50 protein-coding genes and 1 tRNA gene (2 of these 51 only partly in view) are annotated in these 57,671 nt (G+C 64.7%); 12 read left to right on the top strand and 39 right to left on the bottom strand.

Annotated elements, in window-relative coordinates; translation table 11 throughout:
- Positions 1 to 485, top strand: the 3' portion of a protein-coding gene (locus ACTQZK_RS01530) for a C39 family peptidase (protein ID WP_441898126.1). The gene continues 259 nt to the left of window position 1, outside the view; the window shows 485 of its 744 coding nt (coding positions 260-744); its start codon lies beyond the left edge, outside the window; its stop codon occupies positions 483 to 485.
- Between the two features lie 36 nt (positions 486 to 521).
- Here ACTQZK_RS01530 and ACTQZK_RS01525 read toward each other — a convergent pair whose 3' ends face one another.
- The 16 genes from ACTQZK_RS01525 to lepA all read right to left on the bottom strand — a co-directional run bounded on the left by ACTQZK_RS01525 (position 522) and on the right by lepA (position 16,439).
- Positions 522 to 770 (bottom strand): TIGR03905 family TSCPD domain-containing protein, encoded by a 249-nt coding sequence (locus tag ACTQZK_RS01525; RefSeq protein ID WP_114565695.1) that lies wholly within the window; start codon positions 768 to 770, stop codon positions 522 to 524.
- 18 nt (positions 771 to 788) lie between these two features.
- A complete protein-coding gene (gene recO, locus ACTQZK_RS01520) occupies positions 789 to 1,556 on the bottom strand; it encodes a DNA repair protein RecO (RefSeq protein ID WP_441898124.1) in 768 nt (255 codons plus the stop codon).
- Positions 1,557 to 1,563: 7 nt separating this feature from the next.
- Positions 1,564 to 3,078, bottom strand: coding sequence for a PASTA domain-containing protein (locus tag ACTQZK_RS01515; protein ID WP_216528529.1), 1,515 nt, complete (start codon positions 3,076 to 3,078; stop codon positions 1,564 to 1,566).
- Positions 3,079 to 3,236: 158 nt separating this feature from the next.
- Positions 3,237 to 4,139, bottom strand: a complete 903-nt coding sequence (era, locus tag ACTQZK_RS01510; protein ID WP_114565698.1) for a GTPase Era — start codon at positions 4,137 to 4,139, stop codon at positions 3,237 to 3,239.
- A gap of 55 nt (positions 4,140 to 4,194) precedes the next feature.
- The gene (locus tag ACTQZK_RS01505) at positions 4,195 to 4,677 is read right to left on the bottom strand and encodes a diacylglycerol kinase family protein (protein ID WP_225749219.1); all 483 of its coding nucleotides are present in this window, start codon (positions 4,675 to 4,677) and stop codon (positions 4,195 to 4,197) included.
- A 9-nt stretch (positions 4,678 to 4,686) separates the two neighbouring features.
- Positions 4,687 to 5,148: an rRNA maturation RNase YbeY gene (gene ybeY / locus ACTQZK_RS01500; RefSeq protein ID WP_225749220.1), complete on the bottom strand. Its 462-nt coding sequence runs from the start codon at positions 5,146 to 5,148 to the stop codon at positions 4,687 to 4,689.
- A 3-nt stretch (positions 5,149 to 5,151) separates the two neighbouring features.
- Complete coding sequence (locus tag ACTQZK_RS01495; protein ID WP_114565700.1) at positions 5,152 to 6,108, bottom strand: PhoH family protein; 957 nt, start codon at positions 6,106 to 6,108, stop codon at positions 5,152 to 5,154.
- Between the two features lie 188 nt (positions 6,109 to 6,296).
- Positions 6,297 to 7,415 (bottom strand): C39 family peptidase, encoded by a 1,119-nt coding sequence (locus tag ACTQZK_RS01490; protein ID WP_441898121.1) that lies wholly within the window; start codon positions 7,413 to 7,415, stop codon positions 6,297 to 6,299.
- Between the two features lie 101 nt (positions 7,416 to 7,516).
- Positions 7,517 to 8,791, bottom strand: a complete 1,275-nt coding sequence (gene mtaB / locus ACTQZK_RS01485; protein WP_418831238.1) for a tRNA (N(6)-L-threonylcarbamoyladenosine(37)-C(2))-methylthiotransferase MtaB — start codon at positions 8,789 to 8,791, stop codon at positions 7,517 to 7,519.
- Positions 8,788 to 9,732: an RsmE family RNA methyltransferase gene (locus ACTQZK_RS01480; RefSeq protein ID WP_441898119.1), complete on the bottom strand. Its 945-nt coding sequence runs from the start codon at positions 9,730 to 9,732 to the stop codon at positions 8,788 to 8,790. Before ACTQZK_RS01480 ends, mtaB begins: the two co-directional genes overlap by 4 nt.
- A 71-nt stretch (positions 9,733 to 9,803) precedes the next feature.
- A complete protein-coding gene (gene dnaJ, locus ACTQZK_RS01475) occupies positions 9,804 to 10,940 on the bottom strand; it encodes a molecular chaperone DnaJ (protein ID WP_114565704.1) in 1,137 nt (378 codons plus the stop codon).
- A gap of 75 nt (positions 10,941 to 11,015) precedes the next feature.
- A complete protein-coding gene (gene hrcA / locus ACTQZK_RS01470) occupies positions 11,016 to 12,029 on the bottom strand; it encodes a heat-inducible transcriptional repressor HrcA (protein WP_123191294.1) in 1,014 nt (337 codons plus the stop codon).
- Positions 12,030 to 12,307: 278 nt separating this feature from the next.
- Entirely contained in the window at positions 12,308 to 13,420 is a 1,113-nt protein-coding gene (hemW, locus tag ACTQZK_RS01465) for a radical SAM family heme chaperone HemW (RefSeq protein ID WP_225749223.1), read from the bottom strand.
- Positions 13,410 to 14,381 (bottom strand): tRNA dihydrouridine synthase DusB, encoded by a 972-nt coding sequence (gene dusB / locus ACTQZK_RS01460; protein WP_225749224.1) that lies wholly within the window; start codon positions 14,379 to 14,381, stop codon positions 13,410 to 13,412. Before dusB ends, hemW begins: the two co-directional genes overlap by 11 nt.
- 33 nt (positions 14,382 to 14,414) lie before the next feature.
- Positions 14,415 to 14,612 (bottom strand): hypothetical protein, encoded by a 198-nt coding sequence (locus ACTQZK_RS01455; protein WP_114565707.1) that lies wholly within the window; start codon positions 14,610 to 14,612, stop codon positions 14,415 to 14,417.
- A 21-nt stretch (positions 14,613 to 14,633) separates the two neighbouring features.
- Positions 14,634 to 16,439 carry a translation elongation factor 4 gene (gene lepA, locus ACTQZK_RS01450; protein WP_216528535.1) on the bottom strand — a complete coding sequence of 602 codons (1,806 nt, stop codon included), beginning with the start codon at positions 16,437 to 16,439 and terminating at the stop codon, positions 14,634 to 14,636.
- A 664-nt stretch (positions 16,440 to 17,103) separates the two neighbouring features.
- On the opposite strand from lepA, the gene rpsT reads away from it, so the two are divergent.
- Entirely contained in the window at positions 17,104 to 17,607 is a 504-nt protein-coding gene (gene rpsT / locus ACTQZK_RS01445; protein WP_114565709.1) for a 30S ribosomal protein S20, read from the top strand.
- Between the two features lie 227 nt (positions 17,608 to 17,834).
- On the opposite strand, the gene holA is transcribed toward rpsT, so the two are convergent.
- The 15 genes from holA to pyrR form a co-directional block, all read right to left on the bottom strand.
- Positions 17,835 to 18,809: a DNA polymerase III subunit delta gene (holA, locus tag ACTQZK_RS01440; protein ID WP_225749226.1), complete on the bottom strand. Its 975-nt coding sequence runs from the start codon at positions 18,807 to 18,809 to the stop codon at positions 17,835 to 17,837.
- A 9-nt stretch (positions 18,810 to 18,818) separates the two neighbouring features.
- Complete coding sequence (locus ACTQZK_RS01435; RefSeq protein ID WP_441898114.1) at positions 18,819 to 21,170, bottom strand: DNA internalization-related competence protein ComEC/Rec2; 2,352 nt, start codon at positions 21,168 to 21,170, stop codon at positions 18,819 to 18,821.
- Positions 21,171 to 21,259: 89 nt separating this feature from the next.
- Positions 21,260 to 21,916: a ComEA family DNA-binding protein gene (locus ACTQZK_RS01430; RefSeq protein ID WP_225749228.1), complete on the bottom strand. Its 657-nt coding sequence runs from the start codon at positions 21,914 to 21,916 to the stop codon at positions 21,260 to 21,262.
- A gap of 223 nt (positions 21,917 to 22,139) precedes the next feature.
- Entirely contained in the window at positions 22,140 to 23,360 is a 1,221-nt protein-coding gene (gene thiI / locus ACTQZK_RS01425; protein ID WP_114565712.1) for a tRNA uracil 4-sulfurtransferase ThiI, read from the bottom strand.
- 92 nt (positions 23,361 to 23,452) lie between these two features.
- Entirely contained in the window at positions 23,453 to 23,713 is a 261-nt protein-coding gene (locus tag ACTQZK_RS01420; RefSeq protein ID WP_114565713.1) for a DNA-directed RNA polymerase subunit omega, read from the bottom strand.
- 7 nt (positions 23,714 to 23,720) lie between these two features.
- Positions 23,721 to 24,293, bottom strand: coding sequence for a guanylate kinase (gene gmk / locus ACTQZK_RS01415; RefSeq protein WP_114565714.1), 573 nt, complete (start codon positions 24,291 to 24,293; stop codon positions 23,721 to 23,723).
- A gap of 6 nt (positions 24,294 to 24,299) precedes the next feature.
- Positions 24,300 to 24,608 (bottom strand): integration host factor, actinobacterial type, encoded by a 309-nt coding sequence (gene mihF / locus ACTQZK_RS01410; RefSeq protein WP_114565715.1) that lies wholly within the window; start codon positions 24,606 to 24,608, stop codon positions 24,300 to 24,302.
- Positions 24,609 to 24,816: 208 nt separating this feature from the next.
- Complete coding sequence (gene pyrF / locus ACTQZK_RS01405; RefSeq protein WP_225749229.1) at positions 24,817 to 25,542, bottom strand: orotidine-5'-phosphate decarboxylase; 726 nt, start codon at positions 25,540 to 25,542, stop codon at positions 24,817 to 24,819.
- Positions 25,536 to 26,486 (bottom strand): dihydroorotate dehydrogenase, encoded by a 951-nt coding sequence (locus ACTQZK_RS01400; protein ID WP_114565717.1) that lies wholly within the window; start codon positions 26,484 to 26,486, stop codon positions 25,536 to 25,538. Before ACTQZK_RS01400 ends, pyrF begins: the two co-directional genes overlap by 7 nt.
- Positions 26,486 to 27,286, bottom strand: a complete 801-nt coding sequence (locus ACTQZK_RS01395) for a dihydroorotate dehydrogenase electron transfer subunit (protein WP_216528540.1) — start codon at positions 27,284 to 27,286, stop codon at positions 26,486 to 26,488. The genes ACTQZK_RS01400 and ACTQZK_RS01395 overlap by 1 nt, the downstream gene beginning before the upstream one ends.
- Before the next feature lie 783 nt (positions 27,287 to 28,069).
- Positions 28,070 to 31,312 (bottom strand): carbamoyl-phosphate synthase large subunit, encoded by a 3,243-nt coding sequence (carB, locus tag ACTQZK_RS01390; RefSeq protein WP_418831235.1) that lies wholly within the window; start codon positions 31,310 to 31,312, stop codon positions 28,070 to 28,072.
- Positions 31,305 to 32,696 (bottom strand): glutamine-hydrolyzing carbamoyl-phosphate synthase small subunit, encoded by a 1,392-nt coding sequence (gene carA, locus ACTQZK_RS01385; RefSeq protein WP_216528542.1) that lies wholly within the window; start codon positions 32,694 to 32,696, stop codon positions 31,305 to 31,307. The genes carB and carA overlap by 8 nt, the downstream gene beginning before the upstream one ends.
- A gap of 743 nt (positions 32,697 to 33,439) precedes the next feature.
- Positions 33,440 to 34,732 carry a dihydroorotase gene (locus tag ACTQZK_RS01380; protein WP_114565728.1) on the bottom strand — a complete coding sequence of 431 codons (1,293 nt, stop codon included), beginning with the start codon at positions 34,730 to 34,732 and terminating at the stop codon, positions 33,440 to 33,442.
- The gene (locus ACTQZK_RS01375) at positions 34,716 to 35,660 is read right to left on the bottom strand and encodes an aspartate carbamoyltransferase catalytic subunit (RefSeq protein WP_114565729.1); all 945 of its coding nucleotides are present in this window, start codon (positions 35,658 to 35,660) and stop codon (positions 34,716 to 34,718) included. The genes ACTQZK_RS01380 and ACTQZK_RS01375 overlap by 17 nt, the downstream gene beginning before the upstream one ends.
- Positions 35,661 to 35,662: 2 nt before the next feature.
- The gene (pyrR, locus tag ACTQZK_RS01370; protein WP_114565730.1) at positions 35,663 to 36,250 is read right to left on the bottom strand and encodes a bifunctional pyr operon transcriptional regulator/uracil phosphoribosyltransferase PyrR; all 588 of its coding nucleotides are present in this window, start codon (positions 36,248 to 36,250) and stop codon (positions 35,663 to 35,665) included.
- Between the two features lie 479 nt (positions 36,251 to 36,729).
- Here pyrR and ACTQZK_RS01365 point away from each other — a divergent pair, with 479 nt between their 5' ends.
- On the top strand, positions 36,730 to 38,616 hold the full coding sequence (locus tag ACTQZK_RS01365; RefSeq protein WP_225749230.1) for an APC family permease: 1,887 nt from the start codon (positions 36,730 to 36,732) through the stop codon (positions 38,614 to 38,616).
- Here ACTQZK_RS01365 and ACTQZK_RS01360 read toward each other — a convergent pair.
- Positions 38,587 to 39,831, bottom strand: coding sequence for a glycosyltransferase family 4 protein (locus tag ACTQZK_RS01360; RefSeq protein WP_428421106.1), 1,245 nt, complete (start codon positions 39,829 to 39,831; stop codon positions 38,587 to 38,589). The genes ACTQZK_RS01365 and ACTQZK_RS01360 overlap by 30 nt on opposite strands.
- 557 nt (positions 39,832 to 40,388) lie before the next feature.
- Here ACTQZK_RS01360 and selD point away from each other — a divergent pair.
- Complete coding sequence (gene selD, locus ACTQZK_RS01355; protein ID WP_441898106.1) at positions 40,389 to 41,444, top strand: selenide, water dikinase SelD; 1,056 nt, start codon at positions 40,389 to 40,391, stop codon at positions 41,442 to 41,444.
- A gap of 41 nt (positions 41,445 to 41,485) precedes the next feature.
- Here the strand turns inward: selD and ACTQZK_RS01350 are convergent, their stop codons facing one another.
- The 4 genes from ACTQZK_RS01350 to ACTQZK_RS01335 are packed head-to-tail and all read right to left on the bottom strand — an operon-like array spanning position 41,486 to position 44,344.
- The gene (locus ACTQZK_RS01350; protein WP_441898104.1) at positions 41,486 to 41,725 is read right to left on the bottom strand and encodes a DUF3343 domain-containing protein; all 240 of its coding nucleotides are present in this window, start codon (positions 41,723 to 41,725) and stop codon (positions 41,486 to 41,488) included.
- Positions 41,722 to 42,873 carry an aminotransferase class V-fold PLP-dependent enzyme gene (locus tag ACTQZK_RS01345; RefSeq protein WP_441898102.1) on the bottom strand — a complete coding sequence of 384 codons (1,152 nt, stop codon included), beginning with the start codon at positions 42,871 to 42,873 and terminating at the stop codon, positions 41,722 to 41,724. Before ACTQZK_RS01345 ends, ACTQZK_RS01350 begins: the two co-directional genes overlap by 4 nt.
- A 28-nt stretch (positions 42,874 to 42,901) precedes the next feature.
- A complete protein-coding gene (gene yedF, locus ACTQZK_RS01340; protein ID WP_441898100.1) occupies positions 42,902 to 43,516 on the bottom strand; it encodes a sulfurtransferase-like selenium metabolism protein YedF in 615 nt (204 codons plus the stop codon).
- Positions 43,517 to 44,344, bottom strand: coding sequence for a formate/nitrite transporter family protein (locus ACTQZK_RS01335; protein ID WP_216528544.1), 828 nt, complete (start codon positions 44,342 to 44,344; stop codon positions 43,517 to 43,519). It abuts the gene before it with no gap.
- 338 nt (positions 44,345 to 44,682) lie between these two features.
- On the opposite strand from ACTQZK_RS01335, the gene selA reads away from it, so the two are divergent.
- From selA to ACTQZK_RS01320, 3 genes are all read left to right on the top strand, one after another.
- Entirely contained in the window at positions 44,683 to 46,161 is a 1,479-nt protein-coding gene (gene selA / locus ACTQZK_RS01330) for an L-seryl-tRNA(Sec) selenium transferase (RefSeq protein WP_441898098.1), read from the top strand.
- Positions 46,158 to 48,086: a selenocysteine-specific translation elongation factor gene (gene selB / locus ACTQZK_RS01325; protein ID WP_441898096.1), complete on the top strand. Its 1,929-nt coding sequence runs from the start codon at positions 46,158 to 46,160 to the stop codon at positions 48,084 to 48,086. The genes selA and selB overlap by 4 nt, the downstream gene beginning before the upstream one ends.
- An 86-nt stretch (positions 48,087 to 48,172) precedes the next feature.
- Positions 48,173 to 48,269: transfer RNA gene (locus ACTQZK_RS01320), tRNA-Sec, on the top strand.
- Between the two features lie 73 nt (positions 48,270 to 48,342).
- On the opposite strand, the gene ACTQZK_RS01315 is transcribed toward ACTQZK_RS01320, so the two are convergent.
- From ACTQZK_RS01315 to ACTQZK_RS01305, 3 genes are all read right to left on the bottom strand, one after another.
- A complete protein-coding gene (locus ACTQZK_RS01315) occupies positions 48,343 to 49,626 on the bottom strand; it encodes a serine/threonine protein kinase (protein WP_216528547.1) in 1,284 nt (427 codons plus the stop codon).
- A gap of 62 nt (positions 49,627 to 49,688) precedes the next feature.
- On the bottom strand, positions 49,689 to 50,000 hold the full coding sequence (locus ACTQZK_RS01310; protein ID WP_441898094.1) for an XRE family transcriptional regulator: 312 nt from the start codon (positions 49,998 to 50,000) through the stop codon (positions 49,689 to 49,691).
- An 84-nt stretch (positions 50,001 to 50,084) separates the two neighbouring features.
- Positions 50,085 to 50,864, bottom strand: a complete 780-nt coding sequence (locus tag ACTQZK_RS01305; RefSeq protein WP_216528549.1) for a DUF4190 domain-containing protein — start codon at positions 50,862 to 50,864, stop codon at positions 50,085 to 50,087.
- Between the two features lie 292 nt (positions 50,865 to 51,156).
- On the opposite strand from ACTQZK_RS01305, the gene ACTQZK_RS01300 reads away from it, so the two are divergent.
- The 5 genes in view from ACTQZK_RS01300 to rffA are tightly spaced (at most 4 nt apart) and all read left to right on the top strand, a layout consistent with a single transcriptional unit that may run on beyond the window.
- Positions 51,157 to 54,087, top strand: coding sequence for a YfhO family protein (locus ACTQZK_RS01300; RefSeq protein ID WP_441898092.1), 2,931 nt, complete (start codon positions 51,157 to 51,159; stop codon positions 54,085 to 54,087).
- 4 nt (positions 54,088 to 54,091) lie between these two features.
- Entirely contained in the window at positions 54,092 to 55,408 is a 1,317-nt protein-coding gene (locus ACTQZK_RS01295; protein ID WP_441898090.1) for an ATP-grasp domain-containing protein, read from the top strand.
- Positions 55,405 to 56,358, top strand: coding sequence for a glycosyltransferase family 2 protein (locus ACTQZK_RS01290; protein ID WP_441898088.1), 954 nt, complete (start codon positions 55,405 to 55,407; stop codon positions 56,356 to 56,358). Before ACTQZK_RS01295 ends, ACTQZK_RS01290 begins: the two co-directional genes overlap by 4 nt.
- Positions 56,355 to 57,614 carry a hypothetical protein gene (locus ACTQZK_RS01285; protein WP_216528552.1) on the top strand — a complete coding sequence of 420 codons (1,260 nt, stop codon included), beginning with the start codon at positions 56,355 to 56,357 and terminating at the stop codon, positions 57,612 to 57,614. Before ACTQZK_RS01290 ends, ACTQZK_RS01285 begins: the two co-directional genes overlap by 4 nt.
- Positions 57,611 to 57,671 carry the 5' portion of a dTDP-4-amino-4,6-dideoxygalactose transaminase gene (gene rffA, locus ACTQZK_RS01280; RefSeq protein ID WP_216528553.1) on the top strand. Its footprint extends 1,079 nt past the window's final position, so only the first 61 of its 1,140 coding nucleotides appear in the window; it begins with the start codon at positions 57,611 to 57,613; its stop codon lies off the right edge, out of view. The genes ACTQZK_RS01285 and rffA overlap by 4 nt, the downstream gene beginning before the upstream one ends.

The following is a 57,671-nucleotide window of genomic DNA, read 5'->3' as shown; positions in this document are numbered from 1 at the left end:
AGATGCCGATCCTGTACCAGGAAGATCCCGCATGGTCGAACACGACGTACGCAGGAGACTCCTTCGGGGAAACCGGCTGCGGCCCCACGTGCATGACCATGGCGTACATAGCTCTGACCGGGAAAGACGATATGACCCCGGCCGATATGGGGGCGTTCTCGGAAAGCCTGGGGGCGGCATCCACCGAAGGCACCGCCTGGACCTTCATGACCGACGGCGCAGCCCGGCTGGGACTTGCCGCAACCGAGCTGCCCGCCGACAAGGCCAGCATCAGGCGGGCGATCGTTTCGGGGTCGCCCGTGATATGCAGCGTAGGACCCGGGGACTTCACCACCACGGGGCATTTCATCGTGCTTGCAGGCATCGACCAGCAAGGCCGGCTCATCGTGCGCGACCCCAACAGCCCCGAGCGCACCGCGCAAAGCTGGGATTTCCAAACCGTTCTCGGCCAATGCCGCGCCATCTGGGCGTACCAAGCGGCATGATCCGCTAGGGCCGCGCCCGGTTCAGAAGGCGCGGCCCTAGCGGGCGGTCTGCGCCTCGCGAAGCCCTTTCACCAACTGATCGGCGCACGATGTGGAACGGCGGCCGCACGTATTGCCTTCGAGCAGCGCAGCAACCTCGTCCACCGACATGCCCTGAACCAGCTTCGAGATAGCTTTCAGATTGCCGTCGCAGCCCCCCACGAAGTCGATATGCGACACCGAATCGCCCTCAAGCTCGATGTTGATCTCGCGGGAGCACGTTCCCCTCGTCTTGTACGTGTACATGTCAAACCTTTCCTCTTGCTAGAATAACCCGCTCGTGAACAGAAAGTTCAACGATTTCAAGCGCGTCCCAACATGTTCGTAGATCCATTCCTGGCAAAAACGCAGAACCGCGAAGGCTTCGGAGGGACCCGCCTCCATGTCTTCGATGGCGGAGAACGTGGAGCAGAGCAGGGCTTTGCTCCAGGCTACCACCTCGCCGGGCACCAGCTGCGACTCAACCTGGGACGCGCAGCTTGAGCAGAGCACCCCGCCCTCGCGATACGACACGAACACCTCGCTGCGTTCGGCAGAAACAACGTCGCAGGCGCATCCCGCGCAGACGCTCAAACTGGGGCGCAAGCCCGCAAACGACACGGTCTTGAGCAGGTGAGCTGCGCAGATCAACGGAGCGCGCGATGCGTCCACCCGTCCCAGAGACGAGAGCGCGGTGCAGGTCAATGCGAACAACCGAGGGCTCTCCAGATCCATCTGCGTAACGCGGTCGAGCAGCTCGGCCATGGGAGCCGCGCAGGCCGCGTGCTCCATGTCGCGGCGCAAGCGCTCGTTGCTCTCCACCAAGCGCGCTTCCTTCACCACGTCAAGGCTGCGCCCCCGCGCTAAAAGCACGTCTGCCACCGAATAGAGCTCCAAACGCGAAGCGAAAGAGCTCGCAGGCTTGCGCGCGCCCTTCGCCACCGCGCGCACCTGCGAACCGTCCTCGACGAGCATCGTCAGGATCAGATCGCTCTCGCCCAGCTTCGTCTTGCGCAGCACGATGCCGCGCGCATCGTAGGTTGGCTGAGCCACGCCGCGCCTACGAAATGCTCACGATGCTGTTCGCGCTGTCCCAAACGATAACGCCGCTCTTCTGCTTGTACGAGCCGCGCACCGTCTCGCCGTCGAGCGTGGTTATCGCCGCAGCCGTGATGGTGAAAGCGGTCGTGTCGTTTCCTTGGTACGTTATGCCGTCGACCGACTGGATCGCGTAGGTGGTCCCCCCGATGTTCACCGTGCCCGCACTTGCCAGATACGCCTGCGCCGCCGCCGTCAGCTCGGCCCCGCGCGAACGCGCGATGTTGACGGTAACGCTCGAACCCGACGCAACCTTCTCGCCTGCCGCAGGCGACGTGCCCAGGATGGTTCCGTCAGCCGCAGCGTCATCGTAAACGTAGGCGCTCGTGGCCGTCAGGCCCTCGGCCTCGATCGCGGCAACCGCCTGATCCCAGGTCATCCCCGTGATATCGGGAACCGTGTATGCAGCGGCCACCGTAACGGTGACGGGCTCGTTCGCCTTGGCCTTCGTACCGGCTTCGGGGGAAACGGCCAAGACGATGCCTTCGCGCTCGTCTGATTTCTGCGTCACGAACTTCACGTTCTCGAAACCGAATTCCTTCAGCTTCGCAGCGGCTTCATCGCGCTGGATGCCTACCGTTTCGGGCACGACGCGCGCTTCCGACACATGTATGACAACCTCGGTTCCCTCGTCTTGTCGCGCGCCGGCGCCCGGGTCCATAAGCAGCACGACGCCTTCGGTCTCGTCGGACTTCACCTGCATGGTGCGCACCGCGAAGCCCTTGCCCTCAAGCACGTAGGTGGCGTCGGTCTGCGTCATGCCCACAACATTGGGAAGGATCTTTCCGCCCCAAAGCTCCATCTGGTACGTCGCAACCGCTGCGATTCCCGCGGCGGCCACCAAGCATGCGAGCACGATGGCAACCACCTTGCCCTTGCCGCCCTTCTTCGCGTTCGGATCGGGCGCGCGGAACTCCTTCTGCTTCGGCGCTGCGCCGCCTTCGATACGCGGCATTTCCATCGTGCCGCCGGAACGCCACGACGATTGCGGCGGTACGTAGTTGGAATCGACCAAGCACTCGTCAAGGCCGGAAAGGTCGGCTGTGCGCCCCGCCTCGAAGTCTTCCTGAGAACGCTTCGGAATGAACGGGGTCAGATCGTCGTCACGCGTCGGCGGCTCCTCGGAAGCCTCATCGGAGACGGCTTCTTCGTCGGACGGGCTGAAATCGAACGCGTTGCCGTCTTCGTCGACGTTCACGCCCGCAACGTCTATGGCGGGAAGCTTGGCGGGGTCGAGCGGGCCGGATGATCCCGCCTGCACGCCGGCAGTCGGCTCTTCCTCGTCGGAAGAGACCGAGCCTGCGAAATCGGGATCGAGCTCGTCGTCGTTCGCGGCTTCGGGTACAGGCGCAAGCGACTCTCGATCGGCATCGACCGCGGCGGCAACCTCGGCTATTTTCCCCGACAGCGGCAGTCCGCATTCGTTGCAGAACTTCGCGCCGTCGCGGTTTTCGGAATGGCAATGAGGACAGATCATGCTGACTTACTCCCTCGCAGGTGACGGTACGAAAAGATTGTAGCCGAAAAACCACGAGAGCACCCGAACAACCCGGCGAACCTCCGGTTCACGACAATACTTGCAAAAAAACGCGAGCCAAGCTGGCTTCGGCGCGCCGAAGCGCGCGCATCCAAGCCCTACAAGCCCTCGCCGTAGCCGAATCGGCGAATCTGGTTCTCGTCGCGCCGCCAGTTCTTCTTCACCTTGACCGACAGGTCCAAGAACACCCGCGTGCCCAGCAGCTGCTCAAGGTCGGCGCGCGCTTCGGTGCCGATCTGCTTGATGGCGGCGCCTCGCTTGCCGATGATGATGCCCTTTTGGCTGTCGCGCTCCACGTAGATGCGCGCGAAGATGCGATGGAGGTCCTTCTTGCGATCGTACTCCATCTCTTCCACCTGCACGCCGATGGCGTGGGGAACTTCGTCATGGAACGAGCGCAGGATCTTCTCGCGGATGAACTCCGCCACCACGACCTCGATCGGCTGGTCGGTCTCCATGTCGAGCGGGAACCACGCCGGGCCCTCGGGCAACAGGAACACCACTTCCTCGATGAACGCGTCCACGTTCTTCCCGGTCTCGGAGGACAAGCCCACCATCGCATCCCATTCGCCAAGCTTCTCGGCCGCTTCGCGTTGGCGGGAAAGCTGCTCGGGATTCACGAGGTCGGTCTTGGACAGCACGCAGATCTTCTTCGCGCGCGATCGGCGCAGCTGCTCGGCTACCCACTCGTCGCCGCGGCCCACGGGCTTCGACGCGTCGATGAGCATGGCCACCACGTCCACGTCCTCGAGCGCCTTGAGCGCGGAGACGTTCAGCTCCTCGCCCAGCGCGTCATGCGGCTTGTGCAGGCCGGGCGTGTCCACGATGATCATCTGGTAGTCGTCTTTGGTGTAGACCGCGCGGAAGCGGTGGCGCGTGGTTTGCACGGTATTCGACGTGATGGCGATCTTCTTGCCCATGATCGCGTTGAGCAACGTCGACTTGCCGGCGTTCGGCCTGCCCACCAACGTGACGAAGCCGGATTTGAAGTGTTCGGGCATTTCCAAGGTTGCGTTCCTTCCAACCGATTCTGTATCTTTGCGCGACGCCGAAGTTCTACGCCCCGAGCAGCGCCGCCAAGCGAGGGACGAACACGAGCGCGGCCACCGCCACAGCGGCGAGGGCGAACACGAGCACGGCCGCCGCCGCGCAGTCCTTCGCGCGCCGCGCCAGCTCGTGGTACCCGGGCGACACCAGGTCGACCACCGATTCAAGCGCCGTGTTGAAGCACTCCGCCGCGAACACCGCAGCGATGCACAAAACGATCGCGATCCACGATACGGCGTCGATGCGCAGCAGAACGCCCAGGATCACGGCCGCTGCGGCAACGGCCAGGTGTATCTTCATATTGCGCTGCGTGCGCACCGCGAAGACAAGCCCGTCTCCCGCGCATGAGAACGCGCGGCCGAGCGAAAACCTCGCATGCGATTCCTTCGACGCCCGATTGCGGACGAACCCTTCTTCGTCCCGCACGTCCCCCTGCGCAGAAGCGCGCTTTTCCCCGTCCTCGTCCATGATGTTCGACGCTTTCGTGATCACGTCGAGCGCTTAGCGCTTCGACCAGGCTTCGAGGATCTCGGCCTCGCGCTTTTCCATGACCTCGGCCTCGTTGTCCTCGATGTGATCGTAGCCGCACAGGTGCAGCAGGCCATGCACGAGAAGCAAGCTGATCTCCTCTTCGAAGGTGGTGCCGAACTCGCGCGTCTGCCTGCTTGCCACGTCCGGGGCGATGATCACGTCGCCCAGCTCGAAGACGGGGTCCTGCGCCAGCGTCATGGCCGACAGGTCGTCGTCCACGCCGTCGCACTCGAACGACAGCACGTCGGTGGGACCGGATTTCTGGCGGTACTTCTCGTTCAGCTCGGCGATGGCCTCGTCGGTGACGAAGCTGATGGACACCTCGGTGTTGAAGGGCTTGTCCTCGCGCGTCAGCACGAACTGAGTCAACTCGTGCAGCGGCAGCTTTTCCAGCTCGTCTTTTCTAAAATCGTAGTTGATCTGGATATCCATGGCTTATCCCTTCTTGCTTGCCTGGTCGTAGGCGGATACGATGGCGGCCACCAGGGAATGGCGCACCACGTCTTTGCCGGAGAAGTCGCAAAACGCGATATCGTCCACATCTTCGAGAATGCGGCGGACGCCCTTGAGCCCGGAAATGCCGCGCGGCAGATCGAGCTGGGTCACGTCGCCCGTGATCACCATCTTGGAACCGAATCCCAAACGCGTCAAGAACATCTTCATCTGCTCGGGCGTGGTGTTCTGCGCCTCGTCGAGGATAATGAAGCTGTCGTTGAGCGTGCGCCCGCGCATGAACGCAAGCGGGGCGATTTCGATGACGCCGTTGTCTATGAGCTGGGTTGCGCGCTCCATGTCGGTCATGTCGAACAGAGCGTCGTAAAGCGGACGGATGTAGGGATCCACCTTTTCGGTCAAGGTGCCCGGCAGAAAGCCCAGGCTCTCCCCCGCCTCCACGACGGGCCTCGTCAAGATGATGCGTCCCACTTCCTTGCGCTTGAGCGCAGCCACCGCCATGGCCATGGCCAGGTAGGTCTTGCCCGTTCCGGCCGGCCCGATGCCGAAGGTGACGGTGTTTTCGCGAATGGCGTCCACGTACTGCTTCTGACCGGCGGTCTTCGGGCGTATGGCCCGTCCTCGGTACGTGAGCAGGATGTCCTCGCGCAAAGCGCGCGGCGAGAATTCAGCCGTGCGCAGCAGGTCGATAGCGCGACGGACGTAGTCCGAAGTGGGCTCGTCGCCGCCTTCCACCAGCTTGATGAGATCCGAGAACAAAACGGTAAGCGACTGCACCTCGATGGGATCGCCTTCGAGCATGATGGAATCGCCCCGTACCGTGATGCGCGCCTCGAACGCGCTTTCCACGATGTGCAACAGCTCGTCGGCCGGGCCCACGATGAGCGCCATGTTCACGCTCTGAGGAGCCGTGAGAGTAATGTGCGTCTGATCAGTCATGCCGGCTATTGTACCATGCGGCCGCCCGCTCGGAGACGATGTCACCGAACCGACAAGGGAATATGGTGCAGGTGCCCAAAACGGTGCCCGGAACAAGTTCGCAGTCGATTCGCATTGTCGCCCGAAACGTACGGTTTTGCCGCAGAAACCGTACGTTTCGGGCGACAATGCGGTCTGCGGGACCGTCCCTAGGCCAGGCGGTACGCCCAGAGCGTCTTGGTCTGGCCGATCACCTGGTCGATGCTCCACGTTCGATCCGAGCGCTGCGCCGAGTACGGATCGTTCACCTTGAGCGTGCCGTCGTCGGCGAGCCCCGTTACGACGAAGAAGTGGCCGTTGTCCGTGAAATCGCCGGGGCCGACGTTGCAGATGACCACCGCGCCGCTTTCGAGCGCGCTGCGCAGGCTTCCCGCATCGACCCCGATCGGCTGGCAGGACAGGCCGAGCGACGCCGCTTCGTTGGTCAAGAAGGACGAATCCGTGCCGTCGAAGGTGGCCATGTAGCCGCCCTGCTTCGCCCGAACGCCCATGTCGTAGGGCGACAGGTCGCTTTTGCCCGTCAAACCCTGGTACACCATGGAAAGCGCCGTGGGACAGCACCCCGTAAGCGCGAACGTGGTCGAGCTGTACACGGTGAAGCCCCAGCGGCTGTCCCACTGGTACAGCCGGGGCACCTCGCCTTTGCGCGCCTCGTCGCACGCCCCGGCTTCGCTGGCAGGATACGCGTCGGGGAACTGCCTGACGGAGGAAACGGCCTCGGGCTCGGTCGCCGCCAGTTTGAGCAGCTTGTACTGCACCGCTTCGCCGTCAACCGCGTACGCTTGGGGATGCGCGGCAATCCAAGCCGCATCGTCGCTGGTCTCGGCCGCTTTCACAAGCTGCGCGGTCAGGTCGTTTCCGAGTATCGCGGAAAGAGCCGCCTGGTCGATGGGATATTTCTGCGGCTGCTGCGCTTCAGGGACAGGATCGGGAGCCGGCTCGGGCTGCTCGGCCGTGCAGCTTGCGCAGCTGCGAACGCCCACCACGGCCAGCACGATCAGGAGCACGGCCGCGAGCCCTGCAAGCAGACGCTTCGGACCGAGTGCGCGGACGGCGTTCGACACGGCATCGACGCCCGCAAGCAAGAGGTCGGCCGGTTTCGAGCCGCCATGATGCTGCTCGCCCGCACCTGCGCGGCGGGCTTGCCGACCATCGGGGCGCGACGACGCTTCGCGTGGCAGATGCGGGCCGGCCGCTTGCCCGTTGCGCCGTGCGGTTCGCTCTTCAAGCCGTTTGCGCGCTCGCTCGCGCGCCTCTTCGTCGGTCATGGCTTCCCCGTTTCGCGATCGTTATCGAAACAGAGTATACCGTTGCACCTGCGCGAACGCCAGACGGAAGTCGGTCGTACAGGACTTCCGCCAGCAGTTGGCTACAGGGCGACCTCGACGAGCGACCCGACTTGCGCGCCCGCAGGAGCGTCCACCTCGTGATAGCTTTCCGTCATGGCCACGCCGCCCTCTTCCACCAGGGCAAGCTCGACGGTTCCCACGCGACGGGCGCGGTCGGCGGCGCGCAGCTCGTCGCCGAGGGCGCGCAGGGCCGCGGCGCGCGACGCCTTGACCTCGGAAGCCACCTGGTCGTCGCGCGCGGCCGCCGGCGTTCCCTCGCGGCGCGAATAGGGAAACACGTGAATCTTCGAGAAGCGGCAACGCCGCGCCACGGCAAGCGTCTCCTGGAACTCGGCATCGGTCTCGCCCGGAAAGCCCACGATGACGTCGGTCGACAGGCTGATGCCGGGCACGCTGGCGCGCAATCGGTCCACGAGCGCCTCGAAACGCCTCGCATCGTAAGGACGCGCCATCTCGCGCAGCACCTTGTTGCTACCCGCCTGCAAGGGCAGGTGCAGATGGCGGCACACGCGACCCTGCGCAGAAGCCAGCAGCTCGATGAACGCCTCGTCGACGTCGCGCGGCTCGATGCTCGACACGCGGAAGCGCACGGGAGGCGCGTCGGATTCGTGCAGGCCCGCCGTCTCGTCGAGCAGGCGGCGCAGCAGATCGGCCAGGCGCAACGCGCTTGGATCGCGCCGCGCGCCGTCGCGATACGACCCCAGGTTGATGCCGGTCAGCACGATCTCGCGCGCTCCGGCGCGTGCGAGCGATGTGCATTCGGCTGCCACGTCGTCGGCTGGACGACTGGCGGCGCGACCGCGCGCCACGTGCACGATGCAGTACGTGCACGCGTTGTCGCATCCGTCTTGCACCTTCACGCCCACGCGCGTCCGAAAGCCTCGACCCAGCGGCAGCACCGAAGCAGGCGCAAGCTCGACGTGCCCTTCGCCCGCCTTGGCGACGCAAGGAACGGCGCCCGTATGATCCCATTGCCCTTGCTCGATCTGCTCCAGAAGCTGGCCCTTGCCCACGACGCGCACGCGCGAATCCATGGCCTCGTACGTTGCGGCGTCGATGGCCACCGCGCACCCGGTAACCGCCACCGCGGCTCGATCGTTACAACGCAGCGCGCGCCGCACGGCCTTGCGCGTCTTCTTCTCGGCCTCGCCGGTAACGGTGCACGTGTTCACCACGATCAAATCGGCTTCGCTTTCAGCAACGCAGGCCTGCCCTCGGGCAAGCAAGGCGGCGGCGAAGGAATCCGACTCGACACGGTTCACCTTGCACCCCAGGTTCACCACGGCGAAGCTCATAGCAGCCCCTTTCGAGGAGCGCGGCCGGGATCGAGCGTCCGGCGGCCCGCTTCCCCGGCTTCGCCCGCCTGCTCGGGCGTACGGACGGATTCGCCCTCGGAGGCGCCGCTCGGCAACGGATCCGCCCCGTCGCCCGCATCGCCCCGGTCGCTCACCGCCGCCATGCGACCCAGCTCGTAGAGCACGAGCGCCGGCGCCACGATGCCCGCCGTTTCCGTACGCAGAATGGAAGGTCCCAGCGTGACCAGCGCCGAAGAAGGGTTGCATTCCAGAAGCGCATCCACCTCACGCTGCGTCAAACCGCCTTCCGGGCCGACCACCACGACAATGCGCGCCTCGTCGGCCGGCATGCTGTTGAGCATGAGGCCACGCGCGATCGCGTCCTCCAAGCGCGCCGTCTGCGGAGCCTCTTCCCAGCAGATCAGCACCGCAGTCGCGTTCTTCGCGAACGCGCACGCCTCGGCAAGCGACAAAGGCGCGCTCACCTCGGGAACCGCTCGCTGGCCCGACTGCATGGCGGCGCTTTTGGCGATGGCACGCCAACGCTCCGCCTTGGACGCAGTCTTTTTCGCATCCAGTTTGACGATGGAGCGCTCGCATGAAAGCGGGACGAACCCGCTCACTCCCAGCTCGGTCGCGTGGCGCACGACCGTTTCCATCTTGTCCCCCTTGGCAAGGCCCTGCACGAGCACCACCGAGGGCCCGTTGGAGCCGCGCTCGAACCGCTGGGCTACGCGCACCAGGGGAATCTGGTCGGAAAACGACACGATCTCGCATTCGAAATAGTCCTGCGCGGCATCCACCACGGCAATGTGCTCGCCCGGAGCAAGGCGCAGCACGCGCGCATGCTTGGCATCGTCGCGTGCCAAGCGCAACGGGAAGGACTCGGCGGGCTCGTCGGCGATCACCTGGTCGTGCAGGTAGAAATGTGGCAGGGACATACGGGGAACCTCGCAGGTCGAACGGTCGCAGGGTGATACAAGTGGGCGCATCGGCCGGCAGGCCGACGATCCTACTGGAACGCGTCGCGCAGTTTCTGCAACGGCGTGCGCTCGTCGGCCACGTCCTCGCCCATCTCCTCGGCCAGCTGCTCCAAAAGCTCGCGCTGCTTCTTGGTGACCTTCTTGGGCACCTGCACGTTCACATGCACGAACATGTCGCCGCGCGCGTCGCTGCGGAAGCGCGGCATGCCGCAGCCCTTCACGCGCACCACCTGCTCGTTCTGGCAGCCTTCGGGAATGCGAACCTGCACCTTCTCGTCCTCGAAGATGCCGTCGATCTCGATTTCCGAACCGAGCGTTGCCTGCACGATGGACACGTTCGCACGCGCGTGCAGGTTGTCGCCATCGCGTTCGAAGAACTCATGCGGCTGGATGCGGCAGGTTACGATCAGGTCGCCCGGACGCGCGCCGTGCATGCCTGCTTCGCCGAAGCCGGACAGGCGAAGCTGCTGGGAATCGCGGATGCCCACGGGAACCTCCACGGTCACGCGCTGGCGGTCGGGCACGCGGCCCTGGCCCTCGCATTCCGGGCACGGGTTCTCGATAGTATGGCCGGTGCCGCCGCAGGTCTTGCACGTGGTGGCCGTCTGCATGTCGCCCAAGAACGTACGCTGCACGGTGACCACGCGGCCTTGCCCGTTGCAATCGGGGCACACGACCTCGCGACCGTCGGGGCCCAAGCCCGAGCCGTCGCAGTCGGGGCACGGAGCCAGGCGATCGTACACGATCTCCTTCTTGGCTCCAGCGGCCACTTCCTCAAGCGTCAGGCGCAAGCCGACGCCCATGTCGCGGCCTTCGCGGCGCTGGGGCGCATGGCCAGCGGCCTGCCCGCCGAAGAACGAACTGAAGATGTCGCCCATGCCGAAGCCGCCGCCGAACAAATCCTCGAAGTCCACGTAACCGCCGCCGTAGGGGTTGCCGCCGCCCGCCGCGCCCGGCATGGTCCCGAACCGGTCGTACTGCGCGCGCTTCGCCGGATCGGACAGCACGTCGTACGCTTCGTTGAGCTCTTTGAACTGGTCCTCGGCATCGGGGGCTTTGTTTACATCGGGGTGCAGCTCGCGCGCGCGGCGGCGAAACGCCTTCTTGATCTCGTCTTCGTTCGCGTCCCGCGACACTCCCAGAACTTCGTACAGATCCTTGGCCATCTGTCGTTGAAACCTTTCTTCACCAGCGGAAGGACCGCCCCTTCCGCTGCACTCGTTTTTGCTTCTACCTAACTGCTATACGTCTTCGAGCGCGGAGCTTGCTATGCGCACCGCGCGGATAACCTTCGAGTAGTCCATGCGCGTAGGGCCTACCACGGCCACCACGCCGGCAGACTCGCCCCGTCCGTACCGGCTTGCCACCACCGACACGCCCGAAAGCGCCGCGGCATCGTTTTCGCTGCCGATGCGCACGCTTGGAACGCCGGCAGCCTGACGGGACGCCTCGTCCATGATCTGCAGGAGCACCGTGTCGTCCTCGAGCACTTGCATGACGGGCAGCAACGCCTGCGACTGGCTGAATTCAGGCTGGCTGAGCAGCGAGCTTACGCCTAGGCGATGCGCGCGCGACTGCTCGCTTTCCTGCAAACACGACAGCACCTCGTCGAGCGCCATGCGCACGAGCGGGTCGCGAAACGCCTCGACCATGCCCTGCCCCAGCCCGTCTTCGATTTCCTGGAGCGACTTGCCCGTGAAGACGTCGCTCAGGAAATGCTGCACGTGCGCCAGATCGTCGCCCGAAACCTCTTCGGCGAACTCCATCTGGCGATTGAACACCTGGCCGTCTTCGGTCACCAGCACCACGAGCGCCCTCATGGACGACAGCGATATCAGGGAAAGCTGCTTGATATGCAGGTTGAGGACCGAGGGGGCGATCACGATGGAAAGGCAGTCGGTCAAGCGCGTCAGAGCCGACGACGTCTGCTCGAGCAGGGCGTCCAGCTCGCTCGCGCTGCGGCGCAGCTGGTCCACCACGGGGCTGTAACGATCATCGTCGCCCGCAAGGTCGGTCTGCAGCAGGTTGTCGACGAACGCGCGGTACCCGTGATCGGTCGGGATGCGCCCCGCCGACGTGTGCGGCTGCGCGATGTAGCCGCCGTCCTCGAGAACCGACAGCTCGTTGCGCACCGTCGCGGGGCTCACGCCCAGCTGGTAGCGCTCCGTCAACGTGCGCGAGCCCACCGGCAGAGCGCGCGCGACGTATTCTTCGATGAGGGCTGCAAGCACCCTTTGCCTTCGATCCGAAAGCACGCTTCTCCACCTTTCCTCTCTCTTCCACCGCTCAAGCCGTCGCTTCATCGGCACCAGGCGATGCAATACCAACGTGTCATTTTAGCAGCCGATGCAAGAGAGTGCTAAAAAAGGTGACAATTATGGAGAATCTCAACGGAAGCGTCACAGAACGCGGCGGCTCGCCGCCAAATCGGAGCCGCCGGAAGGCAGACGACCGCGAACGTAGGCGCGAATCGGGACCTGCGACACCGTCGAGCACGAAGACGCCGAAGTGCGGATCGCTCCCCTCGAGGCGCTTACGGAGCCAGATCGAACAGATCCCCGTACAGCTCGTTGCCGCAAAGCCACCCGCGTTCCGTGGGTCGCCAGCGACCGCCCTCGTGAACGACCAGCCCCCGGTCTTTCAGGCTGGCAAGCGCTTCGTCTACTTGCGGCAGCAGCTCCGCCGCGCGCTCGACCCGCTCGTCGGACACGCCGCGCGTCATGCGCATGCCCAGCATGAGGTCTTCCGCCGCCATCTGGCGCGCGTCCAGATCGTCGGTGACCGCGCCGTCCTTCACCCGCATGCGCCGCTCGGCGTTCTGCGTCATGGTGGCGGCGCTGCGGCCCAGGCCCAGGTAGGGCACGCCCGTCCAGTACGCGATGTTGTGGCGGCACGCGAAGCCCGGCCGCGCGTAGCTGGCCACCTCGTACCGCTCGAAGCCGGCTTCGGTCAGAACCCGCGCGGCGATCTCCATGTGCGAGGCCCCCACGTCGTCGTCGACCTCGTCCAACTCGCCCGCCAGAACAGCCGCGTCGAACGGCGTGTGCGGCTCGACGATGAGGGGGTACACGCTCACATGGGTCGCCCCGAGCGCAACGGCCTCGCGCACGCTCACCTCGAAGCTAACGTCGCTCTGGCCCGGAATGCCGCACATCAAGTCCACGCTGACGTTTTCGAACCGGGTCAGCGCCGCTTCGATGGCCCGGCGCGCATCGTCGGCAGAATGCGCGCGACCGAGCGTGCGCAGCACCTCGTCGTCGAAGCTCTGCACGCCGATGGACAGCCGGTTCACGCCCAGCGCCCAGATGTCGCGCACCATGCGCTCGGTCAGGCTTTCGGGGTTCGCTTCCATGGTGCATTCCACGTCGGGCTCGAGCCGCATGGACAAGGACAGCGTGTACAGCAGCATCGACAAGCGCGAAAGGCCCAGATGGCTCGGGGTCCCTCCGCCGAGGTACACCGTTTCGACGGAGCCCAGCTCGCCTTCTTTCGCCTTGCGACGAACTTGAAGCACCAAGTCGTCCACGTACGCGTCGATCTCCGGCGCATCCGTCGGCACCGCCGCCGTGGCGAAGTCGCAGTATCCGCACCGCTTCACGCAGAACGGCAGGTGCAGGTACAGCGCGCGATACGGATCATGAGGCATGATGGGCCCTTTCCAGCAACTCGTCGAACACCCGGTCGAAGTCCTCCACGGTCACGCAGGCGTTAATCTTCCCGCGCGCCGACGCCGCGCCCGGCAAGCCGGCCAGATACCACATGGCGTGCTTGCGCATGCGCACGATGTTCTTGCCCTCGCGCTCGGAAAGCAGCCGCGCATGACGTCGCGCCATGGCTATGCGCTCGCCTACGTTCGGCATCGCAGGCTCGGCGCGCCCGGCAAGCGCCGCCTTCGCCTGCGCGAACAACCAGGGGTTCCCCTCTGCCGCGCGGGCGATCATCACGGCATCGCAGCCCGTGCGCTCGACCATGGCCGCCGCGTCGCAGCCGCGCTTCACGTCGCCGTTGCCGATCACCGCAACGCTTACGGCCTCCTTCACGCGGGAGATCACGCCCCAATCGGCGCTGCCGTGGTACAGCTGCTCGGCGAACCGTCCGTGCACGGCCACGGCCGCCGCGCCCGCGTCTTCCATGCGACGCGCGAACTCGGGGGCGCTTTCATCGCCCATCGCCCAACCGCGGCGGAACTTCACCGTCACCGGGTGCTCCACGGCATCCGCCACGGACCGCACGATGCGCGCCGCCAGCGCAGGGTCCTTCATGAGGGCCGAGCCGTCGCCCTTCGTGACGATCTTGCGCGCCGGACAGCCCATGTTGATGTCGAGGTAGGCAAGGCTCTCCCCCATTTCCTGCTCGATCCACCCGGCCTGTGCCGCCATCGTATCGGGTTCGTGCCCGAACAGCTGGACGGCCACCTGGTCCTCGCCCGCGGCCAGGTGAAGCAGGTGGCGCGTCTTCTCGTTCGCGTACGAGAGTCCTTTTGCCGACACCATTTCAGTGTACGTGAGATCGGCGCCCTGCTCGCGGCAGAGCGTCCTGAACGCCTCGTCGCTCACGCCCGCCATGGGCGCGAGCAGCAGGCGGTGCTTTTGGAAAAAATCGTGCATGATGCCTTTTCGCTCGTTGGAGACGGCCGCGCGCTACATGCTGGACAGAATGTCGAGCGCGCTTATGCCCGCGAATATGAACAGGACGACCAGAGCCACCACCGCGAACAGGCACCCGCAGCCGACTGCAGCCTTCGCGCCGCTGCCCATGCCGGCCGGCTGCTGCGCGGCCTTCTTGTCGTTGAAGGGATCGTCCAGCCAGTCGAACTCTTCTGTATCCTTACGTGCCATGCAACCTCCTCGGGCTTTCGATCACTCGTCCACTTTGAGGATCGCCATGAACGCTTCTTGCGGCACCTCCACGTTTCCGATGTTCTTCATGCGCTTCTTGCCGGCTTTCTGCTTCTCGAGCAGCTTGCGCTTGCGGCTGATGTCGCCGCCGTAGCACTTCGCCAGCACGTCCTTGCGCTTCGCCTTTACGGTCTCGCGCGCCAGAACCCGCCCGCCGATAGCGGCTTGGATGGGCACCTCGAACATCTGGCGAGGAATGATGCTCTTGAGCTTTTCGGTCAGGATGCGCCCGCGATCGTACGCCTTGTCCTTGTGCACGATGAACGACAGCGCGTCCACGGGCTTGCCCGACAGCAGGATGTCGAGCTTCACCAGCTTGGAGGGCTTGTATCCGTCCATCTCGTAATCGAGCGACGCGTAGCCCTTCGTGTTGGACTTGAGCTTGTCGAAGTAGTCCATGATGAGCTCGGACAGCGGGATCTCCCACAGCATCTCCACCGTGGTGGTGGACAAATAGTTCATCGTGATGAAGGTGCCGCGCCGCGCCACGGTCAAGTCCATGACCGCGCCCACGTAATCGGGCGGGATGAGGATCTTCGCCTTGAGGTAGGGCTCCTCCACGCGCTCGATCTCGCCGGCGTCGGGCATCTCCTGCGGCGAATGCAGGCTTACCATCTCGCCGCCTTGCTTGTACACGTGGTATTCCACGGAAGGCGCCGTGGCCAGCAGGTCCAGCCCGAACTCGCGCTCGAGGCGCTCCTTGATGACCTCCATGTGCAGCAGGCCCAAAAAGCCCACGCGGAAGCCGAAGCCCAGCGCATGCGACTTCTCGGGCTCCCAGATAAGGGCCGGATCGTTGAGCGAGAGCTTTTCGAGCGCCTCTTTGAGCGGTTCGTACTGATCGCCGTCGATGGGGTACAGGCCGGTGAACACCATGGGCTTGACCTCACGGTATCCGGGAAGCGGGTCGCTCACGCCGCCATGGGCCTGCGTGATGGTATCGCCCACCTTCACCTGCGAGACGTCCTTGAGCCCCGTCACCAGGTACCCGACCTCGCCCACGCCGAGCGCCGGAAGCGCCGTCTCGGCGGGTCGGCGCGCGCCGACCTCTTCCACCAGCGCTTCGGCGCCGGTGGCCAGCATGCGAATGCGGTCGCCCTTCTTCATCTGCCCGTCCACCACGCGCACGAGCGCCACCACGCCGCGATACGCATCGAAGTACGAGTCGAAGATGAGCGCGCGCAGCGGCGCGTCGGCCACGCCGACGGGCGCAGGCACGTTGTACACCACGGCCTCCAGAAGATCGTGCACGCCCACGCCGGTCTTGCCCGAGGCCAGCACCGCGTCGTCGGCGGGGATGGCCAGGCCGTCCTCGATCTCCTCGCGCACGCGATCCGGCTCGGCAGCCGGAAGGTCGATCTTGTTGATCAGCGGGATGATCTCCAGGTCGGCGTTCATGGCCATCATCGCGTTGGCCACCGTCTGCGCCTCGACGCCCTGCGTGGCGTCGACCACCAGGACGGCTCCTTCGCACGCAGCCAGAGAACGGCTCACCTCGTAGGTGAAGTCGACATGGCCCGGCGTGTCGATCAGGTTGAACTGGTAGGTCTGGCCGTCGTCGGCCGTGTAGTCCACGCGCACAGCCTGGCTTTTGATGGTGATGCCGCGCTCGCGCTCGATGTCCATGCTGTCGAGCAGCTGCTCTTGCATATCGCGCTTCGACACGGTGCCGGTCAGTTCCAGCACGCGATCGGACAGCGTCGATTTGCCGTGGTCGATGTGCGCGATGATGGAGAAGTTTCGTATGAAGTGAGGGTCGGTGGTCATGTCCTGTCTTTCAAAACGTAAAGCCCGCGCGCGGGCGCTTGAGAAACGAAAGCCTATTCTACCTTATTCGCCCCGGGTGGAAAGGGCGCGCCCACTACAGTTCCACGACAGCGGCGTGCGGGCTCGACGAGCCGACGTGCGCCAGCTGCGCGCGAACGGAGCCGCCTCGTTCGCGTCGATCGCCCGATGCGCCCGGGCGCGCAGCCCGCAAGCGTTGCCGCAAAGACGGCAACCGCGAGCGCGTCGAAGCGGGATTTCGCGAAGGATACGGGCGGGCCTCCCCTCGGCTCTTTCACTCTTTCTCGGCGAATGGATGGTTTCGTGTGCGGTTTCGACAAATTCTCGTGCAATCTCGGCCAACCTTTGCTATTCTATCGCATTGTGTATCCAGCGATACGTACGCGCGATGGGCGTTTCCATCGCCGAATCAGCAGACGTGGCTGCGCTTTACGATTCGTAGATGCTGGGTGACCGATAGGTCGATGGAGCAGAGAAATCCCGCCTGTTCCCCATGCATCGAGCGCTTTCTTTGAAAGCTGGGTCCTCATGGATCGCATGCGTGGCTATCGGACGCCTGGGCAACGAGCGCGTGACGCCGGAAGCACGGGAAGCCCGAAGGCTTCGCAGAAGTTTACGTTCGTGATCCATTGGAGGAAACACACACATGGCGAACATCAAGAGCCAGAAGAAGCGCATCATCACCAACGAGAAGGCCCGCATGCGCAATCGCGCCGTCAAAAGCGAGCTGAAGACCGCTATCCGTCGCGTCAAGGAAGCCGTTGCCGCCGAGAACGGCGCCGAGGCTTTCGCCGCCGCTATGGCCGCCTGCCGTCTGCTCGACAAGGCTGCCTCGAAGGGCGTTATCCACAAGAACCAGGCTGCCAACCGCAAGAGCGGCGTCATGCTGCTCATCAAGGACCTCGTGACCGACGCCGATCGCGCCGCGTACGTGAAGCCCGCCAAGAAGGCGCAGAAGACCGGCTCCAAGAAGGCCGAGCGCAAGGCTGCCCGTCTCGCAGAGATGAAGGCCGCGTCCGAGGAAAAGGCGAAGCGCCGCGAGAAGCACATGGCTGAAGTGAAGAAGGCCGAAGAGCGCAAGGCGAAGGAAGCTGCCGAAGCCGCCAAGGCCGAGGCTGAGGCCGAGAGCGCCGAGGAAGCCGCTGAATAGCGACCACCCTATCGGAGATCGCCCCGCGATCCTTCCGCATATCAAGAGAGAACAGGCCCCGGTTTCGGGGCCTGTTCGCATTCTCGCGCCGGTTTTCGACCACGGCTCGAAGCTCCCGCTGCCCCTGCATGCGAAAGCGCCGCCGCAACTCGCGCCTCCGTGCAGAGACATGAGCTGCGGCGGCGCTTGACGCGCGCGAGAAACGCGGTGCAGGGATGTTCGCTGCGCTAGCGCGCAACCACGCCGAGCACCCATTCGAGGAAGGCGACATCCGGATCGGCGCCGCTTTTCATGGCGCGCTCGGCGTCGCGCGCGGCGACGAGGGCCGCGCGCAGCTGCGCGGAGGTGAACCCGCGCGCCCAGGTCGCATGGTTCTTCACGCGCCAATCGGGCATCTTGAGCGCCGCAGCCACACCACGCGGATTGCCGCGATCGGCCAGCGCGCGAGCGCAGACGAGCTCGCGCAGGCGCGTCGTGCACATGGCCAGCAGCGCATGCGGAGACACCGAGTCCATGCGCCCCAGGTACAGCAGGCATTTGCGCGCATCGCGCGCCGCGAAGGCGTCGACGAATTCCCACGGCTTGACCTCGGCGGTGCGACTGACCATGGCGACGATCTCATGCTCGTTCACGGCATCGGTTCCGCGATGCGCAAGCGCGATCTTCTTGAGCTCGCTGTCGAGGCGCACCGTGTCCTCGCCCACCAGATCCACCAGCTTCACAGCGGCGCCTTCGGTAAGCGTGACGCCGTGGCCCACCGCCATGGCGCGAACGGCCTTGGGAAGCTCGAAGCGCTTGAGCGGAGCGCAGTCGATCACGGCCGTCTTTCCGTGTTTGGCGACGGCCTTGTACAGACGCGTGTTCTTCGCCAGCTTTTCGGCGATCAGGGCGAGCACGGTGGTTTCCGCCGGTGAATCGAGGTAGGCTACCAGCCCCTCGGAATCGGCTTTCTTCAGCTTGTCGGCGGCGCGCACCTCGACAAGGCGCACGGGGCTTGCGAACGGCACGGTGTTGCATGCCGAGACGATGTCGGCGCCGGTTGCCGTTTCGCCGCTGAATTCGTCGGAATTGAACGACAGGTCCCCCAAAGCGGAAAGGCGAGCGCGAAGGCGCTTCATCACCGTGTCTCGCTTCAGGGCGTCCTCGCCGCATATCAGGTAGACGGGGAGCAAGGGTGCGTTTTGTTTCTTCTGAGCAGTCATGGCTTCATTCTACCGCAGCGTCTCCACGACGATTCTATCGGGTTCCAATTTGCATGAAACATCCCCCGACTCATCGGTTCGCAGTACGCGCGACCCCGCGCTTTCCAAGATCTCGAGGGTCTTGGCGGCCGGATGCCCATACCGATTTCCCGCCCCTACGCTCACCAGGGATATCTTCGGGGACAACGCAAAGGCAACCTGCTCGTCCAAAGCGTTCTTCGATCCGTGGTGGCCCACTTTGTAGATGTCGACCCCCTCCGCCGCTCCTGTGTCCAGCAGCTCTTTCACCTGATCGCGCTCGGCATCGCCTACCAGCAAGGCGGTCCAGTCCGTCGAACCGTCGCCGTCCACGTCCGCAAGCGCTTTGAGGCACAGGCTGTCCGCGTTCCCGCCTTCGTCCTCGAAGCGCCGCGGCCAGACGACCTGCAAATCGATCGACCCTACGCGAACGCTATCGCCCAGCGCGAGGCCGCAGACGCCGTCCTCCCCCGCCACGGCGACGGCGTCTTCCCGCAGGCTTCGACACGCATCGCACGGGCAGGCGAGCGCGTCTTGCGCAACGAAGACGCGCTCCGTACGGATCATGCCCGCCAGGGAGGAAAGCGACCCCTTGTGATCGTCGTCCCCATGGGTCACCACGACGGCGTCGAGGCGCGAGAGCCCCTGCCGCGCAAGCGCCTCGAACAGCCTTGCATCCTGATTGCCGGTATCGACGAGCACGGCGGATCCGCGGCTCCGCACGACGATCGCATCGCCCTGCCCGACGTCGAGCATGACGATGCTATCGCCGCCTGCGGGCGGCGCAACCAGAAAGCACGCCGCCGCGAATGCGACGCACGCCGCACCGCCCAGCACGATGCGCCGAGTCGGCCGCGGCCACGCGATCCAAAGCGCCGCCGCCAGCGCGATCGATACCGCCAGCGCGGCAAGAACCGAAACGGAGGCGGGAACGCTTGCGTACGGAATGCGCGCCAGCGCTTCGACGGCCGCGGTGAGGACGTACGACCCGGCGCAGGCGACGTCGAGCAGAGCGGAGGCAACCCCGGGAGCCATCGTCGCAGTTCCCACGCACAGCAGCCCGAGAGCGCACGCGGGCGCGAACAAAGGAGCGGTGACCACGTTGGCCAAAGGAGCCACCAGCGAGAACTGCGAGAACAGCGCGGTCGAAAGCGGCGTTGCCAGCACAGCGGACGCGAAGGTGAGCGAGAGCGCTTCGCAGGCAAAACGGGGGACCCGGGGCGCCGCATGGGCGATCCAAGCCGAGAACAGGCTGGCGAACAGCACGATGCCCAACGTCGAGAGCGCCGAGAGCGCAAACGAGACGGACAGGGCGACACGCGGATCAAGGCTCGCGAATCCCACGATGCAGACCGCCAGAGCGCTCAGCGCCGCAGGACGGCGCCCGACCGCGAACGAAGCCATGCCCGCGAACGCCATGACAGCGGCTCGAACGGCCGATGACGGCGCGGCCGTCAAAACGAGGTAACTCAAGAGGAGCGCCGCCTGGACGACTCCCGTCACCGCGCGGGGAACCCTCAGCGCGCGCAGCGTCGCGCAGCAGAACGCGGAAACGATGGAAAGATGCGCACCCGACACCGCCACCACGTGGGCCAAGCCCGCAACCTTGAACGCCTGGTACGTCGATTCGGGCAGGTGCCCCCTCCATCCGCAGACAAGCGCGGCAAGAACCCCGCTCTCGCTGCCGCCGCGGTCAGTCAGAAGCCCGATAGCGCGCGACCGCAGATCGACCAACACCCCCATCGGCCCGCCGCGATCCACCCGCTCCAAGCCGAAGACGCGCGCCGACGCCACCGCGCCGTTGCGCCAGCAGTACGCCGCCGAAGAATCGGAAGGAGCTGAGAACGAAGCCTGCGCCTCGAACGCCTGGCCGTACTGCAGAACCCCTTCGCCTTGGGGAAGCTGCACGCGCACGAGAAACGACTCGCCGCCTTCAACGGTCGCACGCGCAAGGCACGTCGAACCGAACATGCCCGCGGACCCGTCAGCCACGGCTTGAAAAGACGCGCGGGTCGAAAGGCCCTGGACGCGCTCTTCGAAGCCGTGCTGCACCGCAGCGTGCCAACCGCCGCAGCACACCCCCAGGGCGCACCCTAAGACGACGACCCCCGCCAGCGCGCCTCGACGCCGCCACACGAGCGCCAAGCACGCAAGCGAGACGACCAGCCCGACGGCTCCGATAGCCGCGCACGCCGAAGCCGACAAGAGGCGAGCGGCTTCGACCACGGCCGCGCACGTCGCCCAAAGCCCCAACGCGCACCCGAACACGGGCGGCAGCGAGGGGCGAACGGGAATGCGGCCGGCATCCGCGCGCAACCCGTCGGCGTATTCGGCTTCGGGCACGAAAGCCGCCCGCGCCCGCCTGGGCGGTTTCGGCACAAGCTGCACGGAAGCCCTGGTCGCAGCCCTGCGCATTGCGCGCGCGAACGCGCCTAGCCCACGCATATCGAATCGGCGAGGGCGGCGTACTTCTTGTCGCCGATGCCCGATACGCGCTTCAAATCCTCTATCGCGGCGAACGGCCCGTTAGCCTGCCTGTCCGCAACGATCTTCTCGGCAGTCGACATTCCTATGCCGGGGAGAGCATCCAGTTCCGCAGCGGATGCCGCGTTGATGTTCACCTTTCCCCCGCCGGGCGCTGCCGCCCCGCCGGGCGGGGCGGCAGCGGCAGCCTCCTCCACCTCGGACAACGTCGGAACCACCACGTGCTCGCCGTCCGTCAGAACGCGCGCCAGGTTCAACGCATCCGTCGCGGCCTGCTCCCCGAACCCTCCCGCAGCCTCTATCGCATCCTGCACGCGAGCGGATTCCGCAAGCTCGTACACGCCGGGCGCAAGGACCGAACCGCCTACATGGACCACGATGGTCCGCGCTTGCTCCTGAGGCCGGTCAGGCGAAGCCCCCTCGACGTCAGCCTCCCCCGCCTTCTCGACTACAAGGGAGTCCGAAGAAAAAACGGACAGGAAGCTTGCCCCGGCCGCCACGAGCACAACCACCGCTAAAGCAGTTACGCCGACGAGCACGGGAAGACGCACGCCGCTCAGGTGCGCCTTGGCCCGCAACGACTCCGCCTGTTCGGTAAACGACATCCCGACCTCCGATCCTCTCGAAGACCAAGCATAGCAACGCAACCTAGCGAAAACATGAGAGGAATCCAGCAGAAAAGCCGCTGAAAACCAAACGGTTCCAGCGGCTTTTCCGCTTCGATCCAATGCGGATCCCCACCGGATGCGACGCAGGTTCAGCATGCATCCAGCCACAATCTAGCAGCTTTCCAGCGCGCATCTAAACGCGCTGGTCAAAAGCGTGCGGTTACTTCTGAGGGCGCTTCTTCTTGCGCTTGAACGCCGGGCAGGCGTAGTCGCGCACTTCGGCGGCGTCGGCGATCTCGGCCACCCATTCGTCCACGGGAAGCGCGCTTTCCGCCTCTTCCACCACCGCAAGCTTCGCATGCGTCTCGGGACTGCGCGGCATGAACAGCGTGCAGCAATCGGGCGCGTCCTGCGCCGAGATCTCGAACGTGCCCAGGCGCTCGGCCTCGGCGATGATCTCGAGCTTGTCGGTGCCGATCAAGGGGCGGAACACCGGAAGGCTCACGGCAGCGTCGGTGCAGCGGATGTTGTCGAGGGTCTGCGAAGCAACCTGACCCAGGCTCTCGCCCGTGACGAGCGCGCCCGCCCCTTCGCGATGCGCCAGCTCCTCGGCCACCTTGAACATGAGCCGTCGGTACATGATGACGCGCAGCTCGGGCGGGACGGTGAGCGCGATCTCGCGCTGGTAGTCGCCGAACGGCACCGTGTACACGCGCGCGATGCAGCCCGTGCGCTCGAGCACGCGCGCGATGTCGTCCACCAGGTACTCGCTCGCATCCGAGGTCTGCGGACGACCGGAGAAGTGGACGCCGATGCACACCGCGCCCCGTCGCGCGAGCTTCCACGTAGCCACCGGCGAGTCGATGCCCGACGACAGCAGGCACGCCACGACGCCCGAGCTTCCCACCGGCAGCCCGCCGATGCCCGGAAGCGAGCGCGCGTACACGTACGCGGCGTTCTGCACGACCTCGACGCCTACCGTGAGATCGGGGTTCTTCATACGAACGCTCTTCTCGGGAAACGCCTGGCACAACGCCGCGCCCACGATCTGGTTCATCTCCATCGAGTTGGTCGGAAAGTCGGTGTGGTTGCGTCGAGCGGCCACCTTGAACGACTCGAAGTCGCCGGCTTCGAGCATAGCCGCACGCGCGACCTCGGCCATGACGTCCAAATCGCGCGGGCACTTGAATCCGCAGGAGACGCGCGCCACGCCCGGCACCTTGCCCATGACGTCCGCAACGGCCTTCGCCGTTTCCCAATCCGTGCCTTCGCGCAAGAACACGCACAGGCGTCCCGCTATGCGATGGACGGTCACCACGGGAAAATCGCTCAGCAGGGCTTCGAGGTTCTTGAGCAACCGCATTTCGAACGTCGAGCGATTATGGCCCTTCAGGCCGATCTCATGGTAGTGGGCAAGGCAAATGCGCTGGTAATCAATCATGGAATGCTCCGTCGTGCCAAGGGCGAATGGTCGTAACGCACGAATAGGCGGGCCCATGCCCGCCTATTCGGTCAACCAGTACGTGTTTCGTACTAGTGGTTCTTGATGTCGATGGACGAAGGATCGTACGAAACTTCGCCGCGCGCAATCTCGTTGAAGGCAAGAGACAGCGGCTTCTTGTCGGCAGCGCGCGCGATTTCCACGGCGGTCTGCAGCTGAATAGCGCGATCGCGCTGGCCGCGCATCATGTCGTTGATGTCGTGCGCGCGCTTGGAGGCAAGGGCGCACAGCAGGAAGCGGTCGTTGTCGGTTTCGTCCAACAGAACGTCGATCTTCGGTTCGATAATGCTCATATCGTATTTAACCTCGTGTTTTCTCGGCTTGTTCGTTCACGTAGCCAACCAAGGCGGCGGTGGCTACGTCCAAATCATCGTTCACAAGCCGTATATCATACTCCATTTTACGAGAAAGCTCCACCCGTGCGGTTTCCATACGGGCAGCAACGGCCTCTTCGGTCTCTGTACCGCGCCCTCGAAGGCGCTTCTCAAGCTCTTCGAGCGAAGGCGGCTCGATGAACACCAGATGCGCCGCAGGGAACTTCTCGCGCACCTGGAAACCGCCTTGCACGTCGATTTCCAGGATAACCTGGTCTCCTCGAGCGATATGCTCCTCAACGCTCGCACGCGGGGTGCCGTAGCGGTTCCCCCCGTACGTAGCCCATTCCAGCAGGCCGTCTTCGTTCACGAGCCGTTGGAATTCCTCACCGGATGCGAACTGGTAATGAACGCCGTCCACCTCGCCCTCGCGCGGCAAGCGCGTCGTGACCGAGACGGACACCCAAGCATCCGGAACCTCATGCAACAGACGGGCCACCAGCGTGCCTTTTCCAGCACCCGATGGCCCCGATATAACGAACAGATTGCCAGCGCGCATGCGAATTTAGCCCAAGCGCTCCAGCAAGGCGGTCTGCTGACGCTCGCCCAAACCGCGCAGACGGCGGCTCTCGGCGATCTGCAGCTCCTTCATGATCTTCTCGGCCTTGGCCTTGCCGTAGCCGGGAAGCGTCTCGATGAGCGTGGAGACCTTCATACGACCCACGATGGGATCATCCTTCATCTCGATAACCTGCTTAAGGCTGAGTTTGCCGGACTTCAGATCATCGCGAACCTCGGCGCGCTTGATGCGGGCCGCCTTCGCCTTCTCCAAAGCCGCCTGGCGCTCTTCAGGGCTGAGTTGAGGAATAGCCATCAGTTTCTCTCCTTCTGTTCCAAAAGCGATGCCGTGATACTAGCATGCAATCGCTCGTTTGACCTTGTAGATTGCTATAAATTCAAAAAATTTCAGGTCGCAGTCACACATTCTAGACTCAAATCGCGCAACCGTAGTTCTTTCGTCGCTCAATCGTCACTTTCGCTGACCATCTGGGAAAACGTTGGAACAGCATCCGTTTCGGCTTTTACAGCTCCGCCACGATGGCGTCGAACGCGGCAGCAGGGTCCGCCGCCTGCGTGATGGGCCTGCCGACGACGATATGGGAAGCGCCGTTCTCGAAGGCCTGGGCAGGCGTTGCCACGCGGCTCTGATCGCCTTTGTCGGCGCCCGCCGGACGCACGCCCGGCGTGACGATGTAGGCGTCGGGTCCCAAGATGTCGCGCAGGCGCGCAGCTTCCTGCGGGGAGGCGACCACGCCGGAGATGCCGGAGCGCTTGGCTTGCTCGGCCAGCACCACCACCTGGTCGGACATGGCGCGCGAAACGCCGGTTTCCGCAAGAGCAGCGTCGTTCATGCTGGTAAGCACCGTGATGCCCAAGGTCGCGGGAACCTCGTGGCCGTACTCCGCTGCCGCGCGCTCGGCGCCGCGCTGGGCGGCGGCCATCATGTCCACGCCGCCGACGGTGTGCATGGTCAGCATGTCCGCGCCGCTGCCAGCAGCCGCGTACGCCGCGCCTTCAACCTGATGGGGAATGTCGTGGAACTTGAGGTCGAGAAACACCTTGAAGCCGCGCTCTTTCAGCGCGTAAACGATGGCGGGGCCGTTCGCGTAGAACAGCGTCATGCCTACCTTCACCCATGTCGCTTTGCCTTGCAGCTGATCGGCAAGGTCGAACGCCTCGTCGATGCCGCAGTCGAGGGCCACGATCACGCGATCGCGCGCCGGCACGCTCTCGAACGTATTTACCATTCCAACGCTCCTATCAAATCCTGCACGTCGTCCACGCCGTGCTGCTCGCAATACTGCGCTATTCCATCGATGATTTCAACCGTCGCGAAAGGATTCACGAAGTTAGCGGTGCCCACGGCTACGGAGGTGGCTCCCGCCAGCATGAACTCCACCGCGTCGGTGGCGTTCGAGATGCCGCCCATGCCGAGAAGCGGAACCTTCACGGCTTTCGAGCACTCCCACACCATGCGCAGCGCCACGGGCTTCACGGCGGGGCCGGAGAACCCGCCCACGCCGCGCGCGAGCACGGGACGTCGGCGCTCGACGTCGATGGCCATGCCCAGAAGCGTATTGATGAGCGAGATGGCATCGGCTCCCGCAGCCTCGGCTGCGCGCGCGATCTCCGTGACGTCGGTGACGTTCGGGGTCAGCTTCACGATGAGCGGGCGCTTCGTGGCGGCGCGGCAGCGACCGACCACGTCCTCGACGCTCGCAGCGCACGTGCCGATGGTCATGCCGCCGGCATCCACGTTCGGGCACGAGATGTTCACTTCGTAAGCGTCCACGGGCGCGTCCTCGAGCGCCTCGATCACCTGCACGTACTCGTCGAAGCTATGGCCCGACACGTTCACGATGGTCGTGGCGCCGCGCTCGTGCAGCCACGGCAGCTCCTCGGCCTTGAGGTGCGCCACGCCGGGATTCTGCAAACCGATGGAGTTGAGCATGCCGGAAGGCGTTTCCGCGATACGCGGGCTGGCGTTTCCTTCCCAGCCATGCAGCGACACGCCCTTCGTGGTGACCGCGCCCAAGCTTGCCACGTCCACGAAGTCGTTGTACTCCATCCCTGCGGCGAACGTGCCCGACGCCACCGTCACGGGGTTCTTCATGTCCAGGCCGCCCAGGTTCACGGCCATGCTCACGTTCGTAGGAGCGGGCACGAGGGGCAGCGCGTTCTCGATAGCCATTACCACACCACCTTCGCAGCGTCGAATACGGGACCGTCCACGCAGGCGCGCAGCTTGCCGTCCACCGTGTCCACCACGCACGACAGGCAGGCGCCCACGCCGCAGGCCATGCGCTTCTCCATCGAGAGCTCGCAGGGCACGCCCGCGTCGGCGGCCATGCCGGCCACGATCTTCATCAGGGGCTCGGGGCCGCATACGGCCAGGTAGTCGTACGGCTCACCCGAAGCCGAAGCCTCGGCCAGCGCTTCGGACACGAGCGAGGTGCAGAAACCCTCGCGACCGAAGCTGCCGTCGTCGGTCGCGCAGCGCGGCGGCTCGGCCAGCAGCGCCTCGTAGCGCCCGCGGCACGTGAGCGCCGCCTCGGTCTGCGCACCCAGCACCACGTCCGTGCGCACGCCGGCCTCGACCAGGCTCTCGCACAGCATGAACAAAGGCGCCGCGCCCACGCCGCCGCCCACCAAAAGCGCGCGCTTCGCGCCGGCGGCCGGCTGCCAGGAGCGGCCGACGGGCCCGATGAGCTCGGCGTCCGCGCATTCGCCCGGCACGAGGCGCGTCATGTGGTCGCTGCCGAAGCCGACCACCTGGTACAGCACGTCGAGCGTGCCTTCGGCTGCGTCGCGCGCGTACACCGAGAACGGTCGGCGCAGGATGTGCGCCTCCATGCCCGGAACCTTCATGTGAACGAACTGCCCCGGCTCGATGGCCGCTGCGATTGCAGGCGACGAAAGCTGCATAAGATAGAGGTTCGGGCCGACGCATTCGTTCCCCAGAATGCGCGCCCGCTCGTTGACAAGCGCCACGTTGGTCCTTTCATGCCCCCGGGCCGCGGGTGCGGCCCCACGTCTCATCTTCTGGCCGATGATTGTACCATTGACGTGCCCGCCGAGCCGTTGAAGTGCCGAAATGCACGGGAAGCGCATGGAAGCTGCGGGATTGTCCCTCTCGTGGGCAAGGCCGCCGCCTACCATTATATAGAGCGTTGCGGCGGCTTCGCGCCGATCGTCCGCACCGCACGCGGCGACGCGCGCTCGCACCGCAAAGCCGCCGCCCTTCCGTTCGCCTCTCGAACGTCGATTCGCGAGCCCCGGCCGCCCATGCCCCGCGTATCGGCCCGGCCCGTCGCCGCGTTAGGTTGTTTATGGTGGGCGGTCCGTCTCCCGGCCGTCCATGCCCCGCAAAGCGCCCCGCCGCTACCGCGCGCCACGGGCTTGCGCGCGAAAAACGGCGCTCGCTGGCAGGTTCTGACGGTTTGAGGTCGTTTGATCCGACGGGCCAAGCGCCCGCAAAAGCGGGTGGCGACCAACCGACGCTGTGACCAGGCAAAACGAAAAGCAAGCCGAACGACGGCCAAGCAAGGGGGCCGTTCGACGACCTCAAACCGTCAGAACCTGCCAGCGAAGAGGGTTTTTCGCGCGCAACGCCCCCATTGCCCCTGGCGAACGCGGCCCATCGGCAGCATCGGCGGCCTTCGGCGGAAATCGAGCAACCTTCCCAACCCCATCCGAGCACGGCGCGCCCTTCCCGCCGAAAAGCCGAACCGCCGCGCACGACGAACAGGCGCGGCGGCAGCTCGGCTCGCAGCTTTACGCGCTCACTGGCTGCTCCCATTGGGGAAGATCCTGCAAGGCTACGACGGACAGGCCGTTTGCGCGCGCCATCTCCATGCCGGCCACCATGGCCTGGGCGCCGGCCAGGTTCGTGACGTGGGTCACGCCGTGCTTCACGGCCTCCAAGCGCAGCTCGTAGCCGTCGGCGCGCGTGGCATGGCCGAACGGCGTGTTGATCATGAGCGCTATCTCGCCGGCAGCGATGCGGTCGAGCACGTTGGGGGTGCCCTCGTGCACCTTCTTCACCTCCTCGCAGTCCACGCCCGCCGCGCGCAGGGCGCGGGCCGTGCCGCCCGTGGCCACCACCTTGAAGCCCAGGCGCACGATGTCGCGCGCAATGGACACGATGGCGCGCTTGTCGCGGTCGCACACGCTGACGAACACCGTGCCGCCCTCGGGCAGCGCGTAGCTGATAGCCAGCTGCGTCTTGGCGAACGCGGCCGGGAAGTTGCCGGCGATGCCCATGACCTCGCCGGTGGACTTCATCTCGGGGCCGAGCACCGTGTCCGCACCGGGGAAGCGGCCGAAGGGCATGACGGCCTCCTTCACGCTGTAATGCTCGAGACGGCGGTTGTCGGGCGGCAGGCCCAGGTCGGCGATCCTCTCCCCCGCCATGATGCGCGCGGCCATCTTCGCAAGCGGCACGCCCGTGGCCTTGGACGCGAACGGCACGGTGCGGCTGGCGCGCGGGTTGGCCTCGATGACGTAGATGACCTGGTCCTTGATGGCGAACTGAATATTGATGAGGCCCACTACGCCCAACCGCAGCGCCAGGCCGCGCGCGATAGAGCGCAGCTGCGACACCAGCGCCTCGGACAGCGCGAACGGCGGGGTGCAGCAGGCCGAGTCGCCGGAGTGGATGCCGGCCATCTCGATGTGCTCGAGCACGCCGCCCACGTACACCTGCTCGCCGTCGCACAGCGCGTCGAGGTCCACCTCCACCGCGCCCTCGAGGAAGCGGTCAAGGTACACCGGGTGGTCGGGCGAGATCTTCGCGGCCTCGGCCATGTACTTCTCCAGCTGGGCGCCGTCGTATACGATGCCCATGCCGCGCCCGCCCAGCACGTAGCTGGGGCGCACGAGCAAGGGGAACCCTATCCGGTCAGCCACGACGCATGCCTCCCGGTAGGTCGAGGCCATGCCGGCCGCCGGATAGGCGATGGCCATCTCGTCGAGGATTGCGCTGAAGCGATCGCGGTCTTCGGCCAGGTCGATCGCCTCCGGCGGCGTTCCCATGATGGGCACGCCCGCCGCGGCCAGCGCGTTCGCCAGCTTGAGCGGCGTCTGGCCGCCCAGCGTCACCACCACGCCGTCCGGGCGCTCGACGTCCACGATGTCCATGACGTCCTCGAACGTGAGCGGTTCGAAGTACAGCTTGTCGGACGTGTCGTAGTCGGTGGACACGGTCTCGGGGTTGCAGTTCACCATGATGGTTTCGAAGCCGGCCTCGGCGAGCGCGTAGCTCGCATGCACGCAGCAGTAGTCGAACTCGATGCCCTGGCCGATGCGGTTCGGGCCCGCACCCAGGATCATCGCGCGCTTGCGCGTCTTGGGCGCGACCTCGGTCTCGTCCGCATCGTAGGTTTTGTAGTGGTAGGCCGTAGAGCTGGGAAACTCGGCCGCGCAGGTGTCGACGGTCTTGAACGCGGGTCTCACACCCAGAAGCTTGCGGCACGTGCGCACGGTGAGCTCGTCGGATCTCGTAAGGTGCGCGATCTGGGCATCCGACAGCCCCATGCGCTTGAGCAGGCAGAACGCGTCGGCGTCCAGCTCGTCCAAAGCCATGCCGCGCAGGTTCTCCTGCACGCGCACGATGTCGGCCATGCGCGCGACGAAGAAGGGGTCCACGCGGCTCACCGCGCTCGCACGCGCCACCGTCCAGCCGCGGCGCAGTGCCTCGGCAAGGTAGAAGACGCGCTCGGCCGTGGGGCGCGCCACGAGGTCTTCGAGCGCTGCGTCGGACACGACGGCCTCGTCACCCTCGCCGTCGCCGCCGAGGCCTGCGCGCCCGTTCTCGAGCGAGCGCAGGGCCTTGCCGAGCGCCTCCTCGAACGTGCGGCCGATGGCCATGATCTCGCCGACAGCCTTCATGCGGGTGGACAGCGTGTCGTCGGCCCCCTTGAACTTCTCGAACGCGAAGCGCGGCGCCTTCACCACGCAGTAGTCGACGGAAGGCTCGAAGCACGCAGGCGTGGCAAGCGTCACGTCGTTGACGATCTCATCGAGCGTGTAGCCCACGGCCAGCTTCGCCGCCGCCTTCGCGATGGGAAATCCGGTGGCCTTCGACGCAAGCGCCGACGAGCGCGAAACGCGCGGATTCATCTCGATGACGATCATGCGGCCGTTGTCGGGGTTCACGGCGAACTGCACGTTAGAGCCGCCCGTCTCCACGCCGATCTTTTCGAGGATGGCAAGCGACGCGGCACGCATACGCTGGTATTCCACGTCGGAAAGCGTCTGGGCAGGAGCCACCGTAATGGAATCGCCCGTATGCACGCCCATCGGGTCGAAGTTCTCGATGGAGCACACGATGATGCCGTTGCCAACGCGATCGCGCATGACCTCCATCTCGAACTCTTTCCAGCCCTCGATGCTCTCCTCCACGAGCACTTCGCCCGCCGGGGATAGCTCCAGCCCTTGACTGACGATGGATTCCAGCTCGACCGCATCATGGGCTATGCCGCCGCCAGCGCCGCCCATGGTAAACGACGGGCGCAGCACCACCGGATAACCCAGATCGGCCACGATGCCGAACGCATCGTCCAGCGAGTACGCGTATCCCGACCGAGCGGTCTCGATTCCCAGCTCGGCCATGCACTCGTTGAAGAGCTTTCTATCCTCGCCGCGCTCGATGGCCGCCAGGTCGCAGCCGATCATCTCAACCCCGTAGGCATCCAGCACGCCCGACTTCGCCAGCTCGACGGCCGTGTTCAAGCCGGTTTGGCCGCCCAAGGTGGGCAGCAGGGCATCGGGGCGCTCCTTCTCTATGATCTTCTGGACGAACTCGGCAGTGATGGGCTCGACGTAGGTGCGGTCGGCCAAGCCCGGATCGGTCATGATGGTGGCCGGATTGCTGTTCACCAGAACCACGTGGTAGCCGTCCGCCTTGAGCACCTTGCACGCCTGCGCGCCCGAATAGTCGAACTCGCACGCCTGGCCGATGACGATCGGGCCGGACCCGATGACCAGGATGGTCTTGATGTCCGTGCGCTTAGGCATGACGGTCTCCTTCCATCTCAGCGAACGACCAGCCGACAAGGCGGTCGGCGGCGATGTCGATGTCGAGGTAGCTCGCACGTTCACGGGAGTCGAGCGCACCGCCCTCGCTCGTCACTGCGGAATCCATCAAGCGCGAAAACGCGGTGAACAGGTAGTGCGCGTCGGTCGGCCCGGGCGACGCCTCGGGATGGTACTGCACGCTGAACGCAGGCAAATCCAGAAACGCGACGCCCTCCGCCGTGCCGTCGTTGAGGTTCACGTGCGTGAGGCGAATGCGGCCGAAGCGATCGTTCATCACAACAGGGGCAACCTTATCGCGCGCCCAGAAGCGCAGGTCGTCGCAATGGTTCGCGCAGCCGCCCGACAGCGCGGGAACAAGCGGCCCCAAGCTGGAAAACACCAGGCCGAACCCGTGGTTCTGCGCCGTGATCTCTACGCGGCCCGTGAGCAGGTTCATCACCGGATGATTGCCGCCGCGGTGGCCGAACTTGAGCTTCTCGATCTGCGCGCCCGCAGCTTTGCAGATCATTTGGTGCCCCAGGCAGATGCCGAATACCGGCACCTTGCCCAGCAGCTTCCCCACCTGCGAGTAAGTGCCCTCCACAGCCTCGGGATCGCCGGGACCGTTCGACAGGAACACGCCGTCAGGCTCCATGGCCAGCACCTTTTCCGCCGGCATATCCCACGGTACAACCGTAAGCTCACAGCCCGAGCGTACGAGATTCTGAAGGATCGAGCTCTTAACGCCGCAGTCGTAGGCGACCACGCGATGTCGCGCGGACGCAGCCGGAGCGACGGCGAACGCGTGGCTCGCGGGAAGGTCGTCCGCGTCCATGGCGTACGGCTTCCCGCACGACACGGTAGCCGCCAGGTTCTGCCCCACGAGCGACGCGCTCGCACGTACCTTGCGCAGAAGGCTCGCCTCGTCGGCGTCGACGGTCGAGAGCACCGCGCGCTGCGCGCCGCAATCGCGCACGTGACGCACGAGCGCGCGCGTGTCCACTCCTTCCACGGCCACCACCCCGTGTTCGCGCAGGTAGTCTGCGAGCGTGACCGTACTGCGCCAGTTCGACGGCGTCGCGCATATATCGCGCACGACAAGGCCGCGCAACGCAGGCCTGCCCGCCTGGGCGTCATCGGGATTCACCCCGTAGTTTCCGATCTGCGGATACGTCATGGTGATTATCTGGCCTGCGTAGGACGGGTCGGTTATCACCTCGAGGTAGCCCTCGAGCGACGTGTTGAAGCAGATCTCGCCGAACACCTCGCCTTCGGCGGCGCACGCCGTGCCGCGGAACACCGCGCCGTCCTCCAGCACCAACGCCGCCGGACGCGACACGGGCTTCGACGTACCCTCTAGCAGCTTGTTCGCAATCTCGCTCAAAATCTTCCTTCCGCTCGGGCAGCATATACAGAAAACGCCTCCGTCGTAAACGAAGGCGCAGGTGGTTCTGGGAAAGTTATGCTGCGCACCTTGTCGGTCTCTCCGTACCGCCTTAAAGGTTGAGGGTCAGTATACTCTTTTACTGAATTTTGTTAATTATAAATGCAGTATTTTTGCATTTTGTAACGATTTTATTCAATTTAATTTTGCTTGGAATGCAACGAGACGACGATGCGAAGCTGCGGGAATCCAAAGGTTTGCGCGCGAAGCCGCGAGCGCTCCGCTGACTTGCGCACGAGAAACCGCCTTCGCTGACAGGTTTTTGCGTTTAGGGGTCGTTTGATTCGGCAACACGAACGCACGCGCCTGCGATGCGTCGTAGGGCGATGCTGTGATCAGGTCAAACGAAAAGCAAGCCAAGCGACGGCGAACGCGGAGGCCAACTCGACGACCCCTAACCGTCAAAACCTGCCAGCGAAGGCGGTTTTTCGCGCGCAGCTTCGAGTGCGGATAAGAAAACGGTCGGGAAGAGGCGTCGGGCGCGACTGGACGGCAGCCGGGCGCGCATTGGCGGCAATCGAAAGCACTGCCGGGCGAACGGGGCATGCATCAACGGCAGCCGGACAGCGTCGGGCGCACTCGCGAACAAGGCTCGCATCCAGGCCGCAACGTACCGCGGGCTCGCACCGTTCGATGCGAGCCCGCGTCATCAGGGTATGGCCCCGGTTCGATTCTGAAGCGTCCTATTCGACGATCGCGCCGTCCTCGAGCGTTGCGTAGCCGCCCACGTAGACATCGGTGGCGCGACCCTTCAGCTCGGCGCCGATGAAGCCGGAGTTCTTCGCCTTCGAGACGAAGCCGTCGACCTCGACCGTCCAGGCGGCCTCGGGATCGATCACCGTGAGGTCGGCCGTGCTGCCCGCCTCGATCTTGACCGGCTCCACGCGCAGGATGGCGCGCGGGTTAACGGCCATCACTTCGACGAGCTTCGCGTAGTCGATCGCGCCGGTTGCCACCAGGTTCGTGATCATCAGCGAAAGCGAGGTTTCCAGGCCGGTCATGCCGAACATGGCAATCTCGAACTCGCAGTCCTTCTCCCATGCGGCATGCGGCGCATGGTCGGTTACGATGGCGTCGATGGAGCCGTCCTTCACGCCTTCGATGAGCGCGGCCGCGTCATCGGCCGTGCGCAGCGGCGGGTTCACCTTAAGGAAGGTGTTGTAGTCGTCGCCGATGGCGTCCTCGGTCAAGAACAGGTGATGAGGCGTGACCTCGCAGGTGACGGGCAGGCCTTCGGCCTTCGCCGCGCGCACCATGTCAAGACCGCGAGCCGTGGTGATGTGCTGGATGTGCAGCGGGCATCCCGTCAGGCGGCACAGCGCGATGTCGCGGGAGATCTGCAGCTCCTCGCCTTCCGCCGGCCAACCCAGCATGCCCAAGCGCGTAGAGGCAACGCCCTCGTTCACCTGACCGTCGCCCACCAGGTCTTCGTCCTGGCAATGGCTCATGATGACCTTGTCGAACATCGCGCCGTAATCCATGACGCGGCGCATCATGCCCGCATCCTGCACGCCGCGGCCGTCGTCGGTGAAGGCCACCGCGCCATGAGCCACCATGTCGCCCATTTCGGAGAGCGTCTCGCCCTTGAGCCCCTGGCTGCAAGAGCCCGACACGTGCACGCGGCACTTGCCTACTGCGGCTGCGCGCGACTTGACGTACTCCACGCCCAGCGCGTTGTCGATGATGGGCTTGGTGTTGGGCATGCAGCACACCGCCGTGAAGCCGCCGTGAGCCGCCGCGCGCGTTCCGGAAGCGATGTCTTCCTTCTGCTCGAAGCCGGGCTCGCGCAGATGCACGTGCATGTCCACCAGGCCCGGAACCACGATCTTGCCGGAAAGGTCGCGCTCGACGCCCTTCTCCATGGTCAGGCCTTGGCCCACCTCGACGATCTTGCCGTCGCGGACCAGGATGTCGGCCGTTTCGTCCAGACCCACCTGCGGGTCGATCACACGGGCATTCTTAAGCAGCAAAGCCATCTTCGCTCCCTCCGAGAAGAAGATACATTTCAGCCATACGGGTGAGTATTCCGGCGTAGACCTGGTCGAGGATGACCGAGCGGTTCGGATGGTCGGCCATGTAGCTGTCAAGCTCGACGCCGCGGTTGATGGGGCCGGGGTGGCAGATGAGCGCATCGGGCCTCATCAGATGCTCGCGCTCGCGGGTCAGGCCGAACAGCTGGTTGTACTCGCGCAGGCTGGGATACGGCGCGCCCTCCAGGCGTTCGCGCTGGATGCGCAGCATGTACACCACGTCCAGGGTGGGCAGCGCCTCGTCGAGGTTCGTGGTCACATGGTCGGCACCCAGAACGTCGGGGCGGGCAGGCATGAGCGTGCGCGGCGCCACCACGGTCACTTCGCAGCCCATGATCTTGAGCGCGGGGATCAGGCTGCCGCACACGCGGGAGTGGCCGATGTCGCCCACGATGCCCACCTTGAGGCCGTTCAGGTCGCCCTTCTTCTCCCAGATGGAGTACAGGTCCAAAAGCGCCTGGGTAGGATGCTGGTGCTTGCCGTCGCCGGCGTCGATGACGTGGGCGCCGGACACGTCGGCGATCTTGCGGGGCACGCCGGCGTGCTTGTCGCGCACGATGATCATGTCGATCTTGTAGGCGCACAGCGTTTCCACCGTGTCCACCAGGCTCTCGCCCTTCACGAGCGAGGTCGAGCTGCCGCCAAAGTTTAAGCTGTTGGCGGAAAGGCGCTTCTCGGCGATCTCGAACGAGGAGCGCGTGCGCGTGGACGGTTCGTTGAACATGTTGACCACGGTCACGCCCTTGAGCGTGGGCACCTGCTTGATACGGCGCTCGTTGACCTCTTTGAAGCGGACAGCCGTCTCCAGGACGGTCATGATATCGTCAGCGGAATACTCCGTGATGTCGATCAGGTGCTTGTGGTTGAAGCCCATCTCTATTCACCCCCCAGCGGTGCCGAACCCGCGCGGGAGCCCGGAGCCATTTCAAGAATCTCTACTTCGGACTTGCCGTCGGCCTCTTCCAGAAACAAGCGCACGTTCTCCTCGGAGGAAGAAGGCACGTTCTTGCCCACGAAGTCAGCGCGGATGGGAAGCTCGCGGTGCCCGCGATCGACCAGCACCGCCAGCTGCACGGCAGCCGGGCGGCCGATGTCCATGAGCGCGTCGAGCGCGGCGCGGATGGTGCGGCCCGTGTACAGGACGTCGTCCACCAGCACGACGGTCTTGCCGTCGAGGTCGAAGAAGATGTCGGTGGAATGCACCTCGGGAGAGAGATGCGTCGCGAAGTCGTCGCGATAGAAGCTGATGTCGAGCTTTCCGAGCGGCACCTTGGCACCCTCGATCTGCTCGATCTTCTCGGCCAGGCGCTTCGCGAGCAGATCGCCCCGCGTCACGATGCCGACGAGCGCGATGTTGTCCGCGCCCTTGTTGGTCTCGAGGATCTGATGCGCGATGCGCGTCAGCGACCGCTCGATTTCGTCTGCATCCATGCAGACGGTCTTGACCGTGCTTACGTCGTTCATACACACCCTTTCTTTCGTCGAGTGCGTACAGACGGACCAGGTCACCGCCGGGTTTCGCTTTTTCGGCTCGCGCCGACCCGCGTCGCCCCCGAGTTGGCGGCGTCTGCGCGAGGGCATGAAAAAAGCCTCCGCGACAGACAAAGGCTTACAGCATGCGCGTTCTTGTTCGGGTGAACGCTGCTAAGTTGTTACCTTGTCGGTCTCTCTGTACCGCTTTTAAAGGACTGGTGGAAGTATATGCGGTTTTCCGCGATTTGGTAACCCCTTTATTCAAGATTTACGGGGAATGTATGCAAAACCAGTTCAAAAGCCTCGCTGAACTGCGCGGCGAACGGCGTGTGCGCAGCCGAAAAGATGCCGCACACGCACCGTTTCGCATCTTGACCGTACGGGGAAATAGGAGTAGACCGTCATCACCTCGAACTGAGGGGTTTCGCCGCCTCGAGCGCAACGTCCCGAGGCGAACCGGTAGGAGGGTCATGTTGAACGCGAACGCGTTGAAGTATCGGCTCATCGGCGAGCCGCTCAAAAGCTCGGAGATCGAGTCGCAGAAATACGGCGTGGTATGGGGCCTGCCGGTCCTTTCGAGCGACGCGATCTCGTCGGTCGCCTACGCCTGCGAGGAAATCCTCCTGGTCTTGGTTCCCGTGCTCGCCCTGGCAAGCTACACGCCCATGCTCGGCGTGGCCGGAGCCATCATCGCGCTCCTGTTCATGCTGGTGCTGTGCTACCGCCAGGTCATCGACGCCTATCCTCAAGGCGGCGGCGCCTACAGCGTGGCGCGCGAGAACCTGGGGCGCGTCCCGTCGCTCGTGGCGGCTTCGGGCCTCATCCTGGGCTACGTGCTCACCATCGCCGTGAGCTCGTGCTCGGGCGCGGCGGCCGTCACGTCGGCCCTGCCCGCGGCAACCCCTTTCAAAGTCCCCCTGATCGTGGCGTTCGTCGTGCTCATGACGATCGGGAACCTGCGCGGCCTGCGCGAGTCGTCGAAGATGTTCGGGCTGCCCACCTATTTCTTTATTGCATCGGTCCTGGTCATGATCGTGACCGGCGTGGTCAAGTCGGCCCTCGGCCTGACCACGCCGGTTCAGCAGGCGGCGGCCCTCTCCCAAACAACGGGCGACCTCACGCTGTTCCTCGTGTTGAGAGCGTTCTCTTCGGGATGCTCCGCGCTCACCGGCGTCGAGGCCATCAGCAACAGCGTGCCGAACTTCGCGGCTCCGGCGCGCCAGCACGCCAAGGCGACCTTGAACCTGCTGGGAATCGTGGTGCTGGTCATCTTCGGCGGCGTGTGCCTGCTCGCGATGCTCTGCCAGGTCACGCCGTCTTCCGAGATGACCGTGGTGGCGCAGATCGCCACCAGCGTGTTCGGGGCGGACAGCATCATGTTCTACGTGATCCAAGCGGCCACGGCGCTCATCCTGCTTCTAGCCGCCAACACCGCCTACAACGGCCTGCCGCAGCTCATGTCCCTGCTCTCCCTCGACGGATTCCTTCCGAAGCGCTTCGCCGACAAGGGATCGCGGCTCGTGTACACGCACGGCATCCTGTTCGCCTCGGCATTCGCCATCGTTTTGGTGCTGGCGTTCTCCGGGGACACGCACATGCTCATCCCGCTGTACGCGGCCGGCGTGTTCCTGTCGTTCACCATCGCCCAAGGCGGCATGGTCGTCCATTGGCGGCGCAACCGCACGGGTCCCTGGCTTCGTCGCGCCAGCATCAACGGCTTCGGAGCGATTGTCACAGCAGGCGTGTTCGTCGTCATCATCACCACGAACTTCTTCGCCGGGGCATGGATCTCGCTGGTGGCCATCGGCTGCATCGTCGCCGTCATGTCAGTCATCAACAGGCACTACCGCGACGTCAAGGAAAGCCTGGCCATCCACGACGACGAGAAGGCCCGTGCGCTTTTGCAGGTGGACATACCCCGCACCCACGTGGTCGTGCCCGCCTACTCCGTCAACCGGCCGTTCATCAAAACGCTCAACTACGCGCGAAGCCTGAGCAACGACATCGAGGTGTACCACGTGAAAGTCAGCGCGGCCGCCACGCGACGATTCAAGGCCGACTATCAAAGGCTGGGGGTCGATGCGCCGCTCGTCATCGAGAAAGCCCCCTACCGCAACGTTCAGGAAGTCCTCATCAACCACATCGATGCACGGCTTGCGCTCCTGGAAAAGCACGAGACGCTCACCATCGTCATGCCCCAACTGGTGACGAAACCATGGCAGATGCCGCTGCACAATCAGACCACGCTGCTTCTGGAGTCCGAGCTGATAGAGCGCCGCGACGTGGCGCTGATCACGATACCGTACCTGATATACTGCCCGCCCACGTCAGAGAGCCGCCGCACCGACCTGCAATGACGTCGCGGCGACAAGCTCCAACATGCGCGCTCCGAGCGCATTCCACGAAAGGCGCGCCATGTCGACGGGAGCGTCCTCGCAGCGCGCGGGCTGCAGCGCTTCCTGCGCGCTGCGCTCGATGGCGCGAGCCAGCCGTTGCTCGAACGCGGGAAGGTCCTCCTGCGCCGGCTCGTCGACCCCGACCATGCGAGGCGGCTGCACGTACGTCACGGGCGCGCCGGGCACCGATTCGTCCAGCCATTCCCGAATGCCGGGCAGGTCGGTGACCACCACCCGGCACCCGCAGGCAAGCGCCTCGATCACCACGAGCGGCAAGCCCTCGTAGAACGAGGGAAGCACGAACACGTGCGCCCTCTGGTACGTGCGCACCAGCTCGTCCTGATCCACCTTGCCCGCGAACTCCACGGGAAAGCGCACTTCCTTTGCAAGCGCGCGCATGCGCGCAAGATCGTCCTCCGTCGAATGGCCGCCCACCAAGCGCACTGCAAGCCGATCCTTCGGCAGGGGCAGAAGATCCAGGCACCGAAGAAGGCTCTCCACGCCTTTCTTGCGGCTGATCTTGCCCACGTAGGCAACCTCGGCGCGATCGACCGCACGAGGGTTCAATCCTTCGCGGAACACGGTACGATCGTAGCCCGTGCCCGCCACCCGAATGCGCTCGGCGGGCACGCCGTACACGTCCTCGATCTCGCGCTTCTGCGCTTCGTGCAGCGAGAACACCAGATCGAGCGCGCGCACGGCCGACACGATGCGCTCGCGCTCCAAGCCGTGGCTGCGCATCTGGCGCAGGTCGGTGGAATGGCACACCGCCGTCACCGGGCAGGGCAAGCCCGCCTCCACCGTCACCGCGGCAACCAGGTACAGGTGGTGGCAGATCACCAGGTCGGGTTCGAACGTACGCGCCACGTCGGCGATGGCGGCCGAGAACGCAGCTTCGAAGCGTGCCACCATATCCGGTGTCATATCGCGATAGCGCGTGGAGGCGTACGGCATCTGATCGCTCATGCCGCACACGGGAAACGGCAGGTCGGGCGTGCGATAGCGCACCGGATGGAACAGGACGCCCTCGCCAAGCGCAGGATCGTCGTCCGCGTCGACACCCGCGATCACCGCGACTTCGTGGCCGGCGGCGCGAAACGCGCGCACGGTCTGGGCCAGGTACACGCCGCTGCCCGTGCTGTCCGGCTTCTGCGCGCTGATCGTCAATATCCTCATGGGCGTCTCCTCCTGTTGTCGGCCTCCCATGATACTACGAGGTTTTGCGCCGAAGGAAGGCATCCGGGCAGGCGGCACTCGGCCGCAACCGCCGCAACACCGCCGAAGCTAGCGAACAAGGCGAGACCAACGCGGTCTGACCGCGTTCCCGGAGGCTGCTACGAGCGCCGCGGCGGCGTTCCCCGAGGCTGCGACGGGCATCGTAGTGGCACCCTGTCAAAACGGACGAGTTTTGCGGCGGTTTTCCGCCTTTGAAGAAACTGCCGGCTGAAGGTGTTTTGCATCGCACCTGGTCATGAGCTTGCCAGCACCTTTTATCCTGATTCGAGGACCAGCAAAACTCGCCCGTTTTGACAGAACGAGCGAAACCGGGGCGGAGCCGGGTTCTGCGAAGCTCGCTTCCGGGTCGCGTCTCGGCGCCGCGGGCGCGAATCCCACCGTCAGCCCCAGGTCGACGCTCGCCCGGCGGGTACGCGCGTCGCCGTTCGCCGCCCATGCTATACTCGACCGAAACGCGCCGCCCGACGCGGCGGCCGATGAGCAGAAAGCGACGCATCATGAGCGAAACCGAGCGCATACGCTTAACCCGCCTGACCGAAAAAGGCGGTTGAGCAGCGAAGTGGGGTCCGGGTGACCTCGAAGCCATATTGAAGGACATCGCGCCGCCGCCCGACGCCGATCTGCTGCTGGGATTCGACACGTCCGACGACGCCGCCGTGTACCGTCTCGACGACGAAACGGCCGCCGTGCTCACGCTGGATTTCTTCACGCCCGTCGTGGACGACCCTTACGAATTCGGAGCCATCGCAGCGGCGAACGCTCTTTCCGACGTGTTCGCCATGGGCGGCAAGCCCTTGACGGCGCTCAACATCCTCGCGTTCCCTTGCAGCTTGGGCACGAACGTGGTAAGCGACGTGCTGCGCGGAGGGGCCGACAAGGTGCGCGAAGCCGGAGCGTTCGTGGTGGGCGGCCATTCCATCGAAGACGACGAGCCCAAATACGGGCTTTCGGTTTTCGGAACCGTGCATCCCGACCGCATCGTGCGCAACGGCGGGGCGCAGCCGGGCGACGTGCTGTTCTACACCAAAACGCTGGGATCGGGCATCATGAACGCGGGCTATCGCGCCGGATTGGTCGATGAAGCGGGCATGCGGCCCGTCATTGACTCCATGATGGAACTCAACAAGGACGCCGCTTGCGCCATGCTCCAAGCGAACGTCCACGCCGCCACCGACGTGACCGGATTCGGGTTGGCAGGGCACCTTCACGAGATGCTTGCCGCAAGCGGGGCTGCCGCCCGGCTCGACTGGAACGCGCTGCCCCTGTTCGACGGCGTGTACCAGCTGTCCTGCGACTACTGCCGACCCGGGAAGAGCTTCGGCATCATCGAGTGGGCCAGTGCGTACGTGTCCCCGGAGGGCTTGGACGACGAGGAATTCGACAACCGCATGGGCGTTCTGTGCGATCCGCAAACCTCAGGCGGCCTGCTGGTGGCCGTCAGCCCAAACGAAGCCGACGCGTTCTCGGAAGCGTTCGAGCGAAGGACGGGGCGCGCGCCCTCGCGCATCGGCTGGGTGGAAGCGGGCGAAGCGGGACGTATCAGGATGGTTTGAGCGCGCGTCGAGCAACGTCGATCCGAAACCGCCCGTCGCCCTCAGTACAGGTAGACTTCGTGCATACCCTCGAAAGCCAAGCCGCGCTCCCGCAGCGCGGCTTCGAGCGCGTCGCGCTCTGCCGCCGGAACGCACCAGGCGATGCCGCAGCCAGCCGCTATCTCCGAAGGCACGGGAATGGCTCGACCGGGAATTCCGCCGTCGCGCGCCTGCGACTCCACGGCCAGCGCATCGCTCGAAGACGCGAACGTCGCAACCGCCTTCGGCGTCTTGCTCCTCATCGACCTTCGACCTCCGCCGCTATCTCGGCCACGGCGCGAACCGCCGCGTCCACGTCGGCCTCGGTGTTGAAGGAGCTGAAGCTGAACCGCACCGCACCCTGCTCGCGCGTGCCCAATGCCTCGTGCATGAGCGGCGCGCAGTGGGCGCCAGCGCGCGTGCAGATGCCGAACTCGGCGTTCAGGATGTCGCCCACCGTTGAAGAGTCGCACGCTCCCACGTTGAGCGCGACGATCCCGCACCTGCCGGCATCGCCGCCCCCGCCGTACACCCGCACGCCCGCAACGGCGCGCACGCCGCGTTCGAACCGTCGAGCAAGCTGGGTCGCTTGGGCGGCAAGCGACGCGACGCCCCGCTCCTCGATGTAGGCCAAGCCCGCCTCCAGCCCTGCGATTCCATGGGCGTTGAGCGTGCCCGCCTCCAGACGGTCGGGCATCTGAGCAGGTTGGGATCTGTCGTAGCTGCGCGCGCCCGTGCCGCCAACCTTGAACGGCCTGACCTCAACATGCGAGGCCGCCGCCAGGCCGCCGGTGCCCTGCGGGCCGTACAGGCTCTTGTGCCCGGTGAACGCCGCAACGTCAATGCCGTCGCGCTCGATGTCGATGTCGAGCAAACCGGCCGTCTGGGCAACATCCGCCACCAGAAGGGCGCCGTGATCGTGGCTGATGCGGGCCAATCGGGCGATGTCGTAAACGTCCCCGGTCAGGTTCGAGGCATGGGTCACCACGGCAAGCTTCGTGTCCGGGCGAAACGCGGCGTCGAAGGCGTCGTAATCGAGAGAGCCGTCCCGCCCCACGTCAACGATAGACAAGCCGCAGCCGTGCTCGTCCTGCATGCGGTACAGCGGGCGCAGCGCCGAATTGTGGGAAGCCGCCGTGGTAACCGCATGCGCGCCCGGCTCCAAAAGACCGAGCACGGCGGCGTTAAGGGCCTCGGTGGCGTTGCAGGCGAAGGCGATCCGCGCCGGGTCCGCCGCGCCCAGAAGGCGCGCAAGGCGCTCACGGGCGCGAAAGACCGCCAACCCGGCATCGAGCGAAGCTCCATGCGCGCCCCTGCCCGCGCCGCCGAACCCGTCGATGGCGCGGGCGACCGCCTTCGCGACCTCGGGCGGCTTGCGCGCGGTCGTCGCGGCGTTGTCCAGGTAGATCATGGCGCGCTTCCTTCCTTGCCGCAGCCGATTACGGTCTGATCACCGTAGCGGCAGCCGCTTGCTTCTCGACGATGGCGTACATGTTGGTAACCTCTCCCACCGCCAAACGCTCGGTCAAGCCGAAGTGCGCCAGGCAGGTCCCGCAGCTCATAACCTCGACCCCCGCACGTTGCAGCGCGGTCAAATCCTCGAGCGAAGCCGACCCTTCGCACGCCAGCTTCACGCCCGAGTTGTACAGCAGCACCGTCGAAGGCAGCTGGTCGAGCTGCGTCAGCGCGAACACGAAGCCCTTCATGAGCACCGCGCCCAGCTCGTCGTCGCCCGACCCCATGAACTCTGACGCGATGACGACCGCGCTTGCAGCCCCGGCATCGGAAACCGCAGCAGGCTCCGCCGCAAGAGCAGCTTGCGAAGCGCCCGCAGCAACCGCGCCCTTCAAAAAGGTCACCGCGAACGCCCCGTCGTCACGATCCTCGCGGTGCGCCGTGCACTTGAGGGCGCGGGCGAGCGATTCCAGGTTGTCCGCGGCCGTCGCATTGTCCACGAGGACTTCCAACAGACCGGCGTCCATAGCCGCGAGCGCCTTTTTCGCGCGTACCACCGGCAGCGGGCACGCCTGCCCGCGCGCGTCAACTTGCTCCAATTAAGACTCCTTCTTCCGGTAAATGAACCAGTACGCCAAGCCCACCAGAACGCCGCCCGCGATGTTGCCAAGGGTAGCCGCCGACAGGTTCGCCAGCATCCCGCCTAGCGTGACCGCGTCCGCAGCGCCGAAGCCCATGCCGTTCAGAACGAACCCCAACGGCAGCAGGAACATGTTCGCCACGCAGTGCTCGAACCCGCAGGCGATGAACGCCGACACGGGAAGAAGCACTCCCAGAACCTTATCGGCAACCGTGCGCGCCGAAAAGCCGATCCACACGGCCAAGCATACCAAGACGTTGCACAAAATGCCCTTGAAGAACAGCGTGATCCAGTCGGGCGACACCTTTCCGGCGGCGATGCTCACCATGGCCTCGCCCACCGCGCCGCCGTTCATCTGAAACACCTGCGCCATGTACACCATCCCCACGATGACGAGCGCGCCTACCAGGTTTCCGATCCACACTGTGGTCCAGTTCTTCAACGTAGCGCTCCAGCTGATCTTGCGCGAAGCCTTAGCGCAGATCAAAAGCGTGTTCCCCGTGAACAGCTCGGCGCCGCAGCACAGCACCAGAACCAAACCCAGGCAAAAGCACACGCCGCCCACCATGCGCTGCACGGCGAAGGGCATGGCGGGATCGCCCAAAAACACGCAGAAGTACAGGCCGCCGAGCGCGATGAACGCGCCCGCGAGCATCGCCGAGACGAAGCACTTGCCCAACGGCATGGCCGCCTTCGTCTTGCCAAGCGTTTCGGCCTTCAACGCCGTCTCCGCGGGAGACAGCGCGTCGGGCTTGAGAGCCCTCAAATCCTCGTTGCTCACGTTCATGGAGCCCGCATCCCCTTCTCTCGTCGCCGACAACGCGCCGCTCGCCCGGCGAAGGCCGCAGCACCGTTGCCGTTCATCCTTGATTCCTCACCGTCCGAGCCTGTTGCAGGCCCGATCACCGAACAACATCGCATTGTTGCACATTCGTCGCACCGCGCCTACGGGAAATCTGGCGGAAAGGCTTGCGGAAGGTCGTTTCGTGCGCCCCGAAGCCTTCCGAACCGAGCCGCCCCGACCGCCGACGCGGCCCCGCAAGCCGGTTCTTGGCCCAGGAGCCGCGCGCGGGCGCGCCTTGGTATACTCTTACGCGATCCACGCGCGTCAAAGAAAGGCAGTCCATGAAACCCGCTTCCGTTCAAGACATACTCCGAACCCTCCCGCAGGTGGAGGAAACGCTCAACGCGCCGCAGCTGCGCGCGCTCGATGCGCTGCTGCCCCGACGCATCCTGGCCGACTGCGCCCGCGCATCCATCGACGAAGCGCGCCAGGAGGTGCTGGCGGGCCGCCGAACCGCTGTGGACGCGAACGCCGTCGCGGACGACGCCTGCGCCCGCGCGCTCGCCAACCTTGCGCCGTCGCTGCGCCGCGTGATAAACGCCACGGGCGTGGTGGTCCACACGAACCTCGGACGCAGCGCGCTTGCCGAGGAAGCCGTCGAGGCCGTCGTGGAGGCGGCGCGCGGGTACTCCACGCTGGAGTACGACGTGAACGCCCTTGCGCGCGGCAGTCGCCACGATCACGTGGAGCATCTGATCTGCGCCTTGACCGGGGCGGAAGCGGCCATCGCCGTGAACAACAACGCCGCCGCCGTCATGATGGTGCTGACGGAGTTCGCCGCAGGGCACGAGGGCGTCGTGTCCCGCGGAGAGCTTGTGGAAATAGGCGGATCCTTCCGCATTCCCGACATCATGGCGCTGTCGAACGCGGCCATGGTGGAAGTGGGCACCACGAACAAGACCCATCCGGCCGATTACGAGCGCGCCCTCGGCCCGGACACCGCCATGCTGCTGAAGGTGCATCCCTCGAACTACCGCATGGTCGGGTTCACCGAAAGCGTGGGCATACGCGAGCTGCGGCGCATCGCCGACGCCGAGAACGAACGCCGGCGCGCCAATCCGCAGACGCCGCCCCTTCCCGAGGTAATGGTCTACGAAGACCAGGGGTCGGGCGCGCTTCTGCGACTGGACTGCTTCGGCGATTACGCCGAGCCCACGGTGGCCGAATCACTGCAAGCGGGCGTCGACCTGGTCTCGTTTTCCGGCGACAAGCTGCTCGGAGGCCCGCAGGCGGGCATCATAGCGGGCTCGAAGCGCCACATCGACCGCCTGAAGAAGAACCCGCTCGCGCGCGCGCTTCGCCTGGACAAGATGACGCTTGCCGCGCTCGAGACGACGCTGCGCCTTTACCTGGACCCCGAGCGAGCCATGCAGGCCGTCCCGACGCTTCGCATGCTCTCGAAGGACGCGGCCGTCGTCCGCACGCGCGCCGAGCGCCTGAGCGAACAGGTATCGAAAACCGTAGCCGATCGCTTCGCCCGCGTCGACGTGGTGCCGGAAACCGGGCGTGCCGGCGGCGGAGCGCTTCCCATGTGCGACATCGACACGTTCGCCGTACGCGTGTCGTTCCTGCAGGGCAGTGCGCAGGAATGCGAAGAGTATCTGGTGAAGCGCACGCCCGTTCCGGTGGTGGGCCGCATCAAGAAGGAGTGCGTGCTGCTCGACGCCCGCACCTTGAGCGAAGAGGACCTTCCCGCGATAGCCGAATCGCTGGGCGCTTACTTCAACAACCTGGACGCACGGAAGGAGACCTGCTCATGAGCACGCCATCGCACCCCGACTTGGTGCTGGGCACCGCCGGGCACATCGACCACGGCAAGTCGTCGCTCGTGCTCGCGCTCACCGGAACCGATCCCGACCGCCTGTCCGAAGAGAAGAAGCGCGGCATCACCATCGAGCTGGGCTTCGCGCAGCTTTCCCTGCCCGGAGGCTTGACCATGGGCGTGGTGGACGTTCCGGGCCACGAGCGCTTCGTGCGCCAGATGATCGCTGGCGCCACGGGCATCGATTTGGCCCTGCTGTGCATCGCGGCCGACGACGGCGTCATGCCCCAGACCGTCGAGCACCTTGCCGTACTGGAGCTTCTGGGCATTTCATCGGTCGTCGTCGCGCTGACCAAGATCGACCTGGTCGACGACGAATGGGCGGCGTTCATGGCCGACGAGATCCGCAGCCGCCTTGAGACCACGCCGTACGCGGACGCGCCCGTGGTACGCGTTTCCAGCCGAACGGGACGTGGGCTCGACGCGCTCAAAGACGAGCTGGTTCGCGCCGCGCGCGCCACGTCCCGGGTCAAAAAGGGCGCGCACCTGCGCCTGCCCGTCGACCGAACCTTCACCATCAAAGGCGCAGGCACCGTGGTGACGGGCACGCTTTGGAACGGAGAAGCGTCCGTCGGCGACGAGGTCGAGGTGCTCCCCGGCGACCTGCGCACGCGCATCCGCGGCATCCAGGTACATGGAAGCCCGGTCGAGCGCGCCAAAGCCGGCCATCGCGTGGCCTTGAACTTGAACGCGCTCTCGACGGCCGAGGTGCGTCCGGGCGACTTCCTGGCAACGCCGGGCGCGATGCGCCCGACGGACCGCTTCGACGCCGACCTGACCTACCTGGGAATTCCCGGCCGAGACGCGAAGCCCCTGGAAAGCGGCTCGCGCGTGCACGTGGCCCACGGAACGCGCGAGGTCACGGCGCGCGTGCTGCTCATGGAGGGCCGGACGAGCCTCGCGCCCGGAGAGCGCGCGCTCGCGCAGATCCGCCTCGACGAGCCCCTGCCCGCCGCATGGCGGGACCGCTTCGTCATCCGCTCCTACTCCCCGGTGCACGTCATAGGCGGCGGCGTGATTCTGCGCGCGCACCCCCGCCGCACCACCACGCTGTCCGAGCCTGCCCGCCATCTGCTGGAAGCGCTGCGCGCCGACGACGAAGCGGCCGTGGCCCAGGCGGCATTCTCCCTGGCGACGCTGCCCATCCTGGCCAACGAGCTGGCGGAAGCCTCGGGGCTGGAAGCGTCGCAGGCCGCGCGCGAGCTTGAAGCGCTGGCAACCAAGCGCGCAGCCGTGCGCCTAGACGGCCCGCAAACCCGCTACGCGAGCGCGCAGACGCTGCAGAAAGCGCGCTCGACCATCGAGAACGAGCTGTTGAGGTTCCATTCCCAGAACCCCGATTCCACGGGAATCGCGAAGGACGCCCTGCGGCAAAGAAGCCTGCCGCGCGCAGACGCCGCCTGCTTCGACGCGCTGCTGGCCTACGCAGTCGCCCAAGGCGCCGCCGTGGTGGCGGGCGGCGAGGTCAGCCACCCGCGCGCAGGCGCGGGTGCGCGCATGAAAGAGGAGCAAGCGGCCAAAAAGCTGGGCGATGCGCTCGCGAGCGCGGCAGGGGCCCCGCCGACCATCGCCGACCTTGTAAGCCACGCGGACCTGGATTCCTCGCTCGGGTACAAGGCGCTCGGAATCTTGGAAAAGCAAGGGCTTGCGCGACGGGTCGGAAAAGACTTCTGCTTCGACGCAGCGGCGCTCGAAGCCTTCGAGAAAGCCGTGAGAAACCGGCTGGCGCACGGTCCGGCAACAGCCGCCGAGCTGAAGGACGCCATGGAAACCAGCAGAAAGTACGCCATCCCCCTGCTCGAGTACTTCGACGCGAACGGCGTGACGCGTCGAGAAGGAGACGTTCGCGTCCTGAACGGGTAGATGTGGGGTTTTCGCCTAAACGTCGGCGTGCTCCGATCAAGTTGCGGTATTATAGCGATGCGCCGGTTCCGGCGCATCTTTCATGGGGAGATGGATGGGTCCTGGTGGGCCCCGCGGCCTTCAAAGCCGTTGTGAGGCGCGCAGAACGTCTCGGGTGTGTTCGATTCGCACGCATCTCCGCCATTTCACGTTCGGAAGCCCTTGCTCCGCGCCGCCAATCGAAGCCGTCGCTCGTCCGATCGGGTCGGCACATTCGTCAACGAATGCTATCGATAGGGGGAATCTGCGACCCCGTCCAAAAGAACACGATCAAGCCGATAACCACCACGACAAGGGATACGGCCATGTCGCGCTCGATCGCTATGCGCTCAAGCGGAGGGAACAGCGCCCGCAAAGGACGCCTATCGCTCAAGACGAACAGGATCGGCGCCACGATAAGCAGATCAAGGCTTCCGTAAGAAACCGCGCGCAACCACAGAGGAGCGGCTGCATACTGCGCCGAGCCCAAGGAAGCATCTACGGTCAGCAAGACGCACATAACGCTCAAAGCCGCGAACAAGACGGCCAGCGCTACGTCCCACGCAATGCCCGCCCACCGCGGGATTTTCGAAAGCGCGCGGCCAATGCGCGCAAGGCCGCCGCCCTTCCCATCCGAAGGCGCAACCTGCCCGCTTCCCAAGGACCCCGTCGCCGAGCGCGTCGCCGCCGAAGCGGGCCGAGCCTGGTCCACTTCGCAAAACTCCGACAACGCGTCGGCAAACGACTGCTTGAGAGCCGACACGCTCGCATAGCGACCCTCGGGATCAAACGAAACGGCGCGCTCGATCACCTGACGAAACGGCTCGGGAACCAAAGGCGATCGAAACTTCGCCTTGCGCACCTTCGCGTCGGGCGTCTTCTCGGCCAAGCAGAAGTACAAGAGCATGCCCAGCGCGTAGATGTCGCTGCGCACATCGGTCTGACCGAACCCGAATTGCTCGGGAGGGGCATAGGCTCTCGTCCCGAAACGACAGGTGTCCTCTTCGGCATCCTCCTTGAACGATCTCGCAATGCCGAAATCAATGATGGTCAAGCTATCTTGAGAGAGCATGATGTTCGAAGGCTTGAGGTCGCGATGGATGATCGGGGGATCGAACGCTTCGTGCAGCTCCGCAACCGCGTCGCACAGCCGTGGAAACACGTCACAGGCGAGGGCTACGGAAGGATCGCAGCGATACACGACGTCCGAAAGCGTCTCCCCATCCACATGCTCCATGATCACGACGAACTCGCCGCCCGCCTCGCAGCATTCGATAATGCGCGGAAGATAGCGGAAACGGCGGCCCGACCTTTGCGCGCGGCACATGTTGCGATAGGCGGCTCCCAAGCCGGATGCGCGATCGATCCGCTTCCTGACGAACGGGCCGAGTTCGGCGCCGTTCGCGCCGACGAAGAATACCCGCTCGGTCACTTCGTGAGCGGCGTTCTTCAAAACCGCGTCGACGCGGTAGCACTCGTCCCGCTCGAGCGCGTTCAAGTGTTCGGCCAATTCATCATGCATAGTGAAACCCATGGTAGCAGATCCCGAAGGATCGGAAGCGGACCATAGCGAACAGCGGCCCGTCAGCAAATGGTCTCTTCCCCAAAGCGATACAGCTCTTCATCGGTTTTTTGAAGACTGTGCCCGCGCTCAAGGCAGAATATGACTATCGCGTCGCGTCGATTCTTGCAGTAAAGCCCGTTCGATCCGGCAGCTTGCAGCAGCCTGTTCGCCTCTCGAACGACGCGAGCCCGCTCAAGACCCTTTTCGTCAAGAAGCTGTTCCAAGTAATCCGAAAGACTGCGCGTGGCAATGTGGTTCTCTTCGGCGAACCGTATCGGATCGGGAGCCTCGAGAAGCTCTTCGAGCAGTTCTTCGGTCAGAGGCTCCTTCACGCGACGCTTCCTTTTCTTTCGCTTCTTCCTTGCTTCCATTGTATCAGCACGTATCCCGCATCCTCGCAACACGGCAGGCCCTCGTTACGAGATATTCCATGCCACCTGGGAACTCTTGCTGAAAACCGACGAGTAGTAGAGGACCTTCGAAACATCGCCGTCAAAGTAGACGTTGCCGGAAACCGTTCCTCCCGCCGCAAGCGTTCCGCTGCTCAGAGCGTTCTCGCCATTCATGTAAACCGTTGTCGAGCGCTGCGCGCCGTTCGCATCCTGGCCTTTCCAGTCGAACATGTTGAACGACGCCTCGCTCGATCCTTTGTTGACGTAGGTTACCGTAACGCCGGTAATGGGCGATCCATCGTAATTAACCAGTCCGGTTTGCACGAAATCGACGCTCACCGTCAGTCCATTGCTCAAATCGGCTGCCGAGCCAACCGCCATGGAACTGTAGTCAGCCCCTTGTGCGGAAGCCGTATTCTCCTGAGCGCCCTGCAGCTGAGCCGAATCGGAAGAGCCCGTTACGCTCGGCCCCGAAAACGCTTCCTCAACAGCGGTGCTGTACGCATTCTGCGACGCGATCACGACGACGAGCGACAGCGAGCAAAGCACGATGCCGGCTATCGCCAAAGCCTTCCCTCTTTTCGTCTTGCGGTTCGCAGCCACCAATCCAACGATAGAGAACGGCAAGCCCAGCAACACAAGAAGAAACGCGATGTTGTTGATAATGGGCACGGCGGAAAGCGCAAGCGCAACAATGCTCAAGACAAATCCCGCCACCGCCATGGCGGACAAGGGCAGAGGAAGGGCATGGACCCGCATTCGGCCCATGCCGTCCGGGTATTCGGAGCTTCGATATTCGCGCATATGGTTCCTTTCTTCATGAGGTTTTTGAAACCTTCACTGGGCAGATGCCGCATATGCTAGGGAAACGTACCGATAAAAGCATTAGCTCGCAGCTAAGTTCTCGACGGCGAACCGCTTGACGAAAAGACCGAGCCGCTGCGGAAGCGAGAGGCGCGCCCGCTTCCAAACTGCAAATTACAAATCGGAAACGACCGGTTCCCACGAGTTCCGTTCCGAAGATCCGTAGTAGAATAGAATTGGATAAATCGTGCACTTTATCGAGAATGTTGTTCCATATCAGAAGCGAGCAAATTTGGCGCCCTCCAAAACCACGGATCGAGCATCTTCGAGCCTGCGAAGCAGGGTCGAGCGCAAAAAGCAGCACATACGCGCTTGGGAGGGAAACGACCCGTCCCGCAAACGACGCGTCTACTTCGGCTGTTACACGGCGGCCTTCATCGTTGTAGCGTTCATCACGTTGTTCGTCTACCCGTCCAACGGCCGCGCCTTGATCTGGAACATCGACGGCATCGAGCAGTACTATCCCTTCTTCGTGTACGAAGGCCAATGGCTGAGGGAAATCGTCAGCAACCTGCTTTCCGGGCAAGGGCTCCAGATTCCGCTTTGGGTGCACGAACTGGGCTACGGCATGGACGTTCCCTCCACGCTCGACACGTTCTTCGACCCGCTCAACCTGCTTTCCGGCCTGTGCCCGGAACGCTATTCGGAATACCTCTTCCAATTCCTTGTGGTGTTTCGCCTGTACCTGGCCGGAGCTGCGTTCTCGCTTCTTGCCTTGCGCTTCAAAATCGGGCGGTTCCCCACCTTGGTAGGCGCCTTGCTGTACGCGCTGTGCGGCACCGCGATGGCGGTTGCCTACTGGCCGGCTGGAGCGTGGCCGCTCGTCTTGTTCCCCTTGCTGCTGCTCGGCGTGGAAAAGGTGATCGCGAAAGAGCGGCCCTACACGTTCATCGCAGCAGTCGCCGCATTCTTCATCATATCCTATTACTTCTCGTACATGGCGTGCTTGCTGCTGCTCCCCTACTGCGCGGTGCGCGTCTTCCAAACGCAGAAAAGCGTCAACGCGGTGCGTTTCCTTGGTTGGACCCTACGCTTTTTCGGCCTCCTGGCCATCGGCGTTTTGATCGCCTGCTTCGCGCTGGTTCCTTCGCTTGTCGGGTTGTTTGGACTTGAGCGATTCACCGACAACTCGGTCACCGTCCCGCTGTTCTATTCGCATCACTACTACACCTCGCTCGCATCCGGGTTCCTGAGCATGGCGGGCGTCGGGAGCGATTGCTACATCGGGTTCGGCGGACTGGCGTTTCTTTCCTGCGTCCTGCTCTTTTCGAAGCGCCGGCAGAACACGTCGCTCAAGATCGCGTTCGTCGCAGGCACCATCATGCTCATGGTCCCTGCCGTCGGAAGCTTCCTCAACGGCATGAACTACGCCACCAACCGTTGGGTATGGGCTTACGCCCTGGTGGTTTGCTTCATTGTGGCCCGCATGCTTCCGAGCATGCTCCATCTTGACAAGCGATCCGTAAAGGTGCTGGTCATCGCGTCTATCGCCTACGGGGCCATCGTCTTCGCCGTGGCGCCCATGCGCACCGAGGCCATGCTGGCCGCCGGTGTCGTTTTGGCGGCCACCCTGTTCGTCGTGGCGCAACGGGGCATGGCGGCCAAGACGCGACGGATGGCCGTCGTTTGCTGCCTGACGGCGGGCCTGACCGTGAACGCCTTCTATTTCGTATCCCCTGACGAAGGCGGCGTGGGCAAGCTCTCGTCGCCGTTGGGCTACGCCTACCCCCGCATCACGTCCGACTCCCCCAACCACCTGGTCTCGGACCTGAACGCTCCCGGGCTGTGGCGCTACGACGGAAGCTCGTCGGCCATCGAGCGCACGCGCAACGACAGCTTGGTGCTGGGGATCAAGGGCTTCGATTTCTACAACAGCTCGTACAACAGCGCCATCGACGACTTCCATACCGAGCTTGCCCTCAACAGGACCAACATCAACTTCTCGTACAACGATCTGGGAGGCCGAGCAATCCTGGAGTCGCTCATGGGCGTGAAGTACTACCTGAGCACCGAAGCGGGCTTTCCCCCAGTGTACCTGTACGACGATCCGAACAAGATCGTAGCGTCGGGCGTCGTGCGCGACATCCCGTACCAGGTGCACGAAGGATCCAACGTCCTGCCGCTGGCCTTCGCCTACGATTCGTACGTTCCCCGCAGCGAGTACCTTTCCCTCTCCCCCGCCCAGCGGCAGGAAGCGCTGCTGCAGGGCGTGGTGCTCGACGAGTCGTCGCTTCCCGTAACCGACAGAAAGCAGGAATCCCGCACGGTGCCCTCCGTCGTGTCGGCAAGCAACGGCCTTTCGGTGGAAGACGGCGTGATACGCGTTTTGAGGCCGGGAGCGACGCTGACCTTGAGCTTCGAAGGTATCGCCAACAGCGAGACGTACTTCTACGTCGACGGACTGCACTTCAAAGGCGTGTCGCCTGTCGAAGAGTCCAAGCGCAAAGGGGAATTCGACAACCTCGCCTGGTTCCGCAAGGCGCTTCTGCTTCAAAAGGACATGAACTGGACCGAACCCCGACGCTACAATATCGGACTCGGCTCCGACAAAGCGCCCGGCATGCGCCAGATCGACAACTACACGAACGCCTCCCATCTGTACGGCGGCAAGGACGAATGGCTGGTCAACATGGGGTATTCGAAAGAGCCCCAAACATCGATCACGCTGCACTTCGACCTCAAGGGAGACTATCGCTTCACGAACATGTCGGTGGTTTGCCAGCCTGTGAAAAACATGTCGAACCGCATCGATGCGCTGAAAGCCGATCCGGTAGAAGATTTGAAGTTCGGCACGAACGAGATCACGGCCTCGATCGACGCAAGCAAGCCCAAAGCACTCTTCTTGAGCGTGCCGTACTCGAAGGGATGGACCGCCACGGTGGACGGAAAACCCGCCGAAATCAAGCGGGCGAACACCGCGTTCATGGCCTTGGAGCTTGAACCCGGCCATCACGAGATCGAGCTGCGCTACCTGACCCCGGGCCTGCGAGAAGGCATGATCCTGTCGGGCGTCGGCTTGGCCGCGCTTGCCGGATTGGCACTCGTGCGTCGCATCCTGAGCACCCGTGTACGGCGCGCGCAGGCGACCGCATCGGCATCGGCGCGCACGGACGCGCAGGCAAGCCCGCAGCGGCAAGAAGAGCACGAACGGAATTCGAGGTAACCCCATGCACGACCAGCGGAAAACCCTTTTGATACTCGGCTCGATGGACGAGTTCGCGCTTCTGGTGCAACGCGCCAAGGAACGCGGCTGCCGCGTGCTCGTGGCCGACGGCTACGAGCACGGCCCCGCCCGCGCGTTCGCGGATGCCTCGTTCACGATTCCCGTCACGGACACCGAAGCCTTGGTCAACCTATGTCGCGACGAAGCCGTCGACGCGCTGATCACCTCGTTTTCCGACGTGCTGTTCGAAGAGGGCTGCCGCGTTGCGCATGCGGCGGGCCTTCCCGCCCCCTGTTCGCTGGACAAGTTGGAATTCCTCAGGAACAAGCAGCTCATGAAGAACATGTTCGACCAGTTGGGCGTGCCCTACCCGAACAGCTGCGTCGTGCCGCTCGACCAGGTCGAACGGGCGTGCGAGTCCCTGCGCTTCCCCTGCGTCATCAAGCCGGTCGATGCCTACGGCTCGTACGGCGTCCGCGTCGTGCGCACCGCAGCCGAAGCGATCGAATCGGCTGCCTCGGTTGCAGAGGAATCGAGGCGCGCGAACAGCGTGGTCCTCGAAGAGTACGACGACGGGCACGAGTTCAACATGATCACCTGGGCGTCGCACGGGCGCGTGTTCCCCGTTTCCGTAGCCGACCGCGAAAAGACCGCGTGCGCGTTCGAGGATCTTCCCCATGTCAGCAGGATCGTGTACCCGAGTCGCTTCACCGACGAGGTCCTGCCCGATGCGCTCGCATACGCGCAGCGCATCGTCGAGTTCGCGGGGATCGAGCACGGCCCTTTATGCATGCAGTTCTTCTGGTCCCCCGACTCGGGCATACGCGTATGCGAGGTGACGGGCCGCGTGTTCGGCTACGAGCACGAGCTGCTGGAATACGCGTCCGGCTTGTCCGTGGAGGATCTGCTGCTTGACACGGCGCTCGACCGCGACGCCCTTGCACGCCGCCTTGAAGCCCACGACGCGCGCTCCATGCCGAAATGCAGCTGCGGGCTGTACTTTCACGCGCGCGACGGCATCGTGGCAAGCCTTGACGCCGCGCAAGCCGCGCTGCAAGGCCCTTGCGTGCAGGAGACCCTTCTGTACTACGCACCAGGGCAAACGGTCAAGAACGCGCGCGGCGGACAGCCCTATGCCGCGCGCGCGTTCCTTGCAGCGGAGTCGTACGGCGAGCTGGACGCCGCAAGCGCGCGGATGTTCGAAAACTTCTCCATCGCCGACCCCGACGGCAAGGACCTCGCCGTGCCCAACCGGCTTCCCAGCGCCTGCCGCGCATCCCAAGCGAGCGAAACGACTGCGAAGGAGCAGCCTGTCTCATGAACATATCCGTTGTCATCCCCTGCTACTATTCGGAGCGCATGATCGGTGACGTGGTGCGCATGACCCGCACCGAGCTGGTCAATGCCGGCTATGATTACGAGTTCATCCTGGTCAACGACGGATCGAAAGACGGAACGTTCCGGGAGATTTCGAAGCTGTGCGCCGAGGACGAGCGCGTGAAGGGCATCGACCTCATGCGCAACTTCGGCCAGCACAACGCCATCATGGCCGGTCTGCACGAGGCGAGCGGAGATGCGGTCATGCTCATGGACGACGACATGCAAACGCACCCGTCGCAATGCCTCGCGCTCATCGCGGGCCTGGAAGACGGCGTCGACGTGGTGTTCGCCGCCTTTCGCCAGCATCGGGAGAACTGGTACCGCAGGCTGGGCTCGCGCTTCGCCATGTTCACCATCCGCGTGCTGGCTGGATGCCCGAAAGGCGTCACCGACAGCAACTTCTTGATCATGCGCCGCTGCGTGAGCGACGTCATGGTCGAGTACTCAAGCGCCTCGGTGTACGTGCAGGGCCTCGTATTCCGCACGACCGACCGCATAGTGAACGTGGAAGTGGAGCATTACGACCGCGCGGAAGGCCAGTCGGGATACACCCTGAAAAGCCTGCTGCGACTGTGGTCGACCATCCTGAACTTCTCGGTAACGCCGCTGCGCATCGCTTCGGTGCTGGGCCTGCTCATGGGCGGTGCGGGACTCGTGGGCGCGATCTGGCTGTTCTTCGAGCGCTTGCACAACCCCACGATGCCGATGGGCTGGGCCTCGGTCATGGTGACCATGCTGGTGTGCTCGGGCGTCATCATGCTGTTCATGGGCGTGATCGGGGAATACGTCGGCCGCTTGTTCATGACGACCAACAAGAACCCCCAGTTTCTGATCAGGACTCGCTGCAACGTCTCGTCCGAGAACCAAATCGGCGAAGGAGCCTCTCGATGAACGAATCCCTCTTCCAGCTGGAAACGCCCTGCTTCGTGTTCGACGAAACGGAGCTGGCGGACAACTTCCACGACTTCGCCCGCGCGCTGCATGCGCATTGGAGCCCCGCCTCCGAGGTTGCCTACTCGATCAAGACCAACCCGTTGCCCTGGATTCTTCGCACGGCGCGCACGTGCGGCTGCATGGCGGAAGCCGTCTCGGACGAGGAGTACGAATTGGCGCTCGCATGCGGATTCGAACCGCAGCGCATCGTCTTCAACGGGCCCATCAAGGGACGGGCGCGCTTCGAATCGGCGCTTGAGCAGGGAAGCCTGGTCAACCTGGACTCGGCGCGCGAGCTGCGCTGGCTTGCGGAGATCGCGCGCACGACCGATCGCGTGCTTTCCGTCGGCCTGCGTGCGAGCATCGACCTCGAGTCGCACTGCCCCGGTCAAACCGTCACGGGAGCCGCGGGCGGACGTTTCGGCTATTGCTACGAGAACGGCGAGCTGGCGCGCGCCGTGCAGGCCGTCCGCGCGATCGGGCCGAACGTGCGCATCGCAGGGCTGCACATGCACGTGACCACGCGCAGCCGCACGGTCGAGGTGTACCGCGCCCTTGCGCGCCATGCGGCCGTCATAGCTCGCGAACTCGACCTTGACCTGGAATTCGTCGACATCGGCGGAGGCTTCTTCGGCGGAGGCGAAGCGAACCGCGGAGCCTACGACGCTTACGCCCAGGCCATCGCCGCCGAGCTGTCCGCCACGTTCGACCCCGAGCGCACGCGGCTGCTGGTGGAGCCGGGCGGGGCCGTGATCTGCACCCCCGGACGCTACGTTGGACGCGTGCTCGACGCGAAGGACACCACCTACGATCGATTCGTGACATGCGATTTGTCCCGCATCAATATCGACCACGAGATGAAGAAGACCGCCTACGCCTACGAGATCGTCCGGCACGATCCCGAAGCCGCCCCGCGCCGCCTGGCACGCCAAGTGCTCTGCGGCTACACCTGCATGGAAAGCGATCGGCTCTGCATCCTGGAGAACGAGGCGGAACTCGCAGAAGGCGACCTGATCGTCATCAAGCACGCAGGTGCCTATTCGATGTCGTTCACGCCCGGGTTCTTCATTCGCTTCGCCCCGCACGTCTACGTCCGCAAAGCCGACGGCAGCTTCACGGACGTCGGCGAAGCTTCCTGGCGACCCGCAAGGCCCGGCGCCCCAAGCGCCGCCACCTTCAACAACGCATCCGCTGAAAGCGAGGAATCCTCATGATCACGTTCAACGAGCCGCCTCGCGTGCCGCAAGCGTACGACTACATCCGCAACGCCA

The organism is Paraeggerthella sp. LCP19S3_G8, assembly GCF_052119225.1.
In the GTDB taxonomy this organism is placed as follows: Bacteria; Actinomycetota; Coriobacteriia; order Coriobacteriales; family Eggerthellaceae; genus Paraeggerthella; species Paraeggerthella hominis.
The sequence above is the reverse complement of the archived record's forward strand: the minus strand, read 5'-3'. Positions and strand labels throughout refer to the sequence as shown.

Coding starts and splice junctions, on each gene's coding strand:
- ACTQZK_RS01525 (WP_114565695.1), bottom strand. CDS start 770: ATGTACACGTACAAGACGAGGGGAACGTGCTCCCGCGAGATCAACATC.
- ACTQZK_RS01515 (WP_216528529.1), bottom strand. CDS start 3,078: ATGATCTGTCCTCATTGCCATTCCGAAAACCGCGACGGCGCGAAGTTC.
- era (WP_114565698.1), bottom strand. CDS start 4,139: ATGCCCGAACACTTCAAATCCGGCTTCGTCACGTTGGTGGGCAGGCCG.
- ybeY (WP_225749220.1), bottom strand. CDS start 5,148: ATGGATATCCAGATCAACTACGATTTTAGAAAAGACGAGCTGGAAAAG.
- ACTQZK_RS01495 (WP_114565700.1), bottom strand. CDS start 6,108: ATGACTGATCAGACGCACATTACTCTCACGGCTCCTCAGAGCGTGAAC.
- ACTQZK_RS01490 (WP_441898121.1), bottom strand. CDS start 7,415: ATGACCGACGAAGAGGCGCGCGAGCGAGCGCGCAAACGGCTTGAAGAG.
- mtaB (WP_418831238.1), bottom strand. CDS start 8,791: ATGAGCTTCGCCGTGGTGAACCTGGGGTGCAAGGTGAACCGTGTCGAG.
- ACTQZK_RS01480 (WP_441898119.1), bottom strand. CDS start 9,732: ATGTCCCTGCCACATTTCTACCTGCACGACCAGGTGATCGCCGACGAG.
- dnaJ (WP_114565704.1), bottom strand. CDS start 10,940: ATGGCCAAGGATCTGTACGAAGTTCTGGGAGTGTCGCGGGACGCGAAC.
- hemW (WP_225749223.1), bottom strand. CDS start 13,420: ATGCCTCATGATCCGTATCGCGCGCTGTACCTGCACCTGCCGTTCTGC.
- dusB (WP_225749224.1), bottom strand. CDS start 14,381: ATGCACGATTTTTTCCAAAAGCACCGCCTGCTGCTCGCGCCCATGGCG.
- ACTQZK_RS01455 (WP_114565707.1), bottom strand. CDS start 14,612: ATGGCACGTAAGGATACAGAAGAGTTCGACTGGCTGGACGATCCCTTC.
- lepA (WP_216528535.1), bottom strand. CDS start 16,439: ATGACCACCGACCCTCACTTCATACGAAACTTCTCCATCATCGCGCAC.
- rpsT (WP_114565709.1), top strand. CDS start 17,104: ATGGCGAACATCAAGAGCCAGAAGAAGCGCATCATCACCAACGAGAAG.
- holA (WP_225749226.1), bottom strand. CDS start 18,809: ATGACTGCTCAGAAGAAACAAAACGCACCCTTGCTCCCCGTCTACCTG.
- ACTQZK_RS01430 (WP_225749228.1), bottom strand. CDS start 21,916: ATGTCGTTTACCGAACAGGCGGAGTCGTTGCGGGCCAAGGCGCACCTG.
- thiI (WP_114565712.1), bottom strand. CDS start 23,360: ATGATTGATTACCAGCGCATTTGCCTTGCCCACTACCATGAGATCGGC.
- ACTQZK_RS01420 (WP_114565713.1), bottom strand. CDS start 23,713: ATGAGCATTATCGAACCGAAGATCGACGTTCTGTTGGACGAAACCGAC.
- gmk (WP_114565714.1), bottom strand. CDS start 24,293: ATGCGCGCTGGCAATCTGTTCGTTATATCGGGGCCATCGGGTGCTGGA.
- mihF (WP_114565715.1), bottom strand. CDS start 24,608: ATGGCTATTCCTCAACTCAGCCCTGAAGAGCGCCAGGCGGCTTTGGAG.
- pyrF (WP_225749229.1), bottom strand. CDS start 25,542: ATGGTAAATACGTTCGAGAGCGTGCCGGCGCGCGATCGCGTGATCGTG.
- ACTQZK_RS01400 (WP_114565717.1), bottom strand. CDS start 26,486: ATGGCTATCGAGAACGCGCTGCCCCTCGTGCCCGCTCCTACGAACGTG.
- carB (WP_418831235.1), bottom strand. CDS start 31,312: ATGCCTAAGCGCACGGACATCAAGACCATCCTGGTCATCGGGTCCGGC.
- ACTQZK_RS01380 (WP_114565728.1), bottom strand. CDS start 34,732: ATGGCTTTGCTGCTTAAGAATGCCCGTGTGATCGACCCGCAGGTGGGT.
- ACTQZK_RS01375 (WP_114565729.1), bottom strand. CDS start 35,660: ATGGGCTTCAACCACAAGCACCTGATCGACATCACGGAGTATTCCGCT.
- pyrR (WP_114565730.1), bottom strand. CDS start 36,250: ATGAACGACGTAAGCACGGTCAAGACCGTCTGCATGGATGCAGACGAA.
- ACTQZK_RS01365 (WP_225749230.1), top strand. CDS start 36,730: ATGTTGAACGCGAACGCGTTGAAGTATCGGCTCATCGGCGAGCCGCTC.
- ACTQZK_RS01360 (WP_428421106.1), bottom strand. CDS start 39,831: ATGAGGATATTGACGATCAGCGCGCAGAAGCCGGACAGCACGGGCAGC.
- ACTQZK_RS01350 (WP_441898104.1), bottom strand. CDS start 41,725: ATGAGGAGCAAGACGCCGAAGGCGGTTGCGACGTTCGCGTCTTCGAGC.
- ACTQZK_RS01345 (WP_441898102.1), bottom strand. CDS start 42,873: ATGATCTACCTGGACAACGCCGCGACGACCGCGCGCAAGCCGCCCGAG.
- ACTQZK_RS01335 (WP_216528544.1), bottom strand. CDS start 44,344: ATGAACGTGAGCAACGAGGATTTGAGGGCTCTCAAGCCCGACGCGCTG.
- selA (WP_441898098.1), top strand. CDS start 44,683: ATGAAACCCGCTTCCGTTCAAGACATACTCCGAACCCTCCCGCAGGTG.
- selB (WP_441898096.1), top strand. CDS start 46,158: ATGAGCACGCCATCGCACCCCGACTTGGTGCTGGGCACCGCCGGGCAC.
- ACTQZK_RS01315 (WP_216528547.1), bottom strand. CDS start 49,626: ATGCATGATGAATTGGCCGAACACTTGAACGCGCTCGAGCGGGACGAG.
- ACTQZK_RS01305 (WP_216528549.1), bottom strand. CDS start 50,864: ATGCGCGAATATCGAAGCTCCGAATACCCGGACGGCATGGGCCGAATG.
- ACTQZK_RS01295 (WP_441898090.1), top strand. CDS start 54,092: ATGCACGACCAGCGGAAAACCCTTTTGATACTCGGCTCGATGGACGAG.
- ACTQZK_RS01290 (WP_441898088.1), top strand. CDS start 55,405: ATGAACATATCCGTTGTCATCCCCTGCTACTATTCGGAGCGCATGATC.
- ACTQZK_RS01285 (WP_216528552.1), top strand. CDS start 56,355: ATGAACGAATCCCTCTTCCAGCTGGAAACGCCCTGCTTCGTGTTCGAC.